Consider the following 57671-nt stretch of genomic DNA (forward strand, 5'->3'; position numbering starts at 1 on the left):
TGGTCGTATCGTTGCCGCCATCCTGATTGTTCACGACGCCGGGTGCAGTGTAATAGCTGTAGGTGCCGTTGGTGCCGTTGCTGTTGGTCGACAGCAGATATTGCGAGCGCCACGAATAGGCGACGCGCAACGAGACCGGGTTACGCTCATACAACAACGTCGCATTCAGATTGTGCTTCGACAGCCCAACCAGCGGCGCATCGTTGCGGATCGCACCGGTGATGTCGCGGTAGACGTCGCCCGGATTGCTGCTCTTGATGAAGGTGTAATTACCCTCGAACCCGAACCCGGCAAGCGCGCCGGGCAGCATATCGAGGAAGAAGCGGCCGCCGACCTCGACACCCTTGACGTTCGCCGCCTTGGTCGAGTTGGTATAGTCGGTCGCGGACGCCGTGACGTTCTCGGTGCTGCCGTCGGTGAACTGGACCGTGACCTGCCGGTTGGTCAGCGCATAGATGGGCAGGTTGGTGAGCCGCTTGTAGAACGGGGCGATGTGGAACGACGTCCCCACGCGTCCGTAATATTCAAGCGAGATGTCGAAATTGTTCGACAGCGTCGGCTTGAGCAACGGGTTGCCGGTGTCTGCGGTAAAGTTGTTGAACGTCCCGATGCCGCCGGGAGTCTGGCTCGGGGTCGTCGCCACGCCGATCGAACCCGATGCGCGCAGTGCGTTGAAGGTCGGCAGATCCATCGTGATGTTGTAGCCGCCGCGGACCTTGATCTTGTCGGTCGGCGAATATTCGAGATTGACCGACGGCAGGACCCGCGTGAAGTCCGCCTTTCCGCCACGGGCGAGGAACGTGTTCGCCAGCGTCCGCTGGACGCCGTTCTGGATGAACACCGTCCCGCCATTCTGCTGGATGAACCCGCTGCCCTCATTCTCGATGTGCACGACCCGCACGCCGACGTTGCCCGAGATGCCGCGTGCGCCATCCTGCGGTCCGAAACGGACCAGCGCATAGCCCGCGATATTCTGGGTCTTGTTGTCGACCTGATCGCCCGGCAGGACGAAGCCGGGCTGACGGATGGCCAGCGTGCCGTCCGCGTTGAACTGGCCGCCATAGCCTGTGCTCGGCAATGGACCCGACGCCGAACAGTCGAACTCGCGCCCGGTGCAGAAGCCCGCCGGGGGTGCCGTCACCAGCCCGGTGCGGTTGACGTTGAACCGCGACGCAAGGTTTTCCGATGCGAACATCAGGTTACCCGGCGACGCTGCGTTCCCGCGGAAGAAGTCCTTGAACGCATGGGTGGCAACGTCACCCGCTGCGGCGTTGGCGTAGGTCAGCTGCGGATCGCCGTTCCAGCCACGGCCAAGCGCCGTCCAGTTATAGCCGTTCGAAAGATCGCGCTCGGTCCGCTTGGCGTAACGCCCGCCGACCTTGACCGACCGGAAGAAGCTGTCGTCGAACTTGTATTCGGCGTCGAGCTGGGCTGCGTCGAGCCGCCCCTTGTTGCGTTCGTTGTGCGGCATGGAGGCCGTCCAGAAATACTTTGACGGATCGGCGAACCCCGCCTGCGCCTCCGGACCGACGCTGATCTGGGGCAGATCCCCCCGCAGGTCGATGCCATAGCTCTGACCGAAACCGATATCGCGGAAGATGTCGATACGATCATAGACCTGACTGGAATCAACCCGCTGGAGCGAGCCCTTGATTGACAACGGACCATCCTTCGGCGCCCAGGCGAACGACAGCGAGTAATCGCGCGTCACCGTGTTGCTCTGGACGAAACCCTTGTTACCGCTGCTGTTGACCGCCTGCCCCGTCGGCTGGAAGTTGCCGTCCGCGCTGACATTGCGGTTGAACAGCGCGTTCGTGCTGGTCAGCAGGCCATTGCTGTCGAACGTGCTGCTCGCCGGATCGACCGCGAGCGTCTGCGAATCGAGCTGGGTGCCATAGTCGCTCGACTGGCTCTTGTAGCGTGACTGGAAGAAGCTGCCGGTGAAGGTCAGCGATTCCGCGGGCTGCCACTGCGCAGCGCCATAGATGCCGTAGCGTTTGTACTGGAACGCCTCGTCGCCGTAGGCGAAGCCGCTGGGAACGTACCGATCGTTGCCATCGCTGAGCCGGGTCTTGAAATAGGGGCTGGTGCGGATGAACTGCGACAGCGAGCTGAACTGACTGAACGCCACGTCGCCGAGCAGCCCGATCCGCCCGATCGGCGTCTCGAACGAATCGGTCACCAGGATCGAGCCCGACGGATCGACCTTGTTCGCCATGTCGCCAACCGCGAGTTCGCCCGTGCCCGCGACATGGAACTTGCCGTTGAAGTCGAACGGCATCTTGGTGCGCAGATCGATCTGGCCGCCGGTGCCGCCTTCGATCAGATCCGCCGTGGACGCCTTGTAGACATCGACCGCCGACATCAGTTCCGGCGTCACGTCGCTCCACAGGATCGCACGACCGTTGTTCGCGCTGAAGATCTCGCGCCCGTTGAGCCGCGATGCCACGCCGGTCAGGCCACGCACCTGGACGCCCGAACCCTGGACCGAATAGTGATCGGGATCGCCAAGCGCCGCGAAACGCACGATCGACACGCCCGAGACGCGCTGCAGCACTTCGGTGATCGAGTTGTCGGGCAACTTGCCGGCATCATCGGCAACGATCGAATCGACGATCGTCTCGCTGCGGCGCTTGCGCTGGTCTGCGGCTTGGAGCGCGGCGCGGCGTCCGGTGACGACGATATCGCCCGTGGTTTCTGCGGGTGCGGGCTCACCGACTTCCTGCGCAGGCGCTGCGGCCTGAGTCGTGTTCGGCGCGATCGCCTGCGTTTCGGCTTGTGCCCAGGCACTTGCGCTGGTCCCGGCGGCAAGCAACGCCGCCATCGACACGCCCGCGCGCATCGCGAGCACGCCGCGCGACTGCCGGCCAAGATTGAGTGTGAACGCCTTCATATATCCCCCCTGCGCGCCGCCCCCCACAGGGCGGTGCAATCGTCAAGATTGGCGCACCTTATAAAAGTGCTTCCATCAGCGGCTGTTAGCGGTACCGCATTTATAGGACAACACCGTTTTCATATTTGCGCCAGCAATGTCACGGACCTGTTGTCAAATTGTCGCACGGGTTGCGCGTCATCCGGCGCATCCGTCGGGGCGAAATGGATGGGCATATTGCCGAACGACGCCGGAAGCGGTGATATACCGGTCGGGGTGATACCGGCGTAACAATCAGGACCGCGAACCGCGGGGGGGAGAGTATGATGTCAGCCAGTCTTTCGACGTTCACCATTGCGCTGCTGCTGCAATCGGCAGCGATGCCGCCCGCGGTACCGCTCTCGGCGGTAGCGCACCCGGAACTCTGGCCAACCGCCAGCGCCCGCCCGCTTCGTGACCCGAAGGTCGAGGCGCGGATCGAGGCGATCCTCAAACGCATGTCGGTCGCGGACAAGGTCGGCCAGCTGATCCAGGTCGACATCGCCAGCATCGACCCGTCGGACCTGCGCACCTACAAGCTCGGTTCGATCCTCAACGGCGGCAATTCGGGCCCCCGCGGCAACGACCTTGCGCCACCCGTCGAATGGCTGAAGCTCGCCGACGAATTCTACGACGCCTCGATGGCGCGCAGCGACGGTCGCCCCGCGATCCCCGTCATCTGGGGGACCGACGCGGTCCACGGCAACAACAACATCCCCGGCGCGACGCTTTTCCCGCACAACATCGGCCTCGGCGCAGCGCGCGACCGCGACCTGATGCGCGACATCGGCCACGTCACCGCAATCGAGACAGCCGCCGCCGGGATCGACTGGACCTTCGCACCAACCCTCGCCGTCGTCCGGGACGATCGCTGGGGCCGCACTTACGAAAGCTATTCCGAAGAACCGACGATCCAGGCGGATTACGCGGGCGCGGTGATCGAGGGCGTACAGGGCAAGGTCGGCACGAAGGAATTCCTCGCCCCCGACCACGTCATCGCCACGACCAAGCATTTCCTCGGCGACGGCGGCACGGGCGGGCGCGATCAGGGTGATGCGCGTATCCCCGAAACCGAACTGCGCGACGTGCATCTCGGCGGCTATCCCGCGGCGATCGAGGCGGGCACGCAATCGGTCATGGCGAGCTTCTCGAGCTGGAACGGTGCGAAGATGCACGGCAACAAGAGCTTGCTGACCGGTGTGCTCAAGGATCGCCTCCACTTCGACGGGTTCGTGGTCGGCGACTGGAACGGCCACGGCCAGGTCGAGGGCTGTTCGAACGAGAGTTGCGCCGCCGCGATCAATGCCGGGCTCGACATGTTCATGTATTCGGGCAGCGGGTGGAAAACGCTCTACGACAACACGCTGAAGCAGGCGCAGAGCGGCGAGATTTCCGCGGCACGGCTGGACGACGCGGTCCGCCGCATCCTGCGCGTCAAGATCCGCGCGGGCACGTTCGACCGCGGTCGTCCCTCGTCGCGGGCACTGGCGGGCAAGATGGCGCTGATCGGCGCGGCGGATCACCGCGCGATCGCACGCCGGGCGGTCCAGGAATCGCTCGTGCTGCTGAAGAACGACGGCGGCCTGCTGCCATTGAAGCCTTCCGCCAACATTCTGGTGGCGGGCGGCGGCGCGGACAACATCGCGCAACAGGCCGGCGGCTGGTCGCTGACATGGCAGGGCACAGGCACGACCAACGCGAACTTCCCCAATGCCGAGACGATCTGGTCGGGGATCAGCACGGCGATCAAGGCCGCGGGCGGCACCGCCACGCTGTCCGAAGACGGCAGCTATAGCAGGAAGCCCGATGCGGCGATCGTCGTGTTCGGCGAACAGCCCTACGCCGAATTCAAGGGCGACCGACCCAATCTCGATTACAGTCCCGAGGACAAGTCGGATCTCGAACTGCTGCGCAAGCTGAAGGCGGCGGGCGTGCCGGTGGTTGCGGTGTTCCTGTCGGGACGGCCGCTGTGGGTGAATGCCGAACTCAACGCCTCGGACGCATTCGTCGCGGCGTTCCTGCCGGGGAGCGAGGGCGGCGGCGTCGCCGACGTGCTGTTCCGCAAGCAAGACGGCGGCATCGCGCACGACTTCCGCGGGAAACTCAGTTTTTCCTGGCCCAAGCGCCCCGACCAGTTCGTCCTCAACCGTTCCGATCCGGGCTACGACCCGCTGTTCGCCTTCGGCTATGGCCTCAGCTACGCCAAGCCCGGCGTCGTGCCCAAGCTCGACGAAACGCGCCCAACCGGCATGGCCGCGTCGTCGAACGGCACCATCTTCGGCAAGGGACGCGTCCCCGAGGGCTGGTCGCTGACACTGGTCGAACAGGGGCAGTCTAAGGTCCGCCTGCTTGGCGCAACCGGAACGACCACTTCCAGGCGCCTCACCGCGTCCGCGGTCGACCGCCGCCGTCAGGAGGATGCGCGTGCGTTCGTCTGGGCGGGTGGCGCTGCGGACGCGCGGGTCGAGACGTCCGGACCGCTCGACCTGACCCGCGAGAGCAACGGGGAACTGAGCCTGGTCGTTGACGTCCGCGTCGATCGCGCGGGCAGCGCGCCCGTCTCCCTCGGCATGGTCAGCAACGACGGCAAGGTCGTGACCGTCCCGATCACCGGCGCGCTGGCGGCGGGCAAGGCGGGCGCGTGGCAACAGGTGATGGTCCCGCTGCAGTGCTTCGCCAAGCGCGGGGCCGACATGGCGCAAGTCACCGCACCGTTCGTGATCGCGACCGATGGCAAGCTCGCGCTGTCGATCTCCGACGTGAAGATCGATTCGGCACCCGTCCCGATGACCCAGTGCGGCGGATGAGCCGGATCCTGTCGGGCGCAACGGCCCTGCTGCTGACGACGGCCGCCGCCCCGGCCCCGCCCGTACCGCCGCCCGCCCCGATCCGGATCGGTCAGGCCGGGTTCGAGACCAGCGGCACCAAGATCGCGATCCTGGCCGCCGCCGAGACCACGCCGCTGGCGTGGACGCTGACCGACGCGCGCGGCAAGATCGTGGCGTCGGGCAAGACGATCCCGTTCGGCCCCGACGCCGCGTCCGGCGAAAGCGTCCACCGGATCGACTTCGGCGCGTTCCGCCGCTCGGGCAACGGCTACCGTCTTCACGTCGGCCCCAAAGCCAGCCATCCGTTCGCCATCAACACTCGTCCGTTCGGGCCGCTCGCACTGACGGCCATGGCGTTCTTCTATCAGCAGCGCAGCGCGGTCCCGATCCTGCCCGACTACGTCGAGCGCCCCGACCTCGCCCGCCCCGCCGGTCATCCGTCCGACACCGCCACCTGTTTCGCCGGACGCGACCAGAAGGGCGTCCAATGGCCCGGGTGCGATTATACGCTCGATGCGACCGGCGGCTGGTATGACGCGGGCGACCACGGCAAATATGTTGTGAACGGCGGCGTCTCGACATGGACGTTGCTCGACCTGCACGAACGGCTTGCCGCGTGGGGCGATGCCACGGCCTTCGCGGATGGCCGCCTTGCGCTACCCGAACGCGGCAATGGCATCGACGATCTGCTCGACGAGGCGCGCGTCGAAGTCGGCTTCCTCCTGTCGATGCAGATCCCCGACGGCACCCGCTTGGCGATCGCGCCGGATGCAGGGCGTCCGGGCAAGCCGATCACGCGGTTCGAGACGATCGATGCTGGCGGCCTCGTCCACACCAAGATCGCCGACGAGACCTGGACCAGGATACCGACCGCGCCCGCCGAGGATCGGCAGACCCGGTTCCTGTACCCGCCATCGACCGCCGCAACGCTCAACATGGTCGGCGTCGCGGCGCACTGCGCGCGGATCTGGCGGACGGTCGATCCGGCTTTCGCCACCCGCTGCCTGACCGCGGCACGACGGGGATGGGCGGCGGCGCTGCGCCATCCCGATCTACTGACGAGTTCCGACTTCACCGGCAGCGGTGGATATGGCGACCGGGACGTGCGCGACGAATTCAGCTTCGCGGCGGCGCAGCTTTACGCAACGACGCGCGAGCCCGTGTTCCTCGAACGATTGCGCAAGGACGGGATCTTCACCGACCCCGGCACGGATATCAGTTGGGGATCGCTAAAGCTTGCGGGCGCGCTGACACTCGCAACGCTCCCCACGGGGCTGCCCGACACCGACGCCGCGACGCTCCGCAACCGCATCACCACGCTTGCCGACGGGTTCGTCGCCGAGACCGGGCGCAGCGGGTATGGCATCCCGTTCAGCGGCACACGGTATCCCTGGGGCTCGAACAGCACGATCCTCAACCGCGCGATCGTGCTTGGCGTGGCATGGCAGATCGACCGGAAGCCTGCGTACCGCGACGCCGTGGTTGCAAGCCTCGACTACATCCTCGGCCGCAATCCGCTCGATCGGTCCTATGTGACGGGCGTCGGCGTTCGCCCGATGCAGCATCCGCACCACCGGTTCTGGGCGGCCGCGGCGGACGCGCGGTTCCCGGCACCACCCAGCGGTGTCCTGTCGGGTGGGCCCAATTCCGGCGCGGCGAACGATGCCGGTCCGCTGAAGGGCTGTGCGCCGCAAACTTGCTGGGTCGATGACTACCGTGCCTTCACGGTCAACGAGGTGGCGATCAACTGGAACGCCCCCCTCGTCTGGACGGCTGCGTTCGTCGACGCGACGCGCAAATGATAGACCCGGGTCGATGCCGGTGCAGTCAGACGCCACGTCGAATCATGCCATTCCCAGCCCCCTCGACGGATCGTCATGCGGCGGTTTCGTTTTGCGCAGTCGTGATTGGAAGGACCGCAGTTGCGCCAAAACATGGGCGACGTCACATATTCTGCGAATGCTGCAGCGCAGCAATACTTCGTGAGGTTGCCATGTTTTCCCTGATCGCTCTCTACATCCAGTATCGCAAGGCGCAGTCCGCCGACACTGCAGCCCTCCGGGCGACCGCGAACCAGAGCGGGCCAGCCAATGACGCAGCCGATATCGGGATTGCGAGAGCCGCGTAAATCCGCGAGAGACCGGGCCGGACAACGGGGTTCACTATCCCTTTCGTTGCCGACCCTAACGAACGAGGCTTTTCCCGTGGTAGCGACCGTCATTACCCCCAGCGGCCCCGGCGCGATGGAAGCAGGCCTCGTGCTCGATGAGGACGGCCAGCGTTTCGTCGTGCTGACGTTCAAGGAACCCAAGGGCGAACCGACGCTGGTCACCTTCACTGTTCCGATCTTCCAGAATTACGTCGAGCACCTCGTCCGCACGGCGAAGGCAGCCGACGAAGAAGCCAATTGGGGCATCCCGGGCTGAGAGTCGCATCGCGAGCGACGGTCACCCGTACCTTCGGCCTCGCAGCACCGAATGACGCCGTCGCGTTCCTGCGAGGGCGGGCAAAACCGGATTTTGCGCCGGTATCCGCCCTCCATACGGGCTAATTAGGACGATTCAGCGACAAGAACGTGAACTCGTCCCTTGGCACGCCCGCGCATTGCCCATACAGCGGTGGAAATTCACCCGCATCACACCACGAGCTAACGACCATGCAGATTACCGTTCGCGACAACAACGTCGACCAGGCGCTTCGTGCGCTCAAGAAGAAAATGCAGCGGGAAGGTATCTTCCGCGAGATGAAGCAGCGTCGCCACTACGAGAAGCCGTCCGAGAAGCGCGCGCGTGAGCGGGCTGCTGCCATCGGTCGCGCCCGCAAGGCCGATCGCAAGCGCGCGGAACGCGACGCCTGATTCTCTGGCGGGGTGCGGAACGCCCTCCCCGCCAGTCAATTTGTTTCCGGTGAACCTGACATCAGCACCGCGCTCCGCGGCGCTGATGTTTTGCGTGTGCGCTAGCGACTCGACGTTAGTCGCATCGTTCCGTCGCTGTGGATCGTGGTGAGGCCGCGATAATCGCGGATTTGCGGATGTTCCGTCGGGACGGGATGCGCATGGGTGGCGGTGATCACGACCACCGGTGCTCCCGCGGCGCGACCGGCCGCGATCCCCGCTGGTGCGTCCTCGAACACGGCGCACTGCGTCACGTCCTTCCCCAGTCGGCGTGCTGCCTCGATGTAGCAATCGGGGGCGGGTTTGCCGTTGGCGATGTCCTCGGCGGTGATGAACAGGGGCGGCGCGGTCAGACCGGCGGCCGCCAGACGCGCCTCTGCCAGCACGCGGGTGGCGGACGTGACGATCGCCCAGCCGTCTTCCGGCAGCCCCGCCACGAATTCGGCCGCTCCCTCGATCGCGCGAACCCCGTCGAGGTCGATCGCCTCCTCGCGCGCGATCCACGCGGCTTCCGCGCGCGGATCGATTCCCGGAATGCCGAGCCGGGTGATCGTCTCGATCGTCTGTACCCCGTGAATGGTGGGGAGAATCACCACCGGATCGAGATCATGCGCGCGAAGCCAGCGCGACCAGACGCGCTCGGCGGATCCGATCGAGGTGAGCAGCGTCCCGTCCATGTCGAACAGACAGGCCTGGAACGAACGGTCCGCATACGGGACAAGCGATTGGGAATACTGATTGGTCATGGCGCGTGCGTTTCAGGAAAACCGCGCCCGATGCAAGAGCGCGCGCGACCGCTGGGCAGCGGTTCACGACGAACATCTGCCCCACCGTCCGCCAGATCGTTACCTATCAGGCGTGCTGACATTCGCTCTGACAATCCCTCGCTATGTCCCTGAGATCTAGAGCAACCACCGGATCGGTAACCGCTCGGCCACCGCGATGACGGCGTGATCGACGGCCGTCATGCCGGGTTCGCGGTCATGCAGGATCGTGGTCTCCCCCCGGACTTCGCGCCATTGCAGGCGGTCGCCGTCCGCCAGCACGACTTCATACGCTGCCTGAGGAATGGCCTCGTCAAACGTGTCCGCGATCCGCGCGGCGAGTTCGGGACTGTCGATCACGAAGCCGAGCTCGGTGTTAAGGTCGATCGACCGCGGATCGAGGTTGAACGACCCGATGAACAACCGCGCACGATCGACCGCGAAAGTCTTCGCATGAAGCGTCGATGCCCCCGACCGCAGTGCGGCAACGCGTCCCGTGCCCGATCCCCGCAGCGTACTCCCGATCCCGAGCCGACTGCCCTGCCGACGCGCCTTGTGATCGGGAAGATCGCGCGCGGTGCCGCACAGTTCGAACAGCCGCACCCCCGCTTGCAACAGCGCGGTACGCGATGGCGCATAGCCCGCGTGAACCAGCGCGACGTCGGTCGCGGCGAAACTGTTGGTGAGCACACGGATCGACACGCCGTCCCGTGCGAGCGCGCAAAGCTGCTCCGTCACCGCGTCGCCGGGAACGAAATAGCCCGCCACCAATAGGAGTTCGCGGTCCGGCGCGCCGATCGCCGCGTTGAGCTTGCCCGCCAGCAACGCCTCGCGCGGCGCTGCGTCCAGTGCCTTGGCCGGATCGTCGCTGATCATCCGCACGGGTGCCCAGGTCAATTTGAGGCTTCCGTCGATCAGGTCGCGGATCAGCGGCAGCGCGCGAAGCCGCTCGACGAACGCCCTCGCCCCCGGGTCGCGCTCGACCAGCGACGCTTTGGTGGTCAACTGATCGAGCTTGGCGTCGCCGACCCGCGGCAGGATCTGCGCGGCGGGATAGGCCGAGGCGCTGTTCCAATAACGCGCGAAGTCGTCCTCGACCGCTTCGACGATCGGGCCAATCGCGAGTACGTCGAGATCGGCGAACAGCCCACCGTCGCCCGCGCCGAAATATTCGTCGCCGACGTTCCGTCCCCCGACGATCGTCGCGGCACCGTCGGCGGTGAAGCTCTTGTTGTGCATCCGGCGATTGAGCCGTTTGAAATCAGCAAGGTAGCCGATCGCTTTGGGAAAACGGATGCGGAACGGATTGAACAGCCGCACCGCGATATTGGGATGCCGATCCAGCGCCGACAAAATGGTGTCGAGCCCGGCAATGCCATTGTCGTCGAGCAGCAACCGCACCTTCACGCCACGCTCTGCGGCCTGATGAACCGCCTCGAGCATCAGCGTGCCCGTCCGGTCGCCGTGCCAGATGTAATATTGCAGGTCGAGCGTCCGCTCCGCCTGCCGCGCCAACAGGACGCGCGCGGCAAAGGCATCGTGCGCGTCGGACAGAAGCTGCAGGCCCGTCAGATCGGGGTGCCGCGCCGCCGCTTCCGCCGCCGCCCGACCGAGTGTGGTGTCCCGGCCGCCCCGCGTTGCTGGCTCAGCCTCCGGCTTGCGGTCCGGGAGCCGGCTCAGCAACCGCAAGCCCCCCACAAGCGCCGTCGCCCCGGCGAGCGCGATCAGGACAGCACGCGCCCTGCCCGCCGTACGCGGGCGTTTAGCTTTCGACGTTGCCATGCCCGTCCTTAGGCGCGCTGTCGTCACCGTCCACCGACCCGGGCGCGAGGCCAAGCCGCTGCTCGGTCAGGATGCTCCATCCGGTGAGGAACAGCGCACCGACGATCGGGCCAACGACGATGCCGCTCAAACCGACCAGCTCGATCCCACCCAGCGTCGTGACCAGCACGAGCCAGTCGGGGATTCCCGTATCGCGGCCCACCAGGATCGGGCGCAGGATGTTGTCGGCAACCCCGATCACGACGACGCCCGACGCCACCACGACCGCAGCTTGCCAGAGGGCGCCGGTGGCAAACAAATAGATTGCGACCGGTCCCCAGATGATCGCCGGCCCAACCGCCGGAAGCAACGCGGCGATCGCCATCAGCACGCCCCACAGCAAGGCGGCGGGCAGCCCGACGATCCAGAACGTCACCGCCCCCAACGCACCCTGCACCAGCGCCACGACGACCGACCCCTTGATCGTCGCCCGCGCAACCGTCACGAACTTGTCGGCCAGCCGGACCGCCGCATCATGCTCGATCGGGCACGCGCGGATGATCGCCGGCCCGAGACGCTCGCCGTCGCGCAGCAGAAAGAAGGTGACGTACAGACCCACGCCGAACGCCAGCAGAAACGCTGCGGCATTCGCGCCGATCGAGAAGGCGCGGCTCGCCAGCATGCTGGCGCTGTTGCTGATCGCTTCCGAAATTTGCGCCTGCGCCCGTTCAAAGCTGCCGAACCCGCTGCTGTCGAGCAATTGCTGCAAGCGGCCCGGCAACGCGTCATGGATCTGTTCGAAATAGGACGCGAAGTTGATCTGCCCCGACCGGATCTGGCTGTACACGCCGGCAGCCTGGTCTACGACCATGCTGCCGACGATCAGCGCCGGGATGACTACCGCGACCGTGATGATCAGCAGCGTGACCAGCGCCGCGCGATTACGCCGGTCCGGCCAGCGCGCGAGCAGGCGCTGGAACAGCGGCTGGAACAGGATCGCCGCCAGCGCCGACCACAGCAATGCGCCGAGGAAGGTGTTGACGACCAGCCCCAGTCCGATCGTGATCAGGACGACGAAGAGGATGAGCCCGCCGTTTTCTAGGCGCTGCCGTTCGATAGCGATGGTCTGATCCTTTGACTTCATGCGTTTCGGTACGGCCCCGCGCCGTAATCACTCATATTCGTTGCGGGGGTGCAACTCTCAAGTGCCCGGATAGCTCCGTACGAAACGCTCATCCGTATGGCGGATGGTCGCGCAAGCGCGCCCGCCCGCCGCGTTTTGCCCGAACCGCCTGCCGCAATCAGCGCGCGGCGTCGAACCGCACACGGACAGCGCGCCCATCGTACTGGACGACTTTCGCCGCTGCGGGCACCGTGTTTGCGCGCCCGGAGCGGTCCATCACGATCACCTTCAGGCTCCGCTGACGCACCATGCCGGGGAAAGTCCCTCGCCGCGCGCCGACCGTCAGCGTCCGCTTGGCATCGTTCCAACGCAAATCATACCGCGCCGACTGACCCTTCTCGTAAGCATAGGTCTCGTTATCGTCCTCGTAGAGCGTAAAGGTCCCGTCCGCCCCCGGATAGACCCGGATCTCATAGGGCGCATCCGGTCGCTCGGTCGCATATTGCAGCACCGGCCCCATCGGGACGATCGACCCTGCGCGGACATACAGCGGGATCACATCGAGCGGGGCCGCACGCGCGACGGTCTCGCCACCACGGTAACGCTGGTTGGTCCAGAAATCATACCAGTCGCTCCCGCGCGGCAAATACGTCCGCATCGTCAGATCGCGCGGCGCGCTGAGCGCGACCGCATCCCGCTTCAGCTCGCTCGGGGTGCGCCAGACGAAGCGGAACACCCGCCCGCCCTCCGGGTGGAAGAACTCGAGCCGCACCGGCAGCCGTTCGCCCTTCCGAAGCGTATGCCGCACCACCCGGGTGCGGGTCGCGCTGCGGTTCCAGTCGTCGATTGCCGGCTTGCCGCCCAGGAACATCCGCATCCCGTCGTTGCCCGTCAGGCCGATCTCATATTCGCCGTCCTCGGGCGCGACCAGCTCCCCCTGCCAGCGCGCGGAGAAGTGGCTGAGCGAGGTCAGGCCCGGCGGCAGTTCGGCGAGCGGCGGATCGGGCCAAGTGTGATCGATCTTCGCATCGGCCACGGTGCCCGCCGGTTTCTCGAAATTCTCGCCGGCGAAATACTGAACCGTCAGCCCGGGCTTGCCGTCGGCGGTGCGGAGGGTCTCGGTCGGCACCACGGTCGCGCCGGACGGCAGGATATTGTACATCGCCCGCGTCACCGGGTGGACGAGCAACGACGACCCGAACATGAAGCTGTCGTCGATGCTGCGCACCGCCGGATCGTCCGGAAAATCCATCGGCAGCGCACGCATCAGCGTGTACCCGTCGGACGTCACCTTGGCGCTCAGGCTGTAGATATAGGGCAGCAGCCGGTAGCGCAGGTTCACGCTGTCGAGCAGCGTCTTGTAGACCGCCGGATCGAGCGTCTTGAAGATATACGGCTCGCGTTCGACGTTGGTGCCGTGGACCCGCATGATCGGGTTGAACGTCGCATATTGGAACCAGCGCGCGAACAGCTCGCGCCACGCGGGGTTCTTTTCACCGCCGGGAAAATCGCTGACGAAGAAGCCACCGGTATCCTGCGTCCAATAAGGGTTGCCGGTGATCGTGACGTTGACCCCGCCCGACACCTGCTGGGCGAACGTCTTCCAGCTCGCGTAGATGTCGCCCGACCACGACACCGCCCCCGTACGCTGCGCGCCCGCCCACGCCGACCGCGTCAGCGTGAACACGCGCTTGTCGCTGGTCGCGCGCTCCCCGTCATAGGTGCCTTGCGTCGTCAGCAACGAATAGGGGTTCAGATAGCGTGTGAAGTCGCCCATCGCATTGCTGCCGAGCGCCTTGGTATCACGCACATTGTCGACCGGGTTCCACATCGCCGAGCTGACCTCGACCTCGGTCCCGTCCATCCACAGCGCGTCGACGCCTTTGTCGAGCAGGCCGGACTTGATGTACTTGAAATAGATCCCGCGCGCCTTGGCGCTGTACGCATCATAGACGCGCGCCTGTTTGGAGATCCAATGGAGCGGTGCGAACCGCAAATTGGACTGGTCGAGTTCCTTTGCCAGCGGCGTGTCGTTGCCGACCGACGGCCAGATCGACACCATCAGCTTCATGTGCAGGTCGTGGATCTCCCGGCTCATGCCCGCCGGGTCGGGATAGCGCTTCGGGTCCCAGATCATCCCGGACCAGCTGCCGTCCTTGTCGCTGCCCCAATATTGCCAGTCCTGCACGATGTAATCGAGCGGAAACTGCTCCTTGCGGAAGGTCCGCGCGACCTCGACGAGGCGGTCCTGCGTCGGGTAGCGCTCCTTGCTCATGAACAGCCCGAACGCCTGCTTGGGGAACATCGGCGCTTCGCCGGTCAGCCAGCGATTGGCCTTGACCACCCCGTCCATCGTGTCGCCGGCCATGAAATAATAATCGACCCCGCCCGGCGCGCTTTCCGCCCATAGCCGCGCCCCATCGGCATCGTCCTTGAAGCGCATCTGCGAATAGGTGTCCCACAGCACGCCGTACCGCTCGGTCGAGACCATCACGGGGATGATGATGCCGACATTGGTCTGGACGAGCAGCAGGTCCTTGCCGCGCCGGTTCACCGCATCGTCGCTGGTGAAGCCAAAGCCGTAAATGCCCTCGTCGGGCTTCAGCGTGAAGCGGTTCTCCACTTCATAGGTCGGTGCGTCGGCTAGGACGCGCTTGTCGATCGACTGCGGCGCATCGCGCTTTTCCTGCGTGAGCAACCGTCCGGACGGAGCGTAATAGCTGACCGCTCCCGTGCGGATGTCGATTACGACGCGCAGTTTTGCGCCTGACAGTTCGAGCGTGCCGGCGGTTTCGCGGACCGTGAACGGCACTGCATCGGGTTCGCGGATCACGACGAGGCTGCGCTGCGTCCAATAGGATTGGCCGAGATTGGCATTCACCCGCACCACGCCGGGGGCGTAGAAGATCACCGATTTGGTCACGCCGCCCAGCGTGAACTGCACCCCGTTGCGCAGCCGCTGGAAGTGGAACGCCGAGTCCGCTGCAGTGGCTGCGGTCCGCATATGCCCAAGCGGGTCGAGACCGGTCGGCGGCGTGGGCGACTGCGCGAGCGTCGGACTTGCCGTCAAGATGGCGGCGGCGGCGGTCGCCATCCAGCGAGCTTTCATGCGACATTCCCCTCTGTGCGAAATCTTCAACGGTCGAACCGCCAGTAATCCACATCGACCAGCGACGGTGCATCGCCGCCCCGGAACACCAGATACAGGTCATGAACCCCGCGCGCACCGGACACCGCTGCGCTGGCTTCACGCCACTGCCCCGCCGCTCCGCTCGCGCCGACCGGCATCGTCCCGATCACCGCGCCGTCGACCCGGTCGAGCCGTAGTTCGATCTTCGCATTGGGTGCGCCATTGGCAAAACCGGCGCGAAACGCCTTCGCGCCGCTCGCGCCGAAATCGACCCCTGTGACCTTGATGTAGCTGCGATCCGCGGTGCGCGTGACGTAGACCCGCCCACGATCATCCTGCGCTGTGGTGACCCCCGGCACCCACAAGAAGGCGCGGTCACGGTCGCGCTTGATCCGCGACGTCCACGCGATCGTTTCCGCCTCGACCCGGGCATAGGGATCGAGCGTCCCGATCTGCGGCGCGCGCGCCTTGTCCCACCAGCCGAGGTTGGGGATCGTGCCGTCCGCATTGTAGGTGAACTTGGCGACCGATACCGATCGGCGCTCGTGATGGATCGGCGTCAGCGCGAAGTTGAGTTCATAGCTGAACCCGAACACATAGGAGCCGCCCTTATAGTCGATGATCCCCGGATGATTGCCCGTCGCGCGGGTATCGTGGTCCATGATCGGACCCTTGTAGGTCCACGGTCCGGTCGGCTTCGCGCTCATCGCATAGCCGATCCCCTCCGAGCAGCAGGTCGAGGCGAACGCCATGTAGTATCGGCCCTTGCGCTCGTAGAACCACGGCCCCTCCTGATAATCGATGATCCGCGGCACCTTCGTGATCGGGCCTGAATAGGACACCATGTCGCGGTTGAGCTTGACGTACCACAGGTCCGGGTTGCCCCAGTAGAGATAGGCCTGCCCGTCCTTGTCGATCCACACGGTCGGATCGATATAGCCGTTCTCAGGGGCGATCAGCGGCTTGCCGAGGACGTCGCGGAACGGCCCGGCAGGCGTATCGGCGACCGCCACCGCGATCACGTTCTTGGGCGATCCCGCGACGCTGATTGGCGTGTAGAGATAGAATTTCCCGTCCCGCGCGACCACCTGCGGCGCCCAGGCGTCGTTGCTTTGCACCGCCCAGGGAAAGGTCTTGAGCGAGGCGACCACGCCCCGGTCGGTCCAGTTGGCCATGTCGGTCGAACTGTACAGCCGCCAGTCGAGCATCTTGAAGCCATCGGCGTCGTCCTCGTCGTGGCTCGTGTAGAGATAGACGACGCCGTCATGCACCAGCGGCGCGGGATCGGCGGTGAAGCGCGTCTGGATGATAGGCGCGTCGGCGTACGCGGGCGCGATGAGCGTAGCCGCCGCAAGCAGCGCAGGCGCGAATAGTCGGCGAAAGGATCGCATGTGAGGTCCAACTCCTGGGAAAGCGTGGCTCAGGGTGTGATCGTGACGATCACGCGTTCGTATCGGCTGAGCGGCGGATCGCCCTTGTCGGTAACGCGGACGATGAAATGCGCCTCGCGCGGTTCGCTGACACTCGGGGCGGTGAAATCGACGGTATGGATATTGGCGGCAATGCCGTTCGCTATTCCCGTCTGCCAATGGCCGATCTCCGCATAGTGGAACCACTGGAAGCTCAGGCTGTCGCCGTCGGGATCGGTGCTGTCGCGCGCGCTCAGCACGAAGCGCTGGCCCGACTTGACCGTAAGCCGGTCGGGGTGGGCCAGGTGGACGACCGGCGCATGGTTGGCCTGCGCGAACGGTCGGGTCGTCCACGCCATGCGGGCGGCGAAATCGTTCTGGAAATCGTCGCGCCACCGCCAGATCCCGGCGCGGAAGTCCTTGATCTGCCGCTCGCCGGGACCGTCCGTTCGGCCATAGGCGCGCGCGACCTGCGGCGTGTACGTGTCGATCGCGTTCGTCCAGATCGGCCGCGTTTCCGGCACGATGGTCACCCCGCTGAAACCGCTCGGGTCGGTGGTCGCGACCGGCGGGGTATAGAGTTCATACCGGCCGCCCCACCCGCCCCAGTCGGGACGTTCCGGGTCGCTCAGCCCGGTCGGGATCAATGACAGATACGCGGGCGTATCCCCTTCCATGCCGTAGGACACGTCGGGATAGAGTGCGCCAAGCGGTCCATGCCCTTGCTGGATGTTGTCGCGCAGCCACGCGTTGCTGATCGTCCTGTTGTCCGCCCCGTCGATCAGCGTGTGGATCCCGGTCCAGGTGCCCGCGCCATACCCGCCGGGGCTGACGATGTAGAACAGATCGGGGAAGCTTTTGCGGATCCACGCACCGGCGTCGTCCTGATCGGAGATGGTGTAGACCCGCAGCTTGGCGACCAGCCGCCGGGCCGTTTCGGGCGATCGCGTCTCGCGGATCGCGTGAAGCGCCTGCGCCAGCGTGTTCGCACCGCCCCATACCGAGATCCACAGCGGCCGCGGATCGGGCCGCTCGAGCGCCTCGACGATCAGCCGCGATCCCGGCGTGTCCTTGCCAGCGCCGACCGTCGCCATGCCATAGCCCGGCTGCCCGTCGCGGACGAGCGACCGCAGACGATCGGGGGTCGGGAAACCGGCCTCATGCTTCAGCAGATTGGGATGCACCTGCCCATAGCCCTGGATGATGCGGCGGATCGAATCGGGGTGGATCGCGGTCTTCATATGAACCGACGTCGTCGCGATCAGTCCTTCGAGATCGATCTCGCTGGCGTAGAGAAACAGCCGGATGAAGGACTGCGTGTCATCGGGGTCGGCTTCGATGTCGCTCAGGACGATCATCCGCTGCTTCACGGCTGGCGCGGCGAGCGGGACTGCGGCGGCGGCATTGCCCTTGGCATGGGTAGAAGGCGAAGCGACGAGCGCGCAACACGCCAGCACGATCGACACAGTTCGCATCCTATCCCCCGTCCCAAATACCCGTCTTCGGGTCTTGAACGGCAGCGTAGCCGACCAGATATATTAGTCCTACTAGATTATGCCTGCCGGCAAACGCCGGTGTGCCCGCGCCGCGCGCAATGGCTGCATAATATGGCGTCAAAATCGACCGAAACTGCGGCTTTCAGGCTGAAAACGTCAGTTGAAACGACGCGATCGGACGCAATTGTGCTGCATTATGCAGCTGTTTCAGCCGTTCGACTTGAGCAAGCGACGCCGTCATCACCGCGGCGGGCGCGAGACGGTCGGCACGGTGCAGTGCAACAACCGTCGCATCGTCAAGCGCCGCCAGCTGCTCCTCGTCCAGTCCGTAAAGCCCCGCGATCGCATGTTCGTGGCCATCCGTATGCCGCAGCACCAGCGACAGGGGCCGTATCACGCGGAGTTGCGCATAGGTGTCGATCAACGCCTGTGCGGCAGCGACGTCCGCGATCACCGCGCCAAGGGCGTCCCGGATGGACGTCAAAAACGGCGTCGCAGATCGGTCGGAATCAAACAGCGGTTCGCCCCGCAAACTTAAGGCTGGGTCTGCTTCATCCAGCCCAACCCCTTCTAATCCCTCGGGATCAAGCCGAAACGCAGTCAGCGAGGCAGCCCGCGGAAGGTAGGTCGATTGCATTCCGCCCTGCTGCCAGAACAGGTTGCGCTGCTCGATGAGACCGAACAGCGCGACCAGGTTGAACCGGCCGGTTTGCCCATCCTTGACGAGAAACAGCGGCATGTCCGCCGCCGCCAACGCGATTTCCGACAGCCCGATCTGCACGAACTGCCGAGCCGCCGCGCCGGCCATCGTATCGACGCAAACAGCATGGTGCCGTGCAGCATCGAGCGGGACGATCCGGCTCATACCGCCTGCAACCCATGCTCACGGATCGCACGCAGCAAACTGCGGTGACTCGGCATCTGCGCCACCGCATCCCCCCGCATCCGCTCGATCCGCCCGACCCAACGGCGCGCTAAGACCGCGTCTGGGGATGACGCCGCAACTGTCGGATATTGCGTCTCAAATTCCATGCCGTGGAGGACATATTGATAGCTCGGCCAGGAGAAAACCTCGCGCGCATGCGCGAAATCCTGCGGCGCCGGGGGATGCTGCCGCCACAGGTCGAGGCGCTCCTTCAGCGCATCCGGGATCGACTCCGGTGCGGCATTATCGCGCCAGAAGGCGGTATCAGTGCGCTTGGTGATCGCATAATGCAGCTTGAGGAACTCGATGATCCGCTCCCAATGGTGGCGGAAGGATTCGTTGAACTGACGCGCCGCGGTGTCCATCGCGCCGCGCGTGCGCGGCAGGCGATCGGCGATCGCGTCCATCGACGCCTCGACCAGCATCAGCGCGGACGCCTCCAGCGGTTCAAGAAAGCCCGCCGATAAGCCCACGGCGACACAGTTGTTTTGCCAGAACCGCTCGCGATGCCCCGCCTCGATCGAGATACGTCGCGTCGAGAGGTGCTCGGCCTGCGGCCCTACATAGGCGCGCAACGCAGCCTCGGCAGCATCGTCGTCGATATGCGCGCTGCTATAGACATAGCCCGTGCCGCGGCGTGCCCACAGACCGATATCCCAGATCCACCCGGCATCCGACGCGGTCGATACGGTATGGCTGGTGATCGGCGTATTCTCATCGGGATACGGCACCTGCATCGCAATCGCGCGGTCCGCGAAGAGGATGTCATTGCACCGCCGGAAGGGCACACCGTACACCTTCCCGATCAGGCGTGCTGCGAACCCAGTGCAATCAATGAACAAATCCCCGGCGACGCTGCCGCCGTCGGCCAGGTCAAGCGAAGCGATGTCGCCATTGTCGGCCATCACCACGTCCGTCACATCACCGATGATATGCTCGACCCCGAGCCGACCCACTGCGTGTTCGCGAAGCAACGTCGCGAATTTGCCCGCATCGAGATGATAAGCGTAATTGGCGACCCCGCCATATTCGGGCGCGGTGATCGTCTTCGGGGCAAGACCGGCGTCGCACAGCGCCTGCTGGAAATCGACCCAGTCGGCGAAATCACGGTCCGGTGATTCCGCAACAAACTCCTGCCAATGCGGCGACAAGTTCAGGTCGGCTGCACCCGCCGGGGGATTGAGCGGATGGTAATAGGCATCGCGCGCCGATCCGTCCTTCCAGCCGACGAACCGAGCCCCCTGCTTGAACGCTGCATCGCACGATCGCAGGAACTCGGTCTCGCCGATGCCGATCTTGGCAAGCGTGTTGCGCATCGTCGGCCACGTTCCCTCGCCAACGCCAATCGTCGGCACGGTGGCGGATTCGACCAGCTTGACGATGATATCGTCCGATCCGCGCGCGCCCTTCGCGGCGAGCCTGGCGGCCGCAATCCAGCCGGCAGATCCCCCGCCGACGACCACGATCGTCCGGATTATGTCGGATTTGGTTCCGGTTTGCTGCTTTTGCATGCGCTCTCCCTGATCGCCCCTATCGCGCAAAACGGGCCCTGCGAATAGACCTTGATATATCGGACAAATGAAATAAACCGGCTTCAGGAAATCCGTACAGATGATGCGGAACGAGTAGAAAAGGGGGAGAGGATATATGTCGGACTTTTCGCAGACGCAGTCATTCAATCGGCGTATTGGTGGGTTGATGGGCAGCACCGCAGTGGCCGCTGTCGTGATGCTGGCAGCCGCCATGCCGGCGCAGGCACAGACTCAGGCACAGCCACCGTCGCAGGCCGGGATCCCCGCGGATACCGCCGGTGCTGATACGTCTGTTCCGCCGTCGCTGGCGCAGGATGCCGCGTCACCGGACATCGTCATCACGGGCATCCGCGGAAGCCTCGCTTCGTCGGCTTCGCAGAAGCGTAACGCGTCTGGCATCCTCGATGCGATCTCGTCCGAAGACCTTGGCAAGTTCCCCGATGCGAACGTCGCGGAATCGCTCCAGCGCATTCCTGGCGTCGCGATCGATCGCAGCAGCGGCGAAGGCCAGTCGGTCACCGTCCGCGGGCTCGGGCCGGCATTCAATACCGTGCTGTTCAACGGCCGCAGCTTCGCCTCGGACAATTACAGCCGCGCCTTCTCGTTCGATCTGATCCCCGCCGAACTGATCAGCGGCGCGCAGGTCTACAAGAGCACGCAGGCCCCGCTGCAGGGCGGCGGCATCGGCGCGACGATCAACGTCCAGACCCCGCGCCCGCTCGATCTGAAGAAGTTCAAGGGCGTGTTCAGCGCCAAGGGCCTGTACGAAAAGAACAGCGAGAAATTCACGCCGCAGCTGTTCGGCCTGCTCAGCGACACGTTCGCCGACGGCCGGATCGGGCTGCTCGCGTCGCTGTCCTATCAGAAGCGCATTGCGTCGATCGATTCGATTTCGAACGACGGCTACATCCCCAACACGTCGGTCGGCCCCAACAACGCGCCGCTGTTCACCAACGTCTACGCGCCGCGGAACCAGAACATCACCAACACCGTCGATCGCCGCACGCGGCTCGGCGCGACGCTGGTCGGGCAATATGCCCCGACCGACACGCTGACGTTGACTGTTGACGGCTTGTACAACCGCTTCAAGAGCGACCAGAGCGGCCACGGCCTCGGCAGTTGGTTCGAGCCTTCCAACTACACGGCGGCAACGATCGACTCCAATCGGTCGATCACCGGGCTGAGCACCAACGGCAACGCGGATTTCATCGCCTCGGGCAGCGTGCGTGAGACGACAACATACGAATTCGGCGGTAACGTCGAATGGAAGCCCAGCGACACCGTCAAGGTCGTGCTCGATGCGACGCAATCGCGCGCGAAGAACTCGGGCGGCGGCAAATCCTATTTCGCGGTGATCGGAACCCCGACGCCGTACAGCTTCACGGCGGCGGAAGGCGGCGGGATCCCTTCGACCTTCGGCTATGCATCGGGGGCGCTGTCCGATCCCACGCTCGGAAAAACCCACATCGCCGGCGTCAGTGGCAATGACGTGACCGAAAAGGTCACCGAATATCGCCTCAACACCGAGTGGAAAGCTGATTCGGGCGCGCTCAAGGTGCTCCGGTTCGGCCTGATGCGGACATCGCGCGACAAGCAGAACGTGCCGATCACGTCCGATCCGAACGTCGGCTGCGTCTATTGCGGTTATTCGACCTTCGCCGATTCCTCGCTGCTCTCGCCATTCTCCATCGGATCGTTCGGCTCGAGCCAGTTGCCAACGTCGTTCCTTACCTTCGATCCACGTGCCTATCTGAACTTCCTGACCAGCCCAGCCGCAACGGCGGCGCTGGACCGGGCGCGCGGGAACGCACCGGGGACGACGGCTGCGCTCTATGCAGCCTCGAACGGCTATGCCGCGACGGCCCAGCCTTCGACGCGGGTCCGAGAGACGGTCTACGCAGGCTATGCCGACGTCGACTTCGAGGGGACGCTTGGCGGCGTTCCGTGGTTCGTCAACGTCGGTGCGCGTTACGAGCACACAGAGTTGCGGTCGTTCGGGCAGCAATTGCAGTTGACGGACCTGCTGCCGGTGGCGGGCGATCCCACCATCTACAACGGTGTCTTTGCCAACAACCGTCAGACGGTCTCGGTCGACAAGGAATCGACCTACAACACGTTCCTGCCGAACCTGAACGTCCGGGTGAACATCGCGCCCAAGTTCCAGGCCCGCTTCGCCGCCTACAAGTCGCTGACGCGTCCTGCGATCGGTGATCTCGCGCCGAACCTCAACTATGATACGCTGCGTCCGGCGACGCTGACCGCAAGCGGGGGCAACCCTGAACTCAAGCCCTATCGCGCGACCAATTTCGATCTGTCGTTCGAATATTATCCGACGCGGACGACGACTCTGTCGGCGGCGGTGTTCTATAAGAGCATCGACGATTTCATCGTTCAGACCTTCGCACCGGAAAACTTCACGATCGCAAATTCCGGCAACTTGCCCGTCGGCGGACTCATCACCGGCCTGAACACCGCGCGGTTCAGCGTACGGCGGCCGCGCAATGCGGAGTCGCTCGATATCCGCGGGCTCGAACTCAACCTTGTCCATACGCTCGACTGGGCACCGGGCATCCTCAGCGGCTTCGGCGTGCAAGCGAACGCCACCTTCGTCAGCACCAATCGGAGCTTCGACGTGACGCAAGTCGGCCAGTCGTTCGCTGCGGAGGGGATCGGCAACTCGCAGAACGGGACAGTCTTCTACGAGAAATACGGCGTCTCGGCTCGCATCGCCTATAACCGGCGCGAGCGGTTCCTGCAGACGCTTGCGGGCGGCCCTGGCAACGAACCCGTCTTCGTTCGGAACTACGGCCAGTTCGACGGAAGTGCGGCCTATACCGTGACCAAGAACGCGCAGGTGTTCATCGAGGGCACCAACCTGTTCAACGCCAAGTACATCACGACGGGTCGGTTCGATAACCAGTTGCTCGGCTATCAGAACTTCGGGCCGCGCTATGACATCGGCTTCCGGTTGAACTTCTAACCGGGCAACGATCACGGCTTCCGGTGCGCAACCGCGTATTGGAAGCCGTGATCGTTCCGTGCGCCTTCCGTTTGATCGAACGTGCCAAGTAGCAAGACCCTGACCTCATCGTCGTGAGGCTTGGATACCCGTGGGTAACGGACGGCTTACGCGCTCCCCAGTGGCCAATGCCAATCCTTGACGTCACGCCCCCAACCTTCGAGAGTTAACGCCATCATCGATAGTGTTACTCCTCGAAGAGGTTGATCATGACCGGTTTTGCACGTCGCGACGTTCTGATGGCCGGTATCATGGGTGCGGTGGCTTCCCCGCTTGTGGCAAGGACCGACATCCCGCCCTCCCTCGACGTGCTGGCGCGGCGCAAGGGCTTGCGGTTCGGCTCCGCTATCAGCTGGGGCACCGCGGGTGCCGATCGTGGGTCGATTGCCAACCCACCGTACGCGCGGCTCGTCGCGGCGGAGTGCGGGGTGATCGTCGCTGAAAATGAAATGAAGTGGCAGGCCTTGCGGCCGTCGCCGACCGCCTTCGCGTTCGAACGGTTCGACGCCATCGTCGCCTGGGCCGAAAGTAAGCGCCTGGCTACGCGGGGCCATAACCTCCTGTGGCATCAACCCAAATGGTTACCCAGATGGCTCAACAGCTACGATTTCGGCGCGACGCCGAAACGCGAGGGTGAGCGATTGCTGACCACGCATATCGATACCGTCCTGGCGCGTTATGGGAAGCGGATCGAAAGCTATGACGTGGTCAACGAAGCCGTCCGCCCGTCAGACGGGCAGCTGTACGATACCAGCCTGTCGACCGCGATTGGCGGGGCGGAGGCGACGCTCGACCTGGCGTTCCACACCGCGCGTGCCGGGGCCCCACGCGCCGAACTGGTCTATAACGATTACATGAGCTGGGAGCCGGGAAACGCATCCCACCGTGCCGGCGTGCTCAAACTGCTCGAAGGGTTCAAGCGCCGTGGGACGCCCGTGGACGCGCTTGGCGTGCAGTCGCATCTCGTGACCCAGGGTCTGGATGCCAGGGCCAGCGTGACTCGGCTCGAACGGGACTGGCGACAGTTCCTCGATGCCGTGACGCAAATGGGCTATGCACTGGTGCTGACCGAACTCGACGTGCGCGACAACGGATTGCCGACCGAGATCACGCCACGGGATCGCGCCGTCGCTGATTTCACGAAGGGATATCTGGATGTGACATTAAGCTATCCGGCTGTGCGCGACGTGCTCAGCTGGGGGCTGTGCGACCGATACAGCTGGATCGAGGGGTTCGAACCGCGCAAGGACAAAGCGCTTCGCCGACCGACGTTGTACGACAGGGAGTTCAGACCGAAGCCTATGCGTGAGGCGGTGGCCGCCGCATTCGCCGCCGCCCCGCCGCGAAACCGTGCCACGTGATAGCGCCCGGATTATTCTGACCGCCGTTCGCGCTCGTCGCCCGGGCGGCGTTTGATGTCCCGGGCATGGCGCAACCACTTTGCCCCGTCCGCGCGCGCCCGACCCTTTGAAGATGACGCTTACGTACGGTGCTTTCCCCTGTTATCGTCCCGCAGGGGTTTGAAAACGGGGGGATTGAATGCGACGGATCAGCAAAGGCTGGCTTCGGGTTGCGGCATGTGCGGCGGTTCTGGGGGGCGGTAGCGCCATAGCACAGACAGCACCGCAAACCCCGCAGATGCTGTTCGACACCGCGCAGGCGGCATTGGAAAAGGGCAACTTTGCCGCCGCCATCACCGGCTATCGCGCGGCGGTGGCGGGGTTGCCACCGTTGGCGCGATCGACCGCCGTGATCCGGGCGCGCCTCGCCTATGCACTACAGCAGAGCGGCCAGTTCGATCCCGCGATGGCCGAGGCGACGCTCGCGGTCCGTGCCTTCGCCGCACAAAAGGTCACGCGCGACGAGGACCTGGCGTATTCCCTGCGGTTGCTTGGCAGCCTGCACCGTGGCGGGGCAAATAACACGCAGGCGGTTACCGAGTTGCAACGTGCGATCGCCGCCGAAACCGACACCAAGTCCACGGACGCCTTGTCGTTGCGCTACACGCTGGCGCTGGCCGCACTCACTGAGCAGCCCGATCTGGCCGCGGCGACGCTCGACGCGGTCCGCGCCGACGCCGCGAGCTTTGCCAAACTGCCCAAGACCGACCAGGCTAACTTCTTCAGCGTACGCGCGCTCGCCGACCTCAATCGCGGGCAGCCCAAACTCGCCGCGCCGTTCATCGAACAGGCGCTCGACCTGACCGGCCGGACCACGACCAAAGTCTCGATCAGTCAGGTGCGCATCCGCGGCAATGCGGCGCTCATCTATGCCCGCCTCGGCGATTCGGAAAAGGTGCGGCAATATCTGACTTATTCCGGCGCAGGGCATCTGCCCGACCAAAGCTGGATGACGATGTCGGACAAGGACCTGCCGGTGTGCGGCGGGGATGTCGCGCCGCAGGACGTCGCGGTGGTCGAGTTTGCAATCGAGGACAACGGGCGCGTCTCCGGGGCAAGTCCGGTGTATGCAAGCAAGCCGGGGCCACTCGGCAACGTGTTCGCCGCAGCCGTCGCGGAATGGCGCTGGCAACCCGCTGCGCTGGCAAAGCTCGATCCGTTCTGGCGGCAGTCGATCCGGCTCGAACTGCGCTGCGTCAAGCGCCCGCCGCTGCTCGCGCTGTCGGATGCGTTCAGCGATCGGACGCGCGACTGGCTCACGCAGATCCACGTCGATCCGGACGTGATTACCCCCGCGTTCGATGCAAACGAGCCCGGTGCCGGTGCCATTCCCCGGGCGCTGGCGGCGGTGCATACCGCCAAGGACAATCGTAGTCGCGCCGAGGCGGTTGCCGCGCTCGATGCTGTGCTGGTTTCGCTAAATGCGCCTGCAGAAGCGCGTGCCTACGCCCTGTTCGTTGGGGCTTCCCCGGTCCGTTCCGCCACGCGCAGCGGGTATGAAAGCGACAAGGCACGCGCTTTCGGCGTTGCGGTCGCGCGGCTTGAAACGCAGTCAGGTTCTGAACGCGCGCGCGCCTGGTTGCGCACCGAACAGGCGCTGGCGCTCGAAGCGAGCGGTACGCTCGCACCGGCACGCCAGCTGTTGCAGGGGGTGATCGCAACGCCCGCGGCAACACTTCCGCAGGACGATCCGATCCGCAGCCTCGCACAGCTCCATTTGTCGCTGATCGAGAAACGCGACGGTGCCCCTGCCCGTGCCGACCAGCGACTGACCGAGGCAGGCATCACGCCCGAGCAATGCTCGCTGCTCGATGTCCGCCCCGTCCCGCAAAACACCAATATCTCGAGCGCCGCGTTCCCGAGTGAGGCGCTACGCTGGAACTTCGAGGGGAATGCCCGTGTGGCGTTCGACATTGCCGCCGATGGCCGGGTCGAACAGACGCGCACGGTGATCGCCTATCCGCCGTTCGTCTTTGGGCCAGCGACCGAGCGCGCTGTCGCACGCTTCCGATATCTTCCGCCGACGCTCGGCAACGAAGTGCTTGGGTGCGTCGGCCAGTCGGTCAACGTCCATTACCAGATGCCGAAGTAACCCCTAACAGCGTGTCGACCAGCCGGGTGATTTCGCCCGGCCGGAACGCCCCCGCCTCGACTCGCACGATCCGCCCGGAAGGGTCGATCACATACGTCGTCGGAACCGCGGCACCACGTGGGCGATATGGCGCGGTGATGGCGGTCGCGACGGGCACGCGCATCGCCGCCGCCTGACGCGCGAGCAGCCGCGGCTCTGTCCGCCTCCCGGCGTCGATCGCGAACACCGCGACGCGAGCGGCACCATGCCGCGCGAGCACCGCATCGAGCTCGACAAGCTCGCGCTTGCACGGCGCGCACCAAGTCGCCCAGAAATTGAGGATCACGACGCGGCCGGCAAGGCTGCGCGAGTCAACCTCCCCGCCCTCATGGAGACGGACCGTAAAGGCGGGAGCCTGCTCCGCCACCGTTGTGGCAGGAACTGGTGCAGCGGGAAGCGGGGCAGCCGCCAGAACGGCCGCGATCGCTCCGGCACGTGAGTAGCGTTGCACCGAATCCTCCTGTTTCGCACATTGGCTATGCGACCGAAGGCTAGCCGTGCGCCTACGGTGGCGCCAGACTATCTTGCATCTCCTGCCGGAGCGTTCCTCGCCCGTTCGTCCCCCCGTCGATCACGCTTGGGACTGTTGGTCGAAAACTCGAGACCGGGTCAGGGCCGCTGGAAGGTCCACCGTCCTGTATCGCTGGCGGAAGAGAATGCTGCCAGCGCCGGCGTGCTTCGGCCAAGGGCCACCAGTGCCACAGGCCCCTTCGACCCGACGCTGACCTTGGGCATGATCCGGTAGGTGCCGTCGGTCAGCTGATCGATCCGCCAGAGCTGTCCCGGGGAGCCATCGAAGGTCGGTACGGCGCGAACCGTCCCTTCCGGACCGACCGCCAGAGCGCGCTCGGTCCCGGCGATGACGATCTTGTAGTAAGGCGCACCGAACGCACCGCCTGCGCCCGCCACCGGTGAGATCGTCCATTGCTGATGCGCGCGGATCATATAGTCGCCCAGATCCACCTCGGCGTCCCCCTCGGGCCACGACGTCCGACCTTCCGCCAAGGTCTGATTGGGGATCGGCGCTACGGGCTCATTGCTCTTCGCCATGAAACTGCGCCGCACGTTGAAGGGCATGCGCACGAAATCGACCGCCAGTTGCAAGGCTCCGCCACTGCGCTCGGACTGGATTTCGTAGGTGCCGGGTACAATGTTCGCACCACCGACGGGCCAGCCGTCTTTCCAGAGCAACGGCTGGATCGCGAGGACGCTGCGGCCGCTGCGATCGAGGTCTGCTTCATAATGCATCGAGTATTTCTCGACGCCGTCCCCGAGGTCGATCAGCCCGAAATGCCCGGGGCCATATTGACGCCCCCGTCCGGCCACGACGAGTTTGCCACCCCCTTTGAGGAGCGGCACGCCCATGTTGTCGACATACGGTCCAAGCGGACTGCGCGAACGACCAACCCGAATGTTGTACGACGAGTTGGGCCCGTCACAGCACGTCCCATGCGTCCCCAGCAAATAGTACCACCCGTCGCGGTGCAGCAGCGCGGTCGCTTCCATGTCGATCGCGATATCAACGGGCTCGTTACCCGCCAGACGACCGCCGGTCTTGGGATCGAGTTCGACCATGCGGATCGACCCGAAATAGGTACCGTAGCTCAACCACAAATGCCCGTCGGCGTAGAGGAACGCCGGGTCAATCGCATCCGCCACCTCGATCCCGTTGGTCGACGCGACGATCCCGACGTCGTGATAGCCAAAGGCGGGCGACTTCGGATCAAGCGAGTTGGTCCACATGATCTTGATGTTGCTGGCATGGCCGCCGTTCATCCCCCCGCCCCCGACGGCATAGGCAACATAATAGCGATCGCCGATCTTGATCACGTCGGGCGCGACACCGCCCCCGGGCCGCTCGCCACCGCTGTGCCAGACCCAGCCATCGTCGGACACGAGCCCACCGCCGCGGGTGCCGAAGGTCCACCATTTGCCGTCCGACAGTGTCAACGTCGACGGATCGTGAATGAACGGCTCGCCCTCGAGTTGCGCCGATGCGGTACCGGGAACCGCGAGCAGCATCGCTGCTGCCAGGACGATGGAGCGCTGCATGATGATCCTCACTTCACGTCGACCTTGATGTCCCGGATCGGACGGCCGCTTTCGTCGAGCAGGCGGACGCAGAAGTCGCTCAGGCCGGGTCCGTTGATCACCGCGCCGCGCAGGACGTTGCGCCCCTTGCGAAGCGTCACGGGGCGCGACAGCACGTCGTCCATGACCATGCGTCGATCGCCGAACAGGCCGACAGTTTCCTTGCCGTTGAGCCACCACACGGAAGCGGAATTGGAGCCGACCGCGAGACGAACGTCCCGCATCTCGCGCGGGCTGTCGACGACGGTGACCGCCCAGAAGATGACGCCGTAGGTCGGCTTGCCGAGCCCCTGCGCAAGGTTGAACAGCTTGACGTCGAACAGGTTGGTATCGAGCGCGTGCCACCGCGGCGTACCTGGTGCGGTCGTCGTTTGACCGTCCCGCGGCACGGCGTCGAACCGGCCCGGATAGTTTGCGGGCGATAAGGCATCGCGCACATAGGCCGACGTGAAGCCGGAGTTCGTCCGGTTGGGTTTGACGATCGGCTCCAGCAGCAGCCAGCGACGTAGGAAGCCGTCCGCGTCGGGGGTGCCAGGAGCGGCGGTCACCGGACTGAAGAACGGTGCGAGTCCGGTTGGCGGGGGCAGCGCCTCGACCACGTTGCCGGCGGTCTGCGCGTGGAGCGTGGCCGGTATGGACAGGCCCAGCAAGACGGTCGTCAAGACCCGCCATATGCCGCGATGCCGTATCGTCTGGTCGGACCCAGTCATCGTCAGCTCCTCAACCCCCTGGCGACTCGATGCACGGTCACCTTGTTATCGGTACCATTACGCTAGGGGGTGTTGATCCCTGCCGTCAACCTGACACGATTGGACAATTCCGATGTCCATTTAGTCTTGAGCCCCAGCCTGTTACCGCCGATCGCGCCAGTCCCGTCTGGAACAGGTCACTACATCTCCGCCAGTACGACTGGAATGTAAGTGGTCAACGCCTCCGCGCGCCCTGTTCTACGACCCGCATATTCCAACGCCGGATTTGCTGTCTCCGTTCGATACTATTGTTTCCCTTGAGGGCACGCAGACGTCGATACGCTGCCGCGCGACTGCAACCCGCAACTTCAAAGTATAAAACGGGTCGTCCGTCGACGCCAAGATTGCATATTTCCCCTAGCGCATCCGGCTGGGCTGCGTGCGCCGGTCGCCCGCCACCAAGGTCGGCTGCGTAAAGCGCGCTGGCAATCAACGTTCCACGATCGGGGGACGCCTGCTCCGATACCCAGTAACCGGTGATCAAGGCCCCTACGATAGCGCCGAGCGCCGGCTTGACGATCGACAAGCCGAGCATCGCGAGCAGCACCACCATCATTCCGACCAAAACCAGGTGCGATCGGCCATTCACGAACGCTTCGAACATCGGCGACAGCAACGACAATAGTAACACCAGCCATATGAGGACGACGAACGCCGACAGCATGAAACCGGCGGACGCCGCGAAAACGTCTTTATGTGGGGGTGGCCGACCGGTTGCGGCCCAACCGCCTGCCATGCCGCCGAGAACCGTGCCGCCGATAAATGCGATCGCAAGCTGGTCGAGATCCGCGATCAACGTCACGGCGACGACAAGGACCGTGACAAGCGCCGTCACGCCACAGGCCAGCTTGATGTTGCGCTCCGGCATGGTTGGCGCATTCCATCGGACCACCGTGGTCCAGACCGCAGGCAGAAGGACGATCACGGCGAACATCGTGGACGCCAGGATACCGAACAAAAGCAGGAACACCCAGTCGCTTGCCTGACTGACGGGAATTGGCGGCTGGTTCAGCTGGCCGAGATATCCGTTGAAGATGAACAGCATCGGCAGCGCCAGCACAGCCCCTATCGCTAAGGGAATAGGGGCAAGCTTGATGGTATCCAGCAGCGGCGCATAGCGCTTGTTCTGCTTCAGAAGCCAACCGAGTTTCTACGGTGCGGGGGCCATGATGTTATTCCATCGTCGCTGGGTGACCAACCAGTTTGCAACGCAGCCGCGAGCGTCAGTCTTCGTCGAGGCTTTCCGCCATCTCCATGAAGCGTCGTGCAGCCGCGCGGTCCGCTTCGGACGGGAAGGCGACGTCCAGATCGGGCGCGGCACCGAGCATGTGCAATAGCGTCCACAAACCGAAGCGGCGGTCGCGATCCTTTTCCAGTCCGAAATCGACCCGCATGTGCTCGATCCCTGCATCGAGCGCGGACGGGTTCAACGCGGCAAGATCGCTGCTGCCGAAATAGCGGCGGAACTGGTCGTCGAGGTCCATGCGCCTATTCTTTCAATGCGGAGCGAACGCTGGGCAGCATACGCCCGACGATGATCTCGACGCCGCGGGCGTTCGGGTGCAGGCCATCGGCCTGGAGCAGCGTGCGATTTCCCGCGACGCCTTCAAGGAAGAACGGGTAGCGCGCAACCCGATGGTGCTTGGCGAGCGCGGGGTAAATGCCTTCGAAAGCGGTCACATAGTCCGGCCCCAGATTCGGCGCAGCGCGCATTCCGGCGAGGAGTACGGGAATATGCCGGTTCCGCAGTTCCGTCAGGATCGCGTCGAGATTGGTTCTGGTCTGCCCCACCGGAAGCCCCCGCAGCATGTCGTTCGCGCCGAGTTCCACGATCACCAGATCGGGGGTCGCGCCAAGCCCACGCAGCCCCCAGCGCAGCCGCGCGCGTGCTTGCGCAGCGGTATCTCCCGCGACGCCGCCGTTGCGCACGGTGGCAGCGACACCCGCCCGCCGCAACGCGGCCTGCAGCCTTGCGGTGAACCCTGCAGCGGGTGGGAGGCCGTAGCCAGCGCTGAGGCTGTCGCCGAAGGCCCAGATCACCGGGGCCCGTGGTGATGCGTGCGCGGTCGACACAAATACCGCAGGCGACAGCAATGCGAGATGGACAATCCCTCGCCACCATCCATATCGCTTGAGACGTGACCATATCATCCCCCACCGATAGCGCGCTGATCGAAGCACGCAACGTCTCGCTGTCGCTCGGCCGTGCGCCGGCGCGCGTGGACATCCTGCGCGGTATCGACCTCAGCGTGTCCGCGGGCGAACGCGTCGCGCTGCTCGGGCCGTCGGGATCGGGCAAGTCGTCGCTGATGGCGGTGCTTGCCGGACTGGAGCGCCCGAGCGGCGGGACCGTGACGGTCGCCGGGCTGGATTTCGCAGCCTTGGACGAGGACGCACTCGCGATTGCGCGGCGCGGGCGGATCGGTATCGTGCTGCAGGCATTCCATCTGCTGCCGACGATGACCGCGCTCGAGAATGTCGCGGTTCCGCTGGAACTGGCGGGCGCGCGCGACGCGTTCGAGCGCGCCGAGACAGAGCTTGCCGCGGTCGGCCTCGGCCACCGCACCGGGCACTATCCCGCGCAACTGTCGGGCGGGGAGCAGCAGCGCGTCGCGATCGCGCGAGCGCTGGTCGCGGCACCTGCGTTGATCTTCGCCGACGAACCGACCGGCAATCTCGATACCGCGACGGGTGCCGCGATTATGGACTTGTTGTTCGAACGCCACGCCGCCAGCGGGACGACACTGTTCGTCATCACGCACGATCCGGCGTTGGCAGCGCGGTGCGCCCGGGTCGTCACGCTGGCGGACGGTCGCATCGCCACCGATCGGCCGCGCGCTTGAGCATCGCGTGGCGGCTGGCGCTGCGGGACCTGCGCCGTGGTGGGCGCGGACTGGTTCTGCTGGTGGCGTGCCTGTTCCTCGGGACCGCGGCGCTTGCCGGGATCGGTAGCCTCGCTGCGAGCATGATCGCGGCGCTCGACGCGAATGGCCGACAGATCCTTGGCGGCGACGTCGAGTTCACCGTGTCGCAGCGTCGCGCCACGGTGGCGGAACTCGCGACCTTCGCGCAGGCGGGCCGGGTGTCCGAGACGGTGTCGATGCGCGCGATGATGAGCAGAGGCGAAGGCACCCCCGCGATGCTCGTCGACCTGCGCGGTACGGACGCGGCGTGGCCGCTGGTGGGGCGTTTCCGGCTTGCGACCGGGGCGCTCGCTTCCCGACCGCACGATCGCGAGATCGCGATCGCGGAGGCTGCGGCGGACCGGCTGGGCGTGAAGGCTGGCGATACCGTCCGCATGGGTATGACTCCCTTGCGCGTTGTGGGGATCATCGCGGAGGAACCCGACCGACTTGGCGCGGGGTTCACGCTAGGGCCCCCGGCGCTGGTCGATCTGGCCGGGCTGGACGCAACCGCGCTGGTTCAGCCGGGCAGCCTCTACGAAAGCCACTACCGCATCGCGCTCGCCAAGCCTGCCGATGCCAAGGCGGTACGGGATCGCTTGCTCGCGCTTGTGCCAGACGCAGGATGGTCGGCGCGGACGAGCGACAGCGCGGCGGGCGGTTTGCGGCGCGGTATCGACCAGTTCGGCCAGTTCCTGCTGCTCGTCGGCCTTGCCGCGCTCGCCATCGCGGGCGTCGGCGTGGGGAGCGGGGTGGCCGCCTATCTGGCGGGGAAGACCCGGATCATCGCCACTCTGAAGGTGCTGGGCGCGACCTCGCGGACGATCGCGACGGTGTTCCTTGCGCAGCTCGGCATGGTCGCCGCGGTCGGGATCGGCGGCGGCCTGTTGGTCGGTGCGGCGGTGCCGTGGCTGGTCACGGGGATCGTCGGAGCAGCGCTTCCGGTGCCGCCACGTCTGGCGCTGTATCCCGTGCCGTTAGCGACGGCCGCCTTGCTGGCGCTGCTCGTGGCGCTGTTGTTCGCCTTGCCCGCGCTGGCACGCGCGCGCGATGTGCCCGCGGCGACCTTGCTGCGGGATGCGCTCGGCACCCGCCGCCGACCATCCGCGATCGTGCTGGGGGTGATGGCACTGCTGGTCGCGGCACTAGTTGCGCTCGCGGTTCTCACGGCGTCCAACCGGCTTCTGGCGCTCGGATTCGTCGGGGCGGTGTCGGCATTGATCGTGCTGTTGTGGCTCGTTGGCCTTGCCATCCGGTTCACCGCTGCCAGACTTCCGCGTGCGAGAAGGCCGCTGGTGCGCCTCGCCATCGCCAATCTGCACCGACCCGGCGCGCAGACCGACCGCCTCGTGGTGGCGCTGGGCCTGGGCTTCTCGCTGTTCGTCGCACTGGCGGTCATCGATGCGAGTCTATCCTCTGAGCTGCGCAACGCAGCCCCCGCCAAGGCCCCGCGTTTCTTCGCGATCGACCTGCAACCCGAAGACGCCGCCACTTTCGCTCAAGCCGTCAAGGGCGCAGCCCCCGCCGCGAAGATCGAGGCACTGCCATCGCTGCGCGGGTCGATCGGCGCGTTGCGCGGGCAACGCGTGGCCGACATGAAGACGCTGCCCGAGGGTGCCTGGATCCTGCGCGGGGACCGCACGATCACCTGGTCGGCGACGCTGCCCCCCCGCAACGCCGTCGTCGCCGGCCGGTGGTGGCCTGCCGACTATCGCGGGCCCCCGCTCGTTTCGCTCGAGGACAAGGCGGCGGCGGCGCTTGGCCTGAAGATCGGCGACACGATCACGGTTTCGGTGCTCGGCGTCGATGTGCCCGCGCGGATCGCCGTCTTGCGCAAGATCGACTGGGGTGGGCTTGGGCTCAACTTCGCGATCGTCTTCTCACCGGGCTATATCGAGGAAGCGCCGCATGGCCTGCTCGCCAGCGTCTATGCCGCCCCAGCGCGCGACGGAGCGATCATGCGCAGCGTCGGGACAGCTTTGCCCTCGGTCACGCTGATCCGCGTCGGTGACGTGATCGGCCAGCTTGGCACGGTACTTGGCCAGATCGCTGTGGCGATCCGGGCGGCGGCTGCGGTGACGGTGGCGGCGGGGATCGCGGTGCTGATCGGCGCGGTGTCGGCATCGGCGCGCGCACGGCGGTACGATGCGGTGATCCTCAAGCTGCTCGGCGGCAGCCGACGCCAGGTATTGGGCGCGCAGGCGCTGGAATATGCGATGCTGGCGGCGATCCTGGTAGTGGTCGCGCTGGCGGTCGGAACGGGGGCGGGATGGTATGTCGTGACGCAGGTGTTCTCGATCGCATGGGCACCGCGCTGGGACATCGTTGTGGCGACGCTGGCGATAGCGGTCGCGATCACGCTCGGGATGGGGATCGCGGGCAGTATTCCTGCGCTCCGTGCCAAGCCCGCCGCGGCGCTGCGCGACCTTTGACGGCGCCGTTACTTGCGGCGCCCGCGCCAAACCGCGTTGAGGCCGGCCACTGCGTCATAGGGGATCGCGGCAAATTCACGGGCCCACATCTTGGCTTGCAACCGCTTCGGGCCGCGCGCGACGATCGGCACCGCGCGGGTTGAGAACCCCATCAGGCGGAACAGCATGATAACGCGCGGCTGATGATAGGCATCCGTGCAGGGCTGGATCTTGGCATATCCTCGCTCGCGCCCATGCGCGACCGCCGCGGCGACCGTTTGCAGCGTGTCCCGGCTGGCTTCGTCAAGGATCAGCCGCTCGGCGGACACGACGCCATCGACCATATTGGCCATCACGCGTGCTTCCGACGGGCGATATGTCCCTACCCCGCCCGACAGGAACAGATCCACGCTCGGATCACTTTGCGCAACCGCAGCGGCATAGCCGACGCGGCGCGCGAGCGCCGGGCTGGCGGTGCCGTCGGGACGCACCGCAGCGCCGAAGACGACGACGAGCGTCCGGTTGGCTTTGTCCCGTTGGGTCATGCTGTTCGTTTGGCCTTTCGGGTCAAGATTACGGGCTGATCAGTAAGTCTGTCACCCGGGGGCATAAAGCTCGCGCGGCAGATCTGCAGGAACGCTCACCGCAGGGACAGGGCGCGACGCCGCCTTGGCGAGCCATGCGGTACCGCCGTCGCGGGACCGTGTTGAGCCATCGCTGCGGGTGGCGACACGCCCGTAGACAGGGCGCTCGGTATCCCCGGGCGACCCGCCGAACATCGCGGCGATATTACCGTACGTCGCGGGATCACGGCCATCCAGGCTCAGCCTGTCGTTGAGGTAACAGGCCGTTGCCCAGGCGGTTTCGGGGTCGGGCGTCATCGCGATGATGCGCTTGCCCCAATACATCCGCAGGTTGTTGTGCATCCAGCCGAAACGCAGGAACTGGCGCTGGCAAGCATTCCAGCTTTCATCGCGCGTCTCGCCGCGCAGCATCGCCGTCAGGCTTTCCAGATGGGACCGCGGGTCGCCGGCGTGGTCGGCGAGCGTCGCGCGCGCCCAACCGGCGACACGGTCGTACTGTTCTGGCTTGGCCAGAGCGCGTGCCTGATAATGGAACCACTCGCGCCACCCGAGCAGTTCGTCGGCGAACTTGATGCTGTGGCGTGCCCCGACAGCCGCCCTCTCCACCGCGCGCATCACCTCGCGCGGCCCGAGCACTCCGAAATGGAGATAGGGCGACAAGCCGCTCGCGCCCTCGCGCCGTGTCGCATCGTTGCGGGTCGTGGCGTAACCGGGCAGAACGTCCTGGATCAAGCGCATTAGCCGCGTTTCCGCCGCCGCTCGTCCTGCGGGAAAGGCGGCGCTTGCTGGCAGGCTGTGATCGATATCCAGCTCGGCGATCAATGCGTCGAGGTCGCCCTCCAGCGTATCGGGCACGAACGGCAACGTACCGTCATAGGGCGCGATGTCGGTCGACTCGTCGTCGGCGACAGTCCATGCCGCCCGCTCCGGTTCGTGGCGTCGCAGGAAGCCGGAACGCCCCCCGATCCCCTCGCCCAAAACGGCAGGCGGTACGAGGCACGCGGCGTTGACCGCATAGACCGGGATTTCGATCCGTTCGGCCACCCGCTCCGTCTGCCAGCGCGCGACGAAGGTCGGCTGGTCTTCCAGAACCAGCGCAGCGGCGTCGGTGCCAAGCCTGTAGACCAGCCCTTTCTCGCGATGCCCCGAGCGATCGACGTGCTGGACGCAGGCAAGACCCCGCGCCCGACATCCCGCGGCAAGATCACGGCTGGCACCGAGGATGAAGTGATGCAGCCGGTCCGAAGCATAGGGATAATCCTCCCGCACGCCGTGATAGACGAGCACCGGCAACCCCAGCGCATTGCCGAGCCGGACCGCTGCGTCGATCACCGGATTGTCGCTTGCACGCAGCGCCTGCTGGAGCCAGCACAGGACGTAACGCGCACCTTCCGCGACGGGGCGGTCGTTCATCCCACGAACCCGCGGCAGCTCGCGCCAGTCGGCGAGACCTTCCGGTACCGTAGCGCTCACCATCCCATGCTGCCCGGGACGCCTTTGAACGGCCCTGCAAGGTCGGACGTGATCCAGCCCCCGTAAAATCCGCCGGGCTGGGGGATCACCCGCTCGCCGTCGACCGCGCACAGGTCGAAAGGTGCCGCGTAGAACGCGACATGATCCCGAAGGATCGCGAAGGCAGGAGTGGGGTTCGCATAGCTCCAGCCCACGTCATTGAACGTGTGTCCGGCTATTTGGACATGCCAGTATCGCGCCTCGCCCTTCCATTCGCAGAACGAACGGCGGGTCGACGGACGCAGCAGGCCGGGCGTGATCGCATTCGGCGGGATGTACCAGCTCGGCGGATGGCTCGTCTCGAGCGTGCGCACCGCCGCATTGGTGTCGGCGACGATGATCCCGGCGTGTTCGATATGGATCCGGCGGCGACTTGGCTCGGCAATTGCAGGCCGCGGGTAGCGCCAGACGCTTTCCTGTCCCGGAGCGGGCGTATCGGGCTTGGGCCTCACCGGCTCATCGCCCCTTTTCCGGATTGTCGCGCCAGATCCGTTCGGCAAGCAGAGTCGCAAAACCGAGCCATGCAACGAAGGGGATCCCGACCGCAGCCGCCGGTTTGTCCACCCGCGCGGCCGCGGCGACGTAAGCGGCGCTCGACGCGACCATCGCGCCCGATGCAGCGGCGCTCGCGCCGAGTTGCTTCTCGCGGAAGAACAATTGCGTCCAGCCGCCGACCATCGCGGTGTTGAGCAACCACAATCCGACGGCAGTATTGCGCGCGCTGCCCGAGGGCTGGCGCAACAGCCGATACCCGCCGACAGCCAGCCCGGTCTCGAGCACGGGCCACACCGCTCCGAACGCCGCATCGGGCGGCGTGAAACCGGGCTTGTCGAGCCCGCGATACCATTTGCGGATCCGGGGATGTGAGGGATCGGGCGCGTTGCGCCGCCCGACGACCGCACTCACGCCGAGCACGAGACCAACTGCGCCGAGCGCCAGCAGCGGCGACAGTGCGCCCTTTCCGGCTGCCGTCACAGAGCGCTCAGGTGCATCGGACGACCCGTCCGTGCGGTTTTGATCATATTGCAACAAGTCCGGTTCCTTCGTGCTACCGCCAAACAGCTTGCCGGTCAGGCCGCGCACAGCGGGGCGACTTGCCATACTCAACGCACCATGCAGCAGACGGATGCCAAGCCGACTGTGCGGATTCATCAGTCGCGGAGCGATTTTGGGGACCCCCTGCGCATCCTCGACCATCGGGCGCATCGCGTGCTCATAGGCGGCAAACGCTGCTACGACATCGTCGGACCGTGCCATCTCGGCCGCCAGTACGTAGGCCCCGGTGATCGCCAACGTCGTACCGATCCCCGCGATCGGCGTGGCGCACCACGCGGCATCTCCGGTCAGCACAACCCTGCCTTTCGACCAGCGCGGCATCCGCACCTGACGCAGCACGTCGAAATAGAAATCGTCGGTCGCGTCCATGCCGTCCAGCACGCGCGCGGACTGCCAGCCGGCATCGCTGAACCGCTTGCGCAGCCATGTCTTCTGGCGCTCCTGGCTCCAATCCTGTTCGCCGCCGGGCGGCTGCTGGACCGACAGCATGACCCGTGTCGTGCCGTGGCGATCGGGTCGCAACGACACGCTTCGACCCCCGGGCGCGTTGTACCAACGCCAGAGCCGGTCATCATCCGCCGCGCGCGGAATGGTGAAATAGGCGATCGTCAGGTCCATCCAGCGCGGCGCGTTCTCCTGTGCAAAAACGTGCGCGCGCGTTGCCGAACCCACGCCCTCCGCCACGATGACCGCGTCGTAGCGCTCCGTCCGCCCTCTGGCGAAGGTGACGCAGGCGGCCTCGTCGTCCTCGACGATGGCCGTCACACTGTCGCCGAAGCGGTAAGTCGCCCGCTCCGCCGCGGGTTCGTACAACAGCCGGGCAAGGTCGCCGCGCAGGATCTCCATCTCGGCGGTGGGTCCGTCGCCGTCCTGATCCGCGGTCAGGAATTGCGCAGCGATGTGGCCGTTTGCATCGACCCAAGCCGTGCCTTCCTCCCCGGTGCCCTGTTCCAGAGCGGACTGCTCAAGCCCCATCCGACGAAGCACTTCGCGCCCCGAACCGCGGACGTCGATATTCTGCCCGCCATCACGGAACGCAGGTGCGCGCTCGACCACGGTCACGTCGAAACCGGCGCGGCCAAGCCACCATGCGGCGGTGTTGCCGGCAACGCTGGCACCGGTGATCAGAATACGGCGGGACATGGCATTGCACTCCTCTGCACCGCACAACGGTCGAGCAGCGTTTAGGTCGCCTGATCTTGTGCGCGTCCGCAATCCCCCGCTACCCGGGTCCACCCACCAGCAGAATCGCTAGGCCTCGGTGCCGAAAACCCCGTAATGCTCGCGCCATGCCGCAACTTCGTCTCGCAGGTGCGCAGGGGCCGTCTCTCCGGACAGGACGAGGCTGGCCACGTCGTCCGTCGGGTGCATCAACATCTTCTTCGTCCCGTCGCTGAACCAGACGGGTACGAGCTGATGACACAGGCTGTCGAGAACGGCCCCCGCCATGCCCTTGTCGATCGCACCGCCGCGACTGGTGGTGCGGACGATGATCGACACGCCTTCGAAGCAATTCCGCGGCGCGCGTTCGAAATTGAGCGAGACGAGAAGGCCGGACAGATCCGGACGCGCCTGCTCGGGCATCGCCGCGGTGCGTCTCCAGGCACAGAACCACGTTCGGCAGATCGTGGGCCGCGTCGCATGGATGCCGCACCCCTGTGGCGTGAGGTGCATGCAGGGCGTTTCGCCGGGCTTCCGAAACTCCGGCGTATCCACGGTCAGGACGGTGCAACAGACGGTGCAGTCACCACATACGCGGTCGGGGAGGACCGGCCCGAGCAGGATGGTTTCCAGATTTGCCTCGGTATGCATCGCGCGGGGTTGCCTTGGCTGCCGCGGAAAGACAAGCGCCGTCGGCATGCCGCGGACTGGCCGGCAGGCGCGTTCACGCACGAACGATCCTTGCCGCCATGGGCACGATTATTGGAGCACGCGATGAGCAACCCGACAAAGATATGGGACGGTGAACAGGTTCGGAACTGGCTGACGCGGCGCGTGGCGGCGGCGAAGCTGGACCAGGCGGCAGCGGATCGGCGCGGCTATGAGGCGCGCGACGATTACGACAAGGCCGCCGCCGAGGAATGGGTCTGCAGCAGGCTTCAGGGCGCGGCGGACGTTAACGACCAGCCTGCGTTTGCCAAGCGCATCAAGGACCTCATCGGGCAGGACGACTATCCCGTAACGGGGATATACGACGATGTCCGTTTCGAACGGCATGTGCGTGGCTATCTCCGGAAGCTCGCGAAGATGACCAAGACGAACGAGGGGTTCGAGAACGCCCTGCGCTATCAGTGACCGGGGGGATCGAACCGGGCCGTACCAATCCGGCACAGTGGAATGGGGGCCGGTTCCGCGCAGTGTGGAACCGGCAGCGCAGGTCGGCGTTAGCGTGCGGGATTGGTTAACTCGTTCTTCAGGAAGCAGAACATGGTACGCAGGACTTACGGATCGGCTTTGTCCAAAAGGGCTGCACAGGCTCCGCGGCGGCTCAATGACGATCCGCGCGCTGGTCTCACGCCGCTCGAACTGACGATGCTGGACAAGTCGCTCAAGGTCGCAGGCTAACTACGGCTTTTGGTGGCGCGGCGATCCGCTAGCTAGTCCGTCTGTCAGACGATGGATGAAGCAGGCCCCGCCCGCCGCCACTCGCGATATCCCGCAATAGCAAGTCCGATCATCGCCGCATATAATCCTGCGGTCAGCGTCAGCCCCTTAAAGGCGAACATCGCAACGTAGGCGACATCGACGACGATCCATAGCAGCCAGTTTTCGCGATGACGTCGCGCAGTCCAATATTGCGCGACAAGGCTGAAGCTGCTGAGTGTGGCGTCGATCCACGGCAGTGCGGCGTCTGTATGGTGGCTGGTGAACCACCCGATCGCGATCGCACCGATCGCCCCGGCACTCAGCCCCATCAGCGCGTGCGATCGCTTCAGCGGCACCACGACGACCGCCCCCGTATCGCGCTTGCCGCGCGTCCAAACCAGCCAACCATACAGGATGCCGACGGCGAACACCGCCTGCAGCGCCATGTCGGCGTAGAGGCGCACGTCGAGGAACAGCTTGAAATACAAGCCGCAGGCGACGAGGTTCAGCGGCCAGCACAACAGATTGCGCCGTGCGGTCAGCCAGATCGCCAGGAAGCTGACGACGACCGCAACGATCTCCAGCGTCGACATCAACCGTTCGCCGCCGTGCCGACCTGCGCCAGGAAATCCTGGCCGGGTGCGGACAGGAACCATTGGGCATGGCCGATAGCATACGCGTCCCAGGCATGCATCGCGGCCGCAGGATCCCCCAAGACGCCTGCGAAATACGCGATCTCGGACAGGGCGAATTCGATATGCACCAGCGGCAGCAGTCGAACGACTGTCTCGATCTCGGCGCAGCTCAAGGGCCGGATCGTCACATAGCCCGCGATCAACGACAGCGCCGCCGCCGGATCGGCGATGGCATCATCGTCGTCACCCAGTCGCAGCCATTCCACCGCCGTCCGCTCGATCGCGGTGGCGAGGTCGTGCAGCGCGCAAGTCCGGTCGGACAATCCGAAGTCGAACACCGTCGCAACCGTGCCGTCCGCAGCCCAGAGCAGATTGGACGGATGCCAATCGTTATGCGTCCAAAGCGAAGGCTGATCGGCAAGGCGCGCCGCCAGCCCTCCCGCCAGTGCTTCGAAAAGCAGCTCCAGTTCCTTCCGCCACGGCAAGGTGGCGAGGAAAGCCGCCAGCGTGGGGCGTGCCGCGACATAGGCCTCTGCCGCCGCCATCGGATCGCTCGCCGGCAGGATGGTGAAGCTCGCGACCAGTGGCTGCACCGTGCGCACCGGCGCGTCGAACCCGCGGGACGCCTGATGTACCTGGGCAAGCGCGACACCCGCCGCGTGTGCGTGGACATAGGAGAGGAACGGGGTCCAGGAGGGCCTGTCCCGATACAGGTCGGCCCCGGCCGCGCGGCGCTGAAGCTCGAAGGTCCCCTCGCCCATCGAAAGGGTGCTGGCACCGTCCGTCGTCCGCACGATTTCGGGCAGCGATATTCCGGCCGCCGCGAGATGCGACACGAACGCATGTTCCTGAGACAGCTCCGCCGCCGACCGCACGTGGCGATCATGCCGTTTCAGCAGGAACTGCCCGCGCGTCGTATCGATCAGCGTCGCCGCGGAAAACGGCCGCGGCGAATGCCACAGCAATCGCTCGATACGGCCCGCCGCCGGAAAGCGGGCAAGGACCGCGTCGGCCTCGCCCACCTCGATCATGGGCCAGGCGGGCGTCTCCAACGCGGTGCCCATGCCGTGCACCAGATGCCCGGTGGACGCGGGTGCGGCCTTGGCCATGCTCAGAAGCTACGCGACACGGTCGCGATGACCGCCGCACCGCTGCCGATGTAATAGGCGGGCGCATAGCCCGAAATGACAATGCCGCCGCGCCCTACTACATCGCGCGCGTTGGTGCTGACCGCCTGCACCCCCGCCAGGACGTCCGGATTGGTCACGTTGATCGCGTTGACGCGCAGATCCGTCCGTTTCCCGTCGATCCAGTCGGCCAGATGGAGGCCGACCGACAGGTCGAGCGTCGCATAGCCCGCGATCCGCTCGTCGTTCATGAACGTCGCATATTGGGGTCCGAGATACTTACCCGCGATGCTGCCGAACAAATGCCCGTCATCATAGGTGCCGCCCGCGCCGAACTGGACGCTCGGGCTGGACACCGCATGCTTGCCGCGCGTGGGGAGGAAATCCCCGCCAACCGGCAGATCATCGTCGATCCGCGCGTGCAGATACTCGCCCGAAAGATAGACGCTGACGCCCTTCGCCGGGCGATAATCGATTTCCGCATCGACTCCGTACGTTGTCTGCCCCCCGGCGTTGAGCGTCGAATTGACCTGCGCGCCGCCAACGTCGATCACCGTGGCCAGTTGCCGGTTGCGGAACTTGTAGTGGAAGGCAGTCGCCGATGCGGACAGATTGGGCCCGATGTAGCGATAGCCAAGCTCCTGCGAGACCGAATATTCGTTCTTCAGCGCGTTCGTCCCGCGGGTAGAAACCACGCCGCCGTCATAGCTGTCGTAGAGCGTGAATTCGTTGGGCGTCCGGAAATTGGTCGTGATGTTGGCGAAGATCTGCTGGCGATCGCTCAACGCACAATGGACCGCGGCGCGCGGCAAGGCCGCAAAGCTGTCCTTGCGGACCCGCGTTTGCGGCCCGGGGAGATAGTTGCGACCATTGCGCAGCAGGTTGACGCCCTTGAAACCGGCGTCGAGCGTCAGGCGCGGGGTGAGCGCGATACTGTCGGCGAGGAAGAACCCCTTCGTCACCGTGACGGTCCGCTGGTTCTCATAAGCGAGCAGGCGGCCATCCGCAGTCTGGATCGCCCTGTCGCGGTATCCCCATCGGTCGGTCGGGTTCCCGTCCGGATCGACCGTCGTGTAGGTTTGCGTGACCCGGTCCGTGCCGTAATCGAACCACAGGCCGCCCGTGATCCGGTGGATCCCCGCCTGCAACGTCAGCTTGGTGACATTGCCGGTGCGCATCTGGTCGCCGGTGTAATTGCCGAGCACCGTCGCGACGCCATCCACCGCGCCTGGCAGAACGATCGGCTGCGTCAGTTCCTCATTGCCGAGGAAGTTGCCCGTCGTGGCAAGCTGCGTGCCGTACGGCGAATTGCCGTAGCCGAACTGCAAATAGGTCGTGCTGTCGAGCGTCAGCCGGTCGTTCAGTTTGAGATGCACCGGAGCCGACGCATAGAGGTTGCGGAACGGGGCCCGGTACAGCCGCCAGTAATTGGTGTTTCCCGCGGTGTAGCGCGCATCATAGTTGAACCCGCGACCTTGCGCCTGCCAGTCCGCGAGCGTCGGGCTGGGATAGCTCGACGCATTGGCATTGTTGTACGACAGCGCCAGGCTGGCGCGGTTGCCGTCGCCCCAGTCGCGCAACAGCTTCGCGTCGACATGCCGGCGCGTGTCGAAGCCAGCCCCCCGCCAATTGTCCGCGCGCGTGTACGAATAGGACACGAACGCCTTCACGCCCGTCCGCCCGATCTCGCCCGTATCGACCCGCGCGAACACCCGCCGCGCATCGTACGAGCCGAGCGACACGTCGAGCAGTGCTTGCGGCGCGGCCTTGGGGTCGTCGAGCGTCAGCGACAGTAGCCCGCCTGCCCCGCCCACGGTCGGGGAATCAATGTCCACCGACCCTTGCGCCAGGGTGATCGTGCGCAGGTTGCCCGGATCGGCGAATTGCGACGGATAAGCGTAATAATAGCCGATATCGTTCTGCGGCGCGCCTTCCATCAGGACGCCGATCTGATCCTGCCCCAGCCCGCGCAGCGTCAGGCTCGAACTCGTCGACAGGCCGTACGGGTCACTCGACGCCACGTTTGCACCCGGCAACAGGTTGACGAGCTGGAACGCGTTGAGCGTCGGCGCCTGCTTGACGATGAAGTCGGCGGAAATTTCACTCACCGCCTTGGGCGCGGTCTGGTCGGGCAACAGTCCTTCGGGATCGCGGTGTCCGGTGACGCGAATGTCCGCGGTGTCTTCGGTGGTCTGTTGTGCCCATGCAGATGCCGGCACCGTCAGAAACACCGCCGTCAGCACCAACGCCGCGCGCCGGCTCCTCAACCCATCATACGAAATCATTGCCGGCATTGTCTTACGTCCACTCCACACGGAAGGACGACGGACACTCCGCCAACCCTCCCTACGCCGGTATCAGCCGGATCAGGTTCAGCGGGTCATGGGCTGCAGCCCACCTCTCAGCCGCGCGTCAGCGGCCCCCCGGGGATAGCGCCCTCTAGGCGATCCGATCGCGCGTGCAAACAGGGATTGATGGCCCCACGGTCGCCCCTCTCCGAGCCGGCCCGGACGTTGGCCGGTTAGGCGTGGTGATGAAGCCGTTGTGGTCCACCGTCTCGGATGACGACAACACGACAGCTGGCGCTGGCATTATTCGCGCAGAGCAGGCGTCTCTTGCAGATTAAGACGTTGCAGGCGGCAAAGGTTGTTGCAATACCTTGGTCAAGATCAGTCGATCGCCAAACAGGGCGGCACGAACACTTCAGGGAGAGCATGATGAAACGCATAGCAGCAGCGTTGTTGATGGCCGGTATTTCGGCCTTCCCGCTTGGTGCGCAGACAGTTGCGCCGTCCATTTCCGAAGACTTCAAGCCGTCATCGCTCAACCAACCCGGACAGCAATACCCGCAGGTGAACTCGCAAGGCTATGCGCGTTTCCGGATCGTCGCGCCGGAGGCTACAGCCGTGAGGGTCAGCCTCGGGTTGGGCGGACGCGGCGGTACCGTTCTTGCCAAGGCACCCGATGGCACCTGGATCGGCACGTCGGAAGGTCCGCTCGACGAAGGGTTTCATTATTACCACGTCACCGTGGATGGCGGCACGTTCAACGACCCGGGTGCGCTGAACTTCTATGGATCGACCCGCTGGGAAAGCGGGATCGAGATACCGGCGCATGATGCCGATTTCTACGCGCTGAAGGACGTGCCGCATGGGCGTGTCGAGCAGATCCTGTTCCCGTCGCCGAGTACGGGCACGCCACGCCGGGCCTTGGTCTACACGCCCCCCGGTTACGGGGACAAGCCGCAGACCCGCTACCCCGTCTTGTACCTCCAGCACGGCTGGGGCGAAGACGAGACCGCATGGAGCAACCAGGGCCATGCAAACCTGATCATGGACAATCTGGTTGCGGAGAAAAAGTCGCTGCCCTTCATCATCGTGATGACCTACGGCATGACGAACGAGATCAAGCCCGGCAGCCCCGGCGGCCTTGCGAGCTTCGACATCGGGCCCTTCCAGACGGTGCTGCTGAACGAACTGGTTCCGTATGTCGACCGCACCTACCGGACCGTTGCCGATGCGCGACATCGGGCGATGGCGGGCCTGTCGATGGGCGGCTTCGAGACGAAGCTGATCGCGCCCAAGAACCTCGACACGTTCGCCTATATCGGCCTGCTGAGCGGCGGCACGGTCGGGATGGACGACGTCGGCGCAACGCCGGGGTTCAAGGACAAGGTGAAGTTGGTGTTCGTCAGCTTCGGCAGTCGTGAACTCGAAGGCAACCGCCCGCCCGCGCCCGGCGGCGCCCCCCGCCCCGATCCGCGCGCGAATGCGGCAGCGATCAAGGCCGCCGGGATCAACAGTGCGTTCTACGTTTCGCCCAACACGGCGCACGAGTTCCTGACCTGGCGTCGCAGCTTGCACGAAATGGCCCCGCTGCTGTTCCGGGATTGAGGGTTCACGCGCCACGCTGGTCGGTGGCGTTGCGATTGGGGTGCCCCCTCTTCTTGCCCCTCCCCTTCAGGGGAGGGGTCGGGGGTGGGGCGGTGCCTCGCAGAGAAGTAGGTTCTGCTGGACTGCCCCACCCCAACCCCTCCCCCGAGGGGAGGGGCTTTAATTGCGGTTGGCGTGATCCCCTCCCCTTCAGGGGAGGGGTCGGGGGTGGGGCGGTGCCTCGCAGAGAACTCGGTTCTGCTGGACTTCCCCACCCCAACCCTCCCCCGAGGGGGAGGGGCTTTAGGTACGCCAGATCCCGCCCCCGCATTCTCCCCGCAAGGACCCCGCAATCTCTTCGGGCGTGCCAAAGGCGTAGCGGCTCGGTACCATGCCCCATGCAGCGCCCACGAACGACGATCCGCCAACTCAGCTACTTCGTCGCGCTCGCCGAGGCCGGAAGCTTCACGCGTGCCGCCGAGCGGATGGGGGTGTCCCAGCCATCGCTCTCGCAACAGATCCGCGCACTGGAGACGATCCTCGGTGCACCGCTGTTCGAGCGCGGTGGTCCCGCGATCCTCACGCCGCTTGGGCGTGAACTGCTGGAGCGGGCGCGGCGGATCCTGTTCGATCTGGTCGACCTGGAAGACGTCCGTGCGGCGTCGGCCGACGCGCTGGTCGGCACGATCCGGCTGGGCGTGTCGCCGACGCTCGGCGCCTATCTGCTCCCCGGCTTGGTCGCGCGTCTGCACCGCGAACATCCGACGCTGCGGATCCATGTGCGCGAAGGGCTTCCGTCCGCATTGACGGCGGGACTCACGGCCGGGGATCACGACCTGATCCTCGCGCAGTTACCCGTTGCAGGGCGCGGCTTCCACAGCGAGCGCTTGTTCCGCGAGCCGCTGTATCTGGCGATGGCCGCCGATCATCCGTTCAGCCAGAAGACGTCCGTGACCGTCGGCGATCTGGCGGGGCAAAACCTCCTGACGCTCGTCGCGGACTATCGCCTGGCGCAACAGGTCGCCGTGATTGCCGAAGAGGTCGGCGCGGTCGTGCTCAACGATTATGAAGGCACCAGCCTCGACGCGATCCGGCAGATGGCCGGAATGGGCATGGGTCTCGCGCTGCTGCCGAACCTGTACGTCCGCCAGGAAATCCGCGACGGCGATGACGTGGTCGTGCGCCCCTTCGAGGGCGGGCGCCCGTATCGCGAGATCGGCCTGCTGTGGCGTACGGGTGCCGGTCGGGCACCCGCCTATAGGTTGATCGCCGAAATGTTGCGTGCGGTCGTCCGATAGGTATATCCTATCGGAAGTATAGCTTACCCATTCTTGCGCCAATGGCCCGCCGGAACGATCCTGTGTCCGGGGTCAGTTAGGACGGACGATGGACGTGGCAGGAAAACGGATCGGTTGGCGTGAAGCGGCGGGGTGGCTGGCGGAGATCGTCGGGCCCGACATGCCCTATCTGCGGCTTGCAATGGTCTATGGCCTTGCGATCAGCCTGTTGTCGCTGGCGACCCCGATCTCGGTCCAGTTGCTGATCAACAGCGTCGCCAACACCGCCCTGCCCGCCCCGCTCTGGACGCTGGCCGGGCTGCTCCTGCTGCTGCTGCTGTTCGTCGCCGGGCTGAGCGCGCTCCGCTTCTGGATCATGGCGCTGTTCGAGCGGCGCTTCTTCGCGCGGGTGGTCGCCGAGATCACGCAGCGCGCGGTCCATGCGCAGAACCCGTTCTTCGCTGACCAGAATCGCGGTGACCTGTTCAACCGCTATTTCGATCTGGTCGTGGTGCAGAAGGCGATCCCGAGCCTGGTGATCGGCGGCTTCACGATCCTGCTGCAATCCGCGGTCGGGTTGGTGATTACCAGTTTCTATCATCCGTTCTTCTTGGCGTTCAACGCGCTGCTGATCCTGTTGGTGCTTGCGATCTGGTTGCTGTGGTCGCGCGGATCGATTCGTTCAGCGGTCGCGCTCAGCCATGCCAAGCATGACGCCGCGCGCTGGCTGGAGAGCGTCGGCGGGTCGAACGGCTTTTACAAGTCGAGCCGTCATCTCGATTTCGCGATGGATCGCTCCGAGGCGGTGACTGCCACCTACATCGACCGGCATCGCCGCTATTTCCGCTACAGCTTTGCGCAGACGGTCGCCTTCCTGCTGCTCTACGCGTTTGCCAGCGCCGCGCTGCTCGCGCTCGGCGGCAACTTGATCCTGCGGGGCGAACTGTCGATCGGCCAGCTCGTCGCCGCCGAGCTGATCCTGAGCGGCGTGTTCTACGGGATCTCGCAGCTCGGCTGGTATCTCGACACGCTGTACGACCTCGTCGCGAGCGCCGAGGAACTGTCGCTGGTGTTCGCGATCCCCCAGGAACACGCCGTTGCCGCCGCGGGACAGGCGCCGGCGGACGGCGCAGTCCGGCTCGAGGGCGTCGCGATCGAGGACGCCCGTTTCGACTTCGCGGTCGCTGCAGGCGAACAGCTCGTCACGCTGGCAGACGGGGGTGCCGAGCGACTGCTGGCGATGGTGCTGAAGCGCCACAGCGTGCCCGAGCGCGGTCTCGTCACGGTCGGCGGCACCGATCTGACGACGTTCGACATGTACCTGTTGCGCTCGGAAATCATGGTGCTCGACCGGCCGACGATCGTCGAGGTCACGATCCGCGAATATCTTGCACTTGGTGCTGCGGGGGCGATGTCGGGCAAGATGCTCGATGCGCTCGACGCGGTCGGTCTGCGCGAACGGATCGCGCGGCTTCCCCACGGGCTCGATACCCCGCTTGCCGGATCGGGCTATCCGCTGTCGATCCGCGAGGTGATGGCGCTCAAGCTCGCCAACGCGCTACTCGTCCAGCCACGCGTGCTGATGCTGTCGCAGCTCTACGATCTGATCCCTGCCCAGCGGCTGGCAGACGTGCTGCAGCGGTTGAAGGCGGCGGAGACGACCGTCCTGCTCTGTACCGGCCGACCCGAAGACATTGCGCTCGATGGCTGGTTCCGGCTCGAACCCCACCGACAGCGCCGGTTCGCAACGCGTGACGCGCTGATTGCCGATATGAACGACGATCAGCAGCGTGGAGGCGATGATGGCGTACCAGCCTGACCGCGTGGCACATTTTCCGACGCTGGCGTCGATGCGCGCGCCGCGTATCGCACTCACCATCGCGGGGATGCTGATCATCGGGATCATGGTCGCGGTGGCGATCATGGGGCTGGTCCCGTGGGTGCAGACCGCGAGCGGCACGGGACAAGTCGTCGCGCTCGATCCCGACGACCGCCAGCAACAGGTGACCGCTTTCGTTCCCGGTCGCGTCGAACAATGGTACGTCCAGGACGGACAGCATGTCGCCAAGGGCGACCCGATCGCACGGGTTGCGGATCTCGATCCCGACCTGCTGTCCAGGCTCCGGGCCGAGCGCGCGCAAGTGCAGGCGGAGATCGCCGCGGTTCAGCAGAGCCGCGCGGTCGCCGGGATCGACGTGAACCGCACAAGCCAGCTGTTCGCTGAAGGGCTCGCTTCGCGCCGTGACTATGAGCAGACGCAGATCAAGGTCGCGGACGCCGGCGCCAAGCTGGCCGAGGCGCGCGCGAAGCTCAACCGGATCGACATCCAGCTCAACCGACAGTCCGCGCAGATGGTCCGCGCGCCGCGCGACGGGCGCGTGCAGCAGCTCAACGCCGCGACCGGTGGATCGATGGTGTCGCCGGGCACGGTGCTTGCGGTGATCGCACCCGAACGCGTCCAGCGCGCGGTCGAACTGTATGTCGACGGGCGCGACATGCCGCTGGTCCGCCCCGGCCGTCCGGTCCGGCTGGAATTCGAGGGCTGGCCCGCGATCCAGTTCAGCGGCTGGCCCTCGGTCGCGCAAGGCATGTTCGACGGCCGCGTCCGCGCGATCGATCCCAATGCCGCACCCGACGGGCTTTTCCGCATTCTGGTCGAACCAGCGCCGGGCAAACCCGCCTGGCCGACGCGCGACTATGTTCGGCCCGGCGGCAAGGTGCGCGGCTGGGTGCGCGGGGAGACCGTGCTGGTGGGCTATGAACTGTGGCGTCAGCTTAACGACTTCCCGCTGGAATTCGGCCGCCGCCCTGCCCCGCCGGCCAAGGCGGGCGCCAAGCCTGCGGAATCGAAGGACACGGCCAGCGACGAAGGCGGCAAGAAATGATCCGCCTGATCCTGTTCGTGGTTGCAGCCCTGTGCCCTGTCGCCGCGATCGCGCAGACCGAACCCCTGACGCTGGAAGAGGTGTTGCAGTCGTCCGCACGGTCCGCTCCCCAGATCGTCGAGGCACTGGCGCGCGTTCGGCAAGCGGAGGGACGTGCGCTGTCCGCAGACGGCGCATTCGACACGGTGTTCGACGTCGACGGACGTTCGCGGGTCGCGGGCTATTATGACGGCACCGTCGTCGAGGGCCGCGCGACCCGACCGCTGACGGGCAATGGCGGTTATCTCTATGGCAACTATCGCGCGTCGCGCGGGACCTTCCCGGTGTATGAGGATCAGTCCTACACCAATCGCCTCGGCGAGGCGAAGGTCGGCGCGTTGTTCGCGTTGCTGCGCGACCGTGTGGTGGATGAACGCCGGACCCGCCGACGCGTCGCCGGTTCGGATATCGACGTGGCCCGGTTCGAGGCGGCGATGGTCGCGATCGGGGTCCAGCGTCGCGCGGTCGATGCCTATCAGACGTGGGTCGCGGCGGGATTGCGGCTGAACGCCTATCGCGACCTGCTCGATCTGACCGAACGGCGGCGCGGCGCGATCGCGCGGCAGATCACGCTTGGCGCGCGGCCCGACATCCTGCTGGTTGAGAACGACCAGAACCTCGTCCGGCGGCGTGCGCTGACCGTGCGGGCGGAGCAGGATCTCGCCACGGCGGCCAATGCCCTCTCCTTCTACCTGCGCGACGAGAACGGGGCACCGTTGCTCGTATCGGCAAAGCGGCTGCCACCCGACAGCAGCGCGCTGTCCGGGGTGGCGCTGCGCGGCAATGGACCTGCACCGGTCGAGCGCCCCGACTATCGCGCGATCCTGACCCGGATCGACCAGTCGACCGCGCGGCTGATGCTGGCGGAGAACGACCTTTCACCGCGGCTCGATCTGCGGGGTGAGGTCGGCAAGGATATCGGCGCGGTCGGGCTCGGCGGTCCGACTAAAACGCCGCTGGAAGCGCTGGTCGGCTTCCGGTTCAGCGTGCCGTTGCAGAACCGCGCGGCGAAGGGGCGCGCGGCAGAAGCCCGGGCGGAAATCGACGCACTGACCCAACGCAGCCGTTTCTTGCGCGACCAGATCGCGGTCGAGGTCGAGGGCATCGTGATCGCGGTCGGGGCGACCGAACGACTGGCGACCATCGCCGCGGAGGAGCAAGGCCTGGCCGAGCGTCTCGCGGTAGCGGAACGGCGGCGGTTCGCGCTCGGATCGGGCGACTTCTTCCTGGTCAACCAGCGCGAGGACACCGCCACCGACGCACGCGTTCGCCTGATCGACGCACAGGCCCGCATCGCCTCCGCCCGCGCGGAACTGGCGGCGGCAACCGCCGACCGTGGGGCCTTGGGTCTGGAGGAGTAAGGCTGCAACCCCCCGGCGGCGTTGGTCGTAACCGACGAAAAATGCGTCAACACTATGCGCGCACTATGCCTTTTCCCGGAATCGATCTCGAAATCGAACGTTGGATGCGCCTAATCGCCCATCCCTGAAGGCATCGTCGTGGGACGAGCGCCGCTCAAGGGGTGCACCAATGAAGTTCCGTCATGCGGCCGCGGTCGTCGCGATCTCAATGTTTCCGATCGCCGCACACGCGCAATCGACTCCGGACGACAAGGCCGCCGCGGCCGAGGCCACCGCACACCCGCCCACCGCACCCCCTTCCGCGCTGACCGTCAGCGGGTCGGTCGCGCTCGCGTCCGATTATCGCTTCCGCGGCGTGTCGCAGTCGGACCAGGAGATGGCGATCCAGGGCGGCGTCACGATCGCGCACCAGAGCGGGCTCTACGTCGGTACCTGGGCGTCGAACCTCGCGGGCTGGGGGACGTTCGGCGGCGCCAACATGGAGCTCGACCTGATCGGCGGCTACAAGACCAAGCTGACCGACAGCGCGACGCTCGACGTCGGCGTGACCTGGTACATGTATCCGGGCGGGGCGGACAAGACCGACTTCGCCGAGCCCTATGCCAAGCTGACCGGCACGACCGGCCCCGCCACGCTGACCGCGGGCGTCGCTTATGCGCCCAAGCAGCAGGCGATCGGCAAATGGTACAACACCGGCGCGGATGCCGCGGCCGGCGTTTACAACCGTCCGGGCGCGAAGGACGACAACCTCTATCTGTGGGGTGACGGCGCGCTGGCGGTTGCCGGTACGCCCATCACCGCCAAGGCGCACGTCGGCCACAGCTCGGGGCAGGATGGCCTCGGCCCGAACGCCACCGCAGTCGCGCCCACCGGCGACTATTGGGATTGGTCGCTAGGGGCGGATGCCACCTACAAGAACCTGACGCTCAACGTCAGCTACATCGACACCGACATCTCGAACCAGGAGGCGAGCTACCTCCGCCCGAGCTTCAGCAAGGGCCAGGACGGCACCGGCAACATCGCCGGCAGCACCGTCGTGGTCTCGCTGACGGCTGCCTTCTGACCTCGAAAGGACATCTGATGCAGGACGTTCTCTGGATCGCCATCATGGTCGGGCTGGTGGCGCTGACGCTCGCCTTCGCCCGCCTCTGCGATAACGCGTGAGGAGCAGGCAATGACCCTCGACCTCTGGCTCGCGGCGCTGACCGCGCTCGGCCTTCTCCTCTACCTGGTGGCGGTTCTCATCCGCCCCGAACGCTTCTGAAGGAGGCGGACCAATGACATTCCAGGGCTGGTTCCTGATCCTGGGCTTCGTTGCCATCCTGCTCGCGCTGACCAAGCCGGTCGGTGTGTGGCTTTTCACGCTGTACGAGGGACGGCGGACGCCGCTCCACATCGTGCTCGGCCCGGTCGAGCGCGGCTTCTACAAACTCGCCGGGATCGACCCCGACGCCGAGCAGGGTTGGCGGCGCTATGCGCTGCATATGCTGCTGTTCAACGTCGTGCTCATGGCGTTTACCTATGCCGTCCTGCGGCTGCAGGGCATGCTCCCGGGCAATCCGCAGGGGCTGGCCGGGCTGTCGCCGGATCTCGCGTTCAATACCGCGATCAGCTTCACTGCCAACACCAACTGGCAGAGCTATGGCGGCGAGAGCACGATGTCGAACCTCAGCCAGATGCTGGGGCTCACGATCCACAACTTCCTGTCGGCAGCGACCGGCATCGCGCTCGCCTTTGCATTGTTCCGCGGCTTTGCGCGGCGCGAGGCGAAAGCGATCGGCAATTTCTGGGCCGATATGACCCGGATCACGCTGTACCTGTTGCTGCCGATTTGTGTCGCACTGACACTTTTCTATATCGCCAGCGGCGTGCCGCAGACGATGGCGGGCGTGGTCGACGTGCAGACGCTGGAGGGCGCGAAACAGTCGCTGCTGCTCGGCCCGGTCGCGAGCCAAGAAGCGATCAAGATGCTCGGCACCAATGGTGGCGGCTTCTTCAACGCGAACAGCGCGCATCCGTTCGAGAACCCGACTGCGCTGACCAACCTCGTCCAGATGCTGTCGATCTTCCTGATCGGCTTCGGGCTGACCTGGACGTTCGGCAAGGCGGTGGGCAACACCAAGCAGGGCTGGGCGATCCTGTCGGCGATGCTGATCCTGTTCCTCGCGGGCGTCACCGTCACCTATTGGCAGGAAGCCGCGGGCAACCCGGTGCTGCAGCATCTCGGCGTTGCTGGCGGCAATATGGAGGGCAAGGAGGTCCGCTTCGGGATCGCCGCGTCCGCCTTGTTCTCGGTCGTCACGACTGCGGCGTCGTGCGGTGCGGTCAATGCGATGCATGACAGCTTCACCGCGCTCGGCGGGCTGGTTCCTTTGTTCAACATGCAGCTCGGCGAGGTCGTCATCGGCGGCGTCGGCGCAGGGATCTACGGCTTCCTGCTGTTCGCGATCCTCGCGGTGTTCGTCGCGGGGCTGATGGTCGGGCGCACGCCCGAATATGTCGGCAAGAAGATCGAAAGCCGCGAAGTGAAGCTCGCGGTGCTGGCGATCGCGGTGCTGCCGTTGATGATCCTCGGGCTCACCGCGCTGTCGTCGGTGCTGCAACAAGGACTCGCGGGGCCGCTCAACAAGGGGCCGCATGGCTTCTCGGAGATCCTCTACGCCTTCACCAGCGCGGTAGCCAACAACGGCTCCGCCTTTGCTGGCCTGACTGCCAACACGCCGTATTACAACGGGCTGCTGGGTGTCGCGATGTGGGTCGGGCGGTTCTTCATCATCGTGCCGATGCTCGCCATCGCGGGGAGTCTCGCGGCGAAGAAGTACACGCCCGAAAGCGCGGGCTCGTTCCCGACGACGGGCGGGCTGTGGGTGGGGCTGCTGGTCGGCATCATCCTGATCCTGGGTGGTCTCACCTTCCTGCCGAGCCTCGCGCTCGGTCCCATCGCCGATCATCTTGCGATGATCAGCGGCACACTGTCCTGATCGGGGGCCACCATGGCAAAGACCCAGACAAAAAGCCTGTTCACGGCCGACCTCGTCGTGCCCGCGATCAAGGCGTCGTTCCTCAAACTCGATCCCAAGGAACTGATCCGCAACCCGGTGATGTTCGTCACCGGCGTGGTCGCGGCGTTGATGACCGTGCTGCTCGTGGTCGGGCAGGACAATCTGTCGCTCGGCTTCAAGCTTCAGCTCGCCATCTGGCTATGGCTGACCGTGCTGTTCGGCACGTTTGCCGAGGCGCTCGCCGAAGGGCGCGGCAAGGCGCAGGCCGCCAGCCTGCGCGCCACCAAGGCGGAACTGACCGCAAAGCGGCTGAAGGGCGACGGTCGCGAGTTCGACGCGGTCCCCGCCAGCCAGCTCAAGGTCGGTGATATCGTGCTGGTCGAGACTAACGACCTGATCCCGTCCGATGGTGACGTCGTTTCGGGTGTCGCCTCGGTCAACGAGGCGGCGATCACCGGCGAAAGCGCGCCGGTGATCCGCGAGGCGGGCGGCGATCGCTCGGCGGTGACCGCTGGCACGCGCGTCATCTCGGACGAGATCCGCGTCAAGGTGACGGTCGAACCTGGCAAGGGTTTCCTCGACCGGATGATCGCGCTGGTCGAAGGCGCCGAGCGCCAGAAGACGCCGAACGAGATCGCGCTGACGCTGCTGCTCGTCGGGCTGACGATCATCTTCCTGATCGCGGTCGGCACGATCCCGGGCTTCGCGTCCTACGCCCACGGGTCGATCCCGGTGGCGATCCTGGCGGCGTTGCTGATCACGCTGATCCCGACGACGATCGCTGCGCTGCTCTCGGCGATCGGCATCGCGGGCATGGACCGGCTGGTGCGCTTCAACGTGCTCGCCAAATCGGGACGTGCGGTCGAGGCGGCAGGCGACATCGACGTGCTGCTGCTCGACAAGACCGGCACGATCACGATCGGCGACCGGCAGGCAAGCGAGTTCCGCGCGGTCTCGGGCACCAGCCCGCAGCAACTCGCCGAGGCCGCCTTGCTCGCGAGCCTCGCCGACGAAACGCCTGAAGGCCGCTCGATCGTGGTGCTCGCGCGGCAAGCGTTCAGCGTCGCGACGACTGAGCTTCCGACCGGGGCCGAGATCATCCCGTTCACCGCGCAGACCCGCATCTCGGGCGTGCAGATCGGCGATACGTTGATCCAGAAGGGGGCGGTGGATTCGATCCTGCGCGCCAATGCCGGATCGGGCGAAACCGCGGCGGCGACCGAACTCCGCCGGATCACCGACGAGATCGCCCGCGCCGGCGGCACGCCGCTGGCGGTGGCGCAGGACGGGCGGCTGCTCGGCGCGATCTTCCTCAAGGATGTGGTCAAGGCTGGCATCCGCGAGCGGTTCGGCGAGTTGCGCGCGATGGGCATTCGCACGGTGATGATCACCGGCGACAATCCGCTCACTGCGGCGGCGATCGCGGCAGAGGCGGGCGTGGACGATTTCCTCGCCCAGGCGACGCCCGAGGACAAGCTCGAGCTGATCCGCAAGGAACAGACCGGTGGCCGCCTGGTCGCGATGTGCGGCGACGGCACCAACGACGCGCCCGCGCTCGCGCAGGCCGATGTCGGCGTCGCGATGAACACCGGCACGCAAGCCGCGCGCGAAGCGGGGAACATGGTCGATCTCGACAGCGATCCGACCAAGCTCATCGAGGTCGTCGGCCTCGGCAAGCAGTTGCTGATGACGCGCGGGGCGCTGACGACCTTCTCGGTCGCCAATGACGTCGCGAAATATTTCGCGATCATCCCGGCGATGTTCGTCGTGCTCTATCCGGGGCTTGGCGTGCTCAACGTGATGCGGCTGGGCAGCCCCGAAAGCGCGATCCTGTCGGCGATCATCTTCAACGCGGTCATCATCCCGTGCCTCGTCCCGCTGGCGCTGCGCGGCGTTGCCTACAAGCCGATGGCAGCCGGACCGCTGCTCGCGCGCAACCTCGCGGTGTACGGCCTGGGTGGCCTGATCGCACCGTTCATCGGCATCAAGCTCATCGACCTTGTGGTCGGTGGCCTCGGTCTCGCGTAAGGATAGACAGACATGGGCAAGGATTTCTCTTCCGCACTCCGACCAGCGATCGTCATGACGATCCTGTTCGCGGTCCTTCTCGGGCTCGTTTACCCGCTCGCCATGACCGGAATCGGCCAGGCGCTGTTCCCGAGCCAGGCGAACGGGAGCCTGGTGCGCGACGCCCGAGGTACCGTGATCGGCTCCACCGTGGTGGGACAGGCCTTCACGACCGATCGTTACTTCCAG

At 65.6% G+C, this 57671-nt stretch carries 45 protein-coding genes and 1 riboswitch (2 of these 46 cut by a window edge); of the genes, 22 read left to right on the top strand and 23 right to left on the bottom strand.

The window, feature by feature from the left end:
- Positions 1–2893, bottom strand: the 5' portion of a protein-coding gene (locus ABIC17_RS13450; RefSeq protein ID WP_354282507.1) for a TonB-dependent receptor. 221 nt of this gene lie to the left of the window's left edge; only the first 2893 of its 3114 coding nucleotides appear in the window; it begins with the start codon at positions 2891–2893; its stop codon lies off the left edge, out of view.
- A 305-nt stretch (positions 2894–3198) separates the two neighbouring features.
- On the opposite strand from ABIC17_RS13450, the gene ABIC17_RS13455 reads away from it, so the two are divergent.
- The 5 genes from ABIC17_RS13455 (at position 3199) to rpsU (ending at position 8596) form a co-directional block, all read left to right on the top strand.
- On the top strand, positions 3199–5718 hold the full coding sequence (locus ABIC17_RS13455; protein ID WP_354282508.1) for a glycoside hydrolase family 3 protein: 2520 nt from the start codon (positions 3199–3201) through the stop codon (positions 5716–5718).
- Positions 5715–7541, top strand: coding sequence for a glycoside hydrolase family 9 protein (locus tag ABIC17_RS13460; protein ID WP_354282510.1), 1827 nt, complete (start codon positions 5715–5717; stop codon positions 7539–7541). The genes ABIC17_RS13455 and ABIC17_RS13460 overlap by 4 nt, the downstream gene beginning before the upstream one ends.
- Positions 7542–7732: 191 nt before the next feature.
- Complete coding sequence (locus ABIC17_RS13465) at positions 7733–7867, top strand: hypothetical protein (RefSeq protein ID WP_354282512.1); 135 nt, start codon at positions 7733–7735, stop codon at positions 7865–7867.
- Between the two features lie 76 nt (positions 7868–7943).
- Complete coding sequence (locus tag ABIC17_RS13470) at positions 7944–8165, top strand: hypothetical protein (RefSeq protein ID WP_354282514.1); 222 nt, start codon at positions 7944–7946, stop codon at positions 8163–8165.
- Between the two features lie 230 nt (positions 8166–8395).
- Entirely contained in the window at positions 8396–8596 is a 201-nt protein-coding gene (gene rpsU / locus ABIC17_RS13475) for a 30S ribosomal protein S21 (RefSeq protein ID WP_354282516.1), read from the top strand.
- A gap of 101 nt (positions 8597–8697) precedes the next feature.
- On the opposite strand, the gene ABIC17_RS13480 is transcribed toward rpsU, so the two are convergent.
- From ABIC17_RS13480 to ABIC17_RS13515, 8 genes are all read right to left on the bottom strand, one after another.
- A complete protein-coding gene (locus ABIC17_RS13480) occupies positions 8698–9381 on the bottom strand; it encodes an HAD-IA family hydrolase (RefSeq protein ID WP_354282518.1) in 684 nt (227 codons plus the stop codon).
- A gap of 156 nt (positions 9382–9537) precedes the next feature.
- Positions 9538–11181 (bottom strand): phospholipase D family protein, encoded by a 1644-nt coding sequence (locus tag ABIC17_RS13485; RefSeq protein ID WP_354282520.1) that lies wholly within the window; start codon positions 11179–11181, stop codon positions 9538–9540.
- Complete coding sequence (locus tag ABIC17_RS13490) at positions 11162–12304, bottom strand: AI-2E family transporter (protein WP_354282522.1); 1143 nt, start codon at positions 12302–12304, stop codon at positions 11162–11164. Before ABIC17_RS13490 ends, ABIC17_RS13485 begins: the two co-directional genes overlap by 20 nt.
- A gap of 157 nt (positions 12305–12461) precedes the next feature.
- Positions 12462–15392: a TIM-barrel domain-containing protein gene (locus ABIC17_RS13495; protein ID WP_354282524.1), complete on the bottom strand. Its 2931-nt coding sequence runs from the start codon at positions 15390–15392 to the stop codon at positions 12462–12464.
- A 26-nt stretch (positions 15393–15418) separates the two neighbouring features.
- Positions 15419–16804: a glycoside hydrolase family 43 protein gene (locus ABIC17_RS13500; protein WP_354282526.1), complete on the bottom strand. Its 1386-nt coding sequence runs from the start codon at positions 16802–16804 to the stop codon at positions 15419–15421.
- 29 nt (positions 16805–16833) lie between these two features.
- Positions 16834–18297, bottom strand: coding sequence for a DUF1593 domain-containing protein (locus ABIC17_RS13505; protein WP_354282528.1), 1464 nt, complete (start codon positions 18295–18297; stop codon positions 16834–16836).
- A gap of 163 nt (positions 18298–18460) precedes the next feature.
- On the bottom strand, positions 18461–19183 hold the full coding sequence (locus ABIC17_RS13510; RefSeq protein ID WP_354282530.1) for a SapC family protein: 723 nt from the start codon (positions 19181–19183) through the stop codon (positions 18461–18463).
- Complete coding sequence (locus tag ABIC17_RS13515) at positions 19180–20754, bottom strand: tryptophan halogenase family protein (RefSeq protein WP_354282532.1); 1575 nt, start codon at positions 20752–20754, stop codon at positions 19180–19182. The genes ABIC17_RS13510 and ABIC17_RS13515 overlap by 4 nt, the downstream gene beginning before the upstream one ends.
- Before the next feature lie 136 nt (positions 20755–20890).
- On the opposite strand from ABIC17_RS13515, the gene ABIC17_RS13520 reads away from it, so the two are divergent.
- From ABIC17_RS13520 to ABIC17_RS13530, 3 genes are all read left to right on the top strand, one after another.
- The gene (locus tag ABIC17_RS13520) at positions 20891–23755 is read left to right on the top strand and encodes a TonB-dependent receptor (protein ID WP_354282533.1); all 2865 of its coding nucleotides are present in this window, start codon (positions 20891–20893) and stop codon (positions 23753–23755) included.
- A gap of 248 nt (positions 23756–24003) precedes the next feature.
- Positions 24004–25155, top strand: a complete 1152-nt coding sequence (locus tag ABIC17_RS13525; protein ID WP_354282535.1) for an endo-1,4-beta-xylanase — start codon at positions 24004–24006, stop codon at positions 25153–25155.
- Between the two features lie 178 nt (positions 25156–25333).
- Entirely contained in the window at positions 25334–27286 is a 1953-nt protein-coding gene (locus tag ABIC17_RS13530; RefSeq protein ID WP_354282537.1) for an energy transducer TonB, read from the top strand.
- On the opposite strand, the gene ABIC17_RS13535 is transcribed toward ABIC17_RS13530, so the two are convergent.
- The 6 genes from ABIC17_RS13535 to ABIC17_RS13560 all read right to left on the bottom strand — a co-directional run bounded on the left by ABIC17_RS13535 (position 27258) and on the right by ABIC17_RS13560 (position 32238).
- Complete coding sequence (locus ABIC17_RS13535) at positions 27258–27776, bottom strand: TlpA family protein disulfide reductase (protein ID WP_354282539.1); 519 nt, start codon at positions 27774–27776, stop codon at positions 27258–27260. The two genes, ABIC17_RS13530 and ABIC17_RS13535, sit on opposite strands and share 29 nt — an antisense overlap.
- A 158-nt stretch (positions 27777–27934) precedes the next feature.
- Positions 27935–29377, bottom strand: coding sequence for a family 43 glycosylhydrolase (locus ABIC17_RS13540; protein WP_354282541.1), 1443 nt, complete (start codon positions 29375–29377; stop codon positions 27935–27937).
- A gap of 8 nt (positions 29378–29385) precedes the next feature.
- The gene (locus tag ABIC17_RS13545; protein WP_354282543.1) at positions 29386–30126 is read right to left on the bottom strand and encodes an acetylxylan esterase; all 741 of its coding nucleotides are present in this window, start codon (positions 30124–30126) and stop codon (positions 29386–29388) included.
- A gap of 214 nt (positions 30127–30340) precedes the next feature.
- Entirely contained in the window at positions 30341–31210 is an 870-nt protein-coding gene (locus ABIC17_RS13550; protein ID WP_354282545.1) for a hypothetical protein, read from the bottom strand.
- A 178-nt stretch (positions 31211–31388) separates the two neighbouring features.
- Positions 31389–31649, bottom strand: a complete 261-nt coding sequence (locus ABIC17_RS13555) for a hypothetical protein (protein ID WP_354282547.1) — start codon at positions 31647–31649, stop codon at positions 31389–31391.
- Between the two features lie 4 nt (positions 31650–31653).
- A complete protein-coding gene (locus ABIC17_RS13560; RefSeq protein WP_502958463.1) occupies positions 31654–32238 on the bottom strand; it encodes an arylesterase in 585 nt (194 codons plus the stop codon).
- A 65-nt stretch (positions 32239–32303) separates the two neighbouring features.
- Here ABIC17_RS13560 and ABIC17_RS13565 point away from each other — a divergent pair, with 65 nt between their 5' ends.
- Positions 32304–33008, top strand: a complete 705-nt coding sequence (locus ABIC17_RS13565; protein ID WP_354282549.1) for an ABC transporter ATP-binding protein — start codon at positions 32304–32306, stop codon at positions 33006–33008.
- On the top strand, positions 33005–35500 hold the full coding sequence (locus ABIC17_RS13570) for an ABC transporter permease (RefSeq protein WP_354282551.1): 2496 nt from the start codon (positions 33005–33007) through the stop codon (positions 35498–35500). The genes ABIC17_RS13565 and ABIC17_RS13570 overlap by 4 nt, the downstream gene beginning before the upstream one ends.
- Before the next feature lie 8 nt (positions 35501–35508).
- On the opposite strand, the gene ABIC17_RS13575 is transcribed toward ABIC17_RS13570, so the two are convergent.
- From ABIC17_RS13575 to ABIC17_RS13595, 5 genes are all read right to left on the bottom strand, one after another.
- Positions 35509–36024, bottom strand: a complete 516-nt coding sequence (locus tag ABIC17_RS13575) for a YdcF family protein (protein WP_354282553.1) — start codon at positions 36022–36024, stop codon at positions 35509–35511.
- Between the two features lie 51 nt (positions 36025–36075).
- Complete coding sequence (locus ABIC17_RS13580) at positions 36076–37476, bottom strand: deoxyribodipyrimidine photo-lyase (RefSeq protein WP_354282555.1); 1401 nt, start codon at positions 37474–37476, stop codon at positions 36076–36078.
- 56 nt (positions 37477–37532) lie between these two features.
- On the bottom strand, positions 37533–38027 hold the full coding sequence (locus ABIC17_RS13585; protein ID WP_354282557.1) for a DUF427 domain-containing protein: 495 nt from the start codon (positions 38025–38027) through the stop codon (positions 37533–37535).
- Positions 38028–38031: 4 nt separating this feature from the next.
- Positions 38032–39774, bottom strand: coding sequence for a tryptophan-rich sensory protein (locus ABIC17_RS13590; protein WP_354282559.1), 1743 nt, complete (start codon positions 39772–39774; stop codon positions 38032–38034).
- A gap of 108 nt (positions 39775–39882) precedes the next feature.
- Entirely contained in the window at positions 39883–40443 is a 561-nt protein-coding gene (locus ABIC17_RS13595; RefSeq protein WP_354282561.1) for a YkgJ family cysteine cluster protein, read from the bottom strand.
- A 123-nt stretch (positions 40444–40566) separates the two neighbouring features.
- On the opposite strand from ABIC17_RS13595, the gene ABIC17_RS13600 reads away from it, so the two are divergent.
- Both ABIC17_RS13600 and ABIC17_RS13605 read left to right on the top strand, forming a co-directional pair.
- Positions 40567–40926, top strand: a complete 360-nt coding sequence (locus tag ABIC17_RS13600; protein ID WP_354282563.1) for a hypothetical protein — start codon at positions 40567–40569, stop codon at positions 40924–40926.
- A 132-nt stretch (positions 40927–41058) separates the two neighbouring features.
- Positions 41059–41196, top strand: coding sequence for a hypothetical protein (locus tag ABIC17_RS13605; protein ID WP_354282565.1), 138 nt, complete (start codon positions 41059–41061; stop codon positions 41194–41196).
- 44 nt (positions 41197–41240) lie between these two features.
- Here the strand turns inward: ABIC17_RS13605 and pnuC are convergent, their stop codons facing one another.
- From pnuC to ABIC17_RS13620, 3 genes are read right to left on the bottom strand one after another with little or no spacing between them, the layout of a single operon-like run.
- Positions 41241–41810: a nicotinamide riboside transporter PnuC gene (gene pnuC, locus ABIC17_RS13610; protein WP_354282567.1), complete on the bottom strand. Its 570-nt coding sequence runs from the start codon at positions 41808–41810 to the stop codon at positions 41241–41243.
- Positions 41810–42961: a phosphotransferase gene (locus ABIC17_RS13615; RefSeq protein WP_354282569.1), complete on the bottom strand. Its 1152-nt coding sequence runs from the start codon at positions 42959–42961 to the stop codon at positions 41810–41812. Before ABIC17_RS13615 ends, pnuC begins: the two co-directional genes overlap by 1 nt.
- Before the next feature lie 2 nt (positions 42962–42963).
- Positions 42964–45273 carry a TonB-dependent receptor gene (locus tag ABIC17_RS13620; protein WP_354282570.1) on the bottom strand — a complete coding sequence of 770 codons (2310 nt, stop codon included), beginning with the start codon at positions 45271–45273 and terminating at the stop codon, positions 42964–42966.
- Positions 45274–45305: 32 nt separating this feature from the next.
- Positions 45306–45415: riboswitch (TPP riboswitch) on the bottom strand.
- Positions 45416–45696: 281 nt separating this feature from the next.
- Here ABIC17_RS13620 and ABIC17_RS13625 point away from each other — a divergent pair.
- The 10 genes from ABIC17_RS13625 to kdpC all read left to right on the top strand — a co-directional run.
- Entirely contained in the window at positions 45697–46872 is a 1176-nt protein-coding gene (locus ABIC17_RS13625; RefSeq protein ID WP_354282571.1) for an alpha/beta hydrolase-fold protein, read from the top strand.
- A gap of 377 nt (positions 46873–47249) precedes the next feature.
- Positions 47250–48149 carry a hydrogen peroxide-inducible genes activator gene (locus tag ABIC17_RS13630; RefSeq protein WP_354282573.1) on the top strand — a complete coding sequence of 300 codons (900 nt, stop codon included), beginning with the start codon at positions 47250–47252 and terminating at the stop codon, positions 48147–48149.
- A 94-nt stretch (positions 48150–48243) separates the two neighbouring features.
- Positions 48244–49947 (top strand): ABC transporter transmembrane domain-containing protein, encoded by a 1704-nt coding sequence (locus tag ABIC17_RS13635; protein WP_354282833.1) that lies wholly within the window; start codon positions 48244–48246, stop codon positions 49945–49947.
- Positions 49931–51013, top strand: a complete 1083-nt coding sequence (locus ABIC17_RS13640; RefSeq protein WP_354282835.1) for an efflux RND transporter periplasmic adaptor subunit — start codon at positions 49931–49933, stop codon at positions 51011–51013. Before ABIC17_RS13635 ends, ABIC17_RS13640 begins: the two co-directional genes overlap by 17 nt.
- Complete coding sequence (locus ABIC17_RS13645; RefSeq protein WP_354282575.1) at positions 51010–52413, top strand: TolC family protein; 1404 nt, start codon at positions 51010–51012, stop codon at positions 52411–52413. The genes ABIC17_RS13640 and ABIC17_RS13645 overlap by 4 nt, the downstream gene beginning before the upstream one ends.
- 169 nt (positions 52414–52582) lie before the next feature.
- Complete coding sequence (locus tag ABIC17_RS13650) at positions 52583–53476, top strand: TorF family putative porin (protein ID WP_354282576.1); 894 nt, start codon at positions 52583–52585, stop codon at positions 53474–53476.
- 111 nt (positions 53477–53587) lie between these two features.
- Positions 53588–53677, top strand: coding sequence for a K(+)-transporting ATPase subunit F (gene kdpF / locus ABIC17_RS13655; protein WP_038665721.1), 90 nt, complete (start codon positions 53588–53590; stop codon positions 53675–53677).
- Between the two features lie 13 nt (positions 53678–53690).
- A complete protein-coding gene (gene kdpA / locus ABIC17_RS13660; RefSeq protein ID WP_354282578.1) occupies positions 53691–55394 on the top strand; it encodes a potassium-transporting ATPase subunit KdpA in 1704 nt (567 codons plus the stop codon).
- A 12-nt stretch (positions 55395–55406) separates the two neighbouring features.
- The gene (gene kdpB / locus ABIC17_RS13665) at positions 55407–57443 is read left to right on the top strand and encodes a potassium-transporting ATPase subunit KdpB (RefSeq protein WP_354282580.1); all 2037 of its coding nucleotides are present in this window, start codon (positions 55407–55409) and stop codon (positions 57441–57443) included.
- A gap of 12 nt (positions 57444–57455) precedes the next feature.
- Positions 57456–57671, top strand: partial view of a potassium-transporting ATPase subunit KdpC gene (gene kdpC / locus ABIC17_RS13670; RefSeq protein ID WP_354282582.1) — the start only. It continues 375 nt past the right edge of the window; only the first 216 of its 591 coding nucleotides appear in the window; its start codon is at positions 57456–57458; its stop codon lies beyond the right edge, outside the window.

This window comes from Sphingomonas sp. PvP056 (assembly GCF_040549155.1).
Classification (GTDB): Bacteria; Pseudomonadota; Alphaproteobacteria; order Sphingomonadales; family Sphingomonadaceae; genus Sphingomonas.

Excerpts from the sequence above, each read along its gene's own strand:
- ABIC17_RS13455 (WP_354282508.1), top strand. The coding sequence starts at position 3,199 with ATGTCAGCCAGTCTTTCGACGTTCACCATTGCGCTGCTGCTGCAATCG.
- ABIC17_RS13460 (WP_354282510.1), top strand. The coding sequence starts at position 5,715 with ATGAGCCGGATCCTGTCGGGCGCAACGGCCCTGCTGCTGACGACGGCC.
- ABIC17_RS13465 (WP_354282512.1), top strand. The coding sequence starts at position 7,733 with ATGTTTTCCCTGATCGCTCTCTACATCCAGTATCGCAAGGCGCAGTCC.
- rpsU (WP_354282516.1), top strand. The coding sequence starts at position 8,396 with ATGCAGATTACCGTTCGCGACAACAACGTCGACCAGGCGCTTCGTGCG.
- ABIC17_RS13480 (WP_354282518.1), bottom strand. The coding sequence starts at position 9,381 with ATGACCAATCAGTATTCCCAATCGCTTGTCCCGTATGCGGACCGTTCG.
- ABIC17_RS13485 (WP_354282520.1), bottom strand. The coding sequence starts at position 11,181 with ATGGCAACGTCGAAAGCTAAACGCCCGCGTACGGCGGGCAGGGCGCGT.
- ABIC17_RS13490 (WP_354282522.1), bottom strand. The coding sequence starts at position 12,304 with ATGAAGTCAAAGGATCAGACCATCGCTATCGAACGGCAGCGCCTAGAA.
- ABIC17_RS13495 (WP_354282524.1), bottom strand. The coding sequence starts at position 15,392 with ATGAAAGCTCGCTGGATGGCGACCGCCGCCGCCGCCATCTTGACGGCA.
- ABIC17_RS13500 (WP_354282526.1), bottom strand. The coding sequence starts at position 16,804 with ATGCGATCCTTTCGCCGACTATTCGCGCCTGCGCTGCTTGCGGCGGCT.
- ABIC17_RS13505 (WP_354282528.1), bottom strand. The coding sequence starts at position 18,297 with ATGCGAACTGTGTCGATCGTGCTGGCGTGTTGCGCGCTCGTCGCTTCG.
- ABIC17_RS13510 (WP_354282530.1), bottom strand. The coding sequence starts at position 19,183 with ATGAGCCGGATCGTCCCGCTCGATGCTGCACGGCACCATGCTGTTTGC.
- ABIC17_RS13515 (WP_354282532.1), bottom strand. The coding sequence starts at position 20,754 with ATGCAAAAGCAGCAAACCGGAACCAAATCCGACATAATCCGGACGATC.
- ABIC17_RS13520 (WP_354282533.1), top strand. The coding sequence starts at position 20,891 with ATGTCGGACTTTTCGCAGACGCAGTCATTCAATCGGCGTATTGGTGGG.
- ABIC17_RS13525 (WP_354282535.1), top strand. The coding sequence starts at position 24,004 with ATGACCGGTTTTGCACGTCGCGACGTTCTGATGGCCGGTATCATGGGT.
- ABIC17_RS13530 (WP_354282537.1), top strand. The coding sequence starts at position 25,334 with ATGCGACGGATCAGCAAAGGCTGGCTTCGGGTTGCGGCATGTGCGGCG.
- ABIC17_RS13540 (WP_354282541.1), bottom strand. The coding sequence starts at position 29,377 with ATGCAGCGCTCCATCGTCCTGGCAGCAGCGATGCTGCTCGCGGTTCCC.
- ABIC17_RS13545 (WP_354282543.1), bottom strand. The coding sequence starts at position 30,126 with ATGACTGGGTCCGACCAGACGATACGGCATCGCGGCATATGGCGGGTC.
- ABIC17_RS13550 (WP_354282545.1), bottom strand. The coding sequence starts at position 31,210 with ATGCTGTTCATCTTCAACGGATATCTCGGCCAGCTGAACCAGCCGCCA.
- ABIC17_RS13555 (WP_354282547.1), bottom strand. The coding sequence starts at position 31,649 with ATGGACCTCGACGACCAGTTCCGCCGCTATTTCGGCAGCAGCGATCTT.
- ABIC17_RS13575 (WP_354282553.1), bottom strand. The coding sequence starts at position 36,024 with ATGACCCAACGGGACAAAGCCAACCGGACGCTCGTCGTCGTCTTCGGC.
- ABIC17_RS13580 (WP_354282555.1), bottom strand. The coding sequence starts at position 37,476 with ATGAACGACCGCCCCGTCGCGGAAGGTGCGCGTTACGTCCTGTGCTGG.
- ABIC17_RS13590 (WP_354282559.1), bottom strand. The coding sequence starts at position 39,774 with ATGTCCCGCCGTATTCTGATCACCGGTGCCAGCGTTGCCGGCAACACC.
- ABIC17_RS13595 (WP_354282561.1), bottom strand. The coding sequence starts at position 40,443 with ATGCATACCGAGGCAAATCTGGAAACCATCCTGCTCGGGCCGGTCCTC.
- ABIC17_RS13600 (WP_354282563.1), top strand. The coding sequence starts at position 40,567 with ATGAGCAACCCGACAAAGATATGGGACGGTGAACAGGTTCGGAACTGG.
- ABIC17_RS13605 (WP_354282565.1), top strand. The coding sequence starts at position 41,059 with ATGGTACGCAGGACTTACGGATCGGCTTTGTCCAAAAGGGCTGCACAG.
- pnuC (WP_354282567.1), bottom strand. The coding sequence starts at position 41,810 with ATGTCGACGCTGGAGATCGTTGCGGTCGTCGTCAGCTTCCTGGCGATC.
- ABIC17_RS13615 (WP_354282569.1), bottom strand. The coding sequence starts at position 42,961 with ATGGCCAAGGCCGCACCCGCGTCCACCGGGCATCTGGTGCACGGCATG.
- ABIC17_RS13620 (WP_354282570.1), bottom strand. The coding sequence starts at position 45,273 with ATGCCGGCAATGATTTCGTATGATGGGTTGAGGAGCCGGCGCGCGGCG.
- ABIC17_RS13625 (WP_354282571.1), top strand. The coding sequence starts at position 45,697 with ATGAAACGCATAGCAGCAGCGTTGTTGATGGCCGGTATTTCGGCCTTC.
- ABIC17_RS13630 (WP_354282573.1), top strand. The coding sequence starts at position 47,250 with ATGCAGCGCCCACGAACGACGATCCGCCAACTCAGCTACTTCGTCGCG.
- ABIC17_RS13640 (WP_354282835.1), top strand. The coding sequence starts at position 49,931 with ATGGCGTACCAGCCTGACCGCGTGGCACATTTTCCGACGCTGGCGTCG.
- ABIC17_RS13645 (WP_354282575.1), top strand. The coding sequence starts at position 51,010 with ATGATCCGCCTGATCCTGTTCGTGGTTGCAGCCCTGTGCCCTGTCGCC.
- ABIC17_RS13650 (WP_354282576.1), top strand. The coding sequence starts at position 52,583 with ATGAAGTTCCGTCATGCGGCCGCGGTCGTCGCGATCTCAATGTTTCCG.
- kdpF (WP_038665721.1), top strand. The coding sequence starts at position 53,588 with ATGACCCTCGACCTCTGGCTCGCGGCGCTGACCGCGCTCGGCCTTCTC.
- kdpA (WP_354282578.1), top strand. The coding sequence starts at position 53,691 with ATGACATTCCAGGGCTGGTTCCTGATCCTGGGCTTCGTTGCCATCCTG.
- kdpB (WP_354282580.1), top strand. The coding sequence starts at position 55,407 with ATGGCAAAGACCCAGACAAAAAGCCTGTTCACGGCCGACCTCGTCGTG.